Origin of the sequence: Rhodanobacter sp. T12-5 (assembly GCF_008329435.1) — a bacterium.
GTDB lineage: Bacteria > Pseudomonadota > Gammaproteobacteria > Xanthomonadales > Rhodanobacteraceae > Rhodanobacter.
Window position 1 is genome coordinate 55,034 of record NZ_NPKN01000003.1, and the last position, 56,969, is coordinate 112,002.

The 56,969-nt window shown below is 65.2% G+C and carries 52 protein-coding genes and 1 tRNA gene (2 of these 53 running past the window's edge); 32 read left to right on the plus strand and 21 right to left on the minus strand.

The features are described from left to right. The 7 genes from CIW53_RS08310 to rpsB all read right to left on the minus strand — a co-directional run. Window positions 1-669 carry the 5' portion of a 1-deoxy-D-xylulose-5-phosphate reductoisomerase gene (locus CIW53_RS08310; RefSeq protein WP_149364257.1) on the minus strand. 507 nt of this gene lie to the left of the window's left edge, so the window shows 669 of its 1,176 coding nt (coding positions 1-669); the start codon lies at window positions 667-669; the stop codon falls past the left edge of the window. A 2-nt stretch (window positions 670-671) separates the two neighbouring features. Further along, complete coding sequence (locus CIW53_RS08315) at window positions 672-1,490, minus strand: phosphatidate cytidylyltransferase (RefSeq protein WP_149364258.1); 819 nt, start codon at window positions 1,488-1,490, stop codon at window positions 672-674. A gap of 8 nt (window positions 1,491-1,498) precedes the next feature. Next, a complete protein-coding gene (gene uppS / locus CIW53_RS08320) occupies window positions 1,499-2,239 on the minus strand; it encodes a polyprenyl diphosphate synthase (RefSeq protein WP_149364259.1) in 741 nt (246 codons plus the stop codon). A 17-nt stretch (window positions 2,240-2,256) separates the two neighbouring features. After that, a complete protein-coding gene (gene frr, locus CIW53_RS08325) occupies window positions 2,257-2,814 on the minus strand; it encodes a ribosome recycling factor (RefSeq protein ID WP_149364260.1) in 558 nt (185 codons plus the stop codon). A 72-nt stretch (window positions 2,815-2,886) separates the two neighbouring features. Continuing rightward, entirely contained in the window at window positions 2,887-3,609 is a 723-nt protein-coding gene (gene pyrH, locus CIW53_RS08330; RefSeq protein ID WP_149364261.1) for a UMP kinase, read from the minus strand. Between the two features lie 278 nt (window positions 3,610-3,887). Beyond that, window positions 3,888-4,769, minus strand: a complete 882-nt coding sequence (tsf, locus tag CIW53_RS08335; RefSeq protein WP_149364262.1) for a translation elongation factor Ts — start codon at window positions 4,767-4,769, stop codon at window positions 3,888-3,890. Window positions 4,770-4,870: 101 nt separating this feature from the next. Beyond that, window positions 4,871-5,731 carry a 30S ribosomal protein S2 gene (gene rpsB / locus CIW53_RS08340; protein WP_149364263.1) on the minus strand — a complete coding sequence of 287 codons (861 nt, stop codon included), beginning with the start codon at window positions 5,729-5,731 and terminating at the stop codon, window positions 4,871-4,873. Between the two features lie 312 nt (window positions 5,732-6,043). Between rpsB and map the strand changes: the two genes are divergently transcribed. The 3 genes from map (at window position 6,044) to CIW53_RS08355 (ending at window position 10,081) form a co-directional block, all read left to right on the plus strand. Beyond that, window positions 6,044-6,811 carry a type I methionyl aminopeptidase gene (gene map, locus CIW53_RS08345; RefSeq protein WP_149364264.1) on the plus strand — a complete coding sequence of 256 codons (768 nt, stop codon included), beginning with the start codon at window positions 6,044-6,046 and terminating at the stop codon, window positions 6,809-6,811. A 96-nt stretch (window positions 6,812-6,907) separates the two neighbouring features. Continuing rightward, entirely contained in the window at window positions 6,908-9,553 is a 2,646-nt protein-coding gene (gene glnD / locus CIW53_RS08350) for a [protein-PII] uridylyltransferase (RefSeq protein ID WP_242451829.1), read from the plus strand. A 78-nt stretch (window positions 9,554-9,631) separates the two neighbouring features. Continuing rightward, window positions 9,632-10,081 carry a CopD family protein gene (locus CIW53_RS08355; RefSeq protein WP_149364265.1) on the plus strand — a complete coding sequence of 150 codons (450 nt, stop codon included), beginning with the start codon at window positions 9,632-9,634 and terminating at the stop codon, window positions 10,079-10,081. 27 nt (window positions 10,082-10,108) lie between these two features. Here the strand turns inward: CIW53_RS08355 and CIW53_RS08360 are convergent, their stop codons facing one another. Continuing rightward, window positions 10,109-11,113, minus strand: coding sequence for an NAD-dependent epimerase (locus CIW53_RS08360; protein ID WP_149364266.1), 1,005 nt, complete (start codon window positions 11,111-11,113; stop codon window positions 10,109-10,111). Between the two features lie 249 nt (window positions 11,114-11,362). Here CIW53_RS08360 and thrS point away from each other — a divergent pair, with 249 nt between their 5' ends. From thrS to CIW53_RS08405, 9 genes are all read left to right on the plus strand, one after another. Then, entirely contained in the window at window positions 11,363-13,264 is a 1,902-nt protein-coding gene (gene thrS, locus CIW53_RS08365) for a threonine--tRNA ligase (RefSeq protein ID WP_149364267.1), read from the plus strand. 44 nt (window positions 13,265-13,308) lie between these two features. Beyond that, the gene (infC, locus tag CIW53_RS08370) at window positions 13,309-13,833 is read left to right on the plus strand and encodes a translation initiation factor IF-3 (protein WP_343192235.1); all 525 of its coding nucleotides are present in this window, start codon (window positions 13,309-13,311) and stop codon (window positions 13,831-13,833) included. A gap of 314 nt (window positions 13,834-14,147) precedes the next feature. Further along, window positions 14,148-14,342 (plus strand): 50S ribosomal protein L35, encoded by a 195-nt coding sequence (rpmI, locus tag CIW53_RS08375; protein WP_149364269.1) that lies wholly within the window; start codon window positions 14,148-14,150, stop codon window positions 14,340-14,342. Between the two features lie 17 nt (window positions 14,343-14,359). Further along, entirely contained in the window at window positions 14,360-14,719 is a 360-nt protein-coding gene (gene rplT / locus CIW53_RS08380) for a 50S ribosomal protein L20 (RefSeq protein ID WP_056386711.1), read from the plus strand. A 110-nt stretch (window positions 14,720-14,829) separates the two neighbouring features. Beyond that, on the plus strand, window positions 14,830-15,825 hold the full coding sequence (gene pheS / locus CIW53_RS08385) for a phenylalanine--tRNA ligase subunit alpha (RefSeq protein ID WP_149364270.1): 996 nt from the start codon (window positions 14,830-14,832) through the stop codon (window positions 15,823-15,825). 23 nt (window positions 15,826-15,848) lie between these two features. After that, a complete protein-coding gene (pheT, locus tag CIW53_RS08390) occupies window positions 15,849-18,227 on the plus strand; it encodes a phenylalanine--tRNA ligase subunit beta (protein ID WP_149364271.1) in 2,379 nt (792 codons plus the stop codon). A gap of 1 nt (window position 18,228) precedes the next feature. Then, window positions 18,229-18,528: an integration host factor subunit alpha gene (ihfA, locus tag CIW53_RS08395; RefSeq protein WP_149364272.1), complete on the plus strand. Its 300-nt coding sequence runs from the start codon at window positions 18,229-18,231 to the stop codon at window positions 18,526-18,528. Beyond that, window positions 18,509-18,865 (plus strand): MerR family transcriptional regulator, encoded by a 357-nt coding sequence (locus CIW53_RS08400; RefSeq protein ID WP_056386704.1) that lies wholly within the window; start codon window positions 18,509-18,511, stop codon window positions 18,863-18,865. The genes ihfA and CIW53_RS08400 overlap by 20 nt, the downstream gene beginning before the upstream one ends. A 52-nt stretch (window positions 18,866-18,917) precedes the next feature. Continuing rightward, window positions 18,918-18,994 (plus strand) — tRNA-Pro (locus tag CIW53_RS08405). Between the two features lie 152 nt (window positions 18,995-19,146). On the opposite strand, the gene serA is transcribed toward CIW53_RS08405, so the two are convergent. After that, entirely contained in the window at window positions 19,147-20,379 is a 1,233-nt protein-coding gene (gene serA, locus CIW53_RS08410; RefSeq protein ID WP_149364273.1) for a phosphoglycerate dehydrogenase, read from the minus strand. Between the two features lie 122 nt (window positions 20,380-20,501). Between serA and CIW53_RS08415 the strand changes: the two genes are divergently transcribed. Both CIW53_RS08415 and pip read left to right on the plus strand, forming a co-directional pair. Then, window positions 20,502-21,893, plus strand: a complete 1,392-nt coding sequence (locus tag CIW53_RS08415; RefSeq protein ID WP_149364274.1) for an FAD-binding oxidoreductase — start codon at window positions 20,502-20,504, stop codon at window positions 21,891-21,893. Window positions 21,894-21,955: 62 nt separating this feature from the next. After that, window positions 21,956-22,915, plus strand: a complete 960-nt coding sequence (pip, locus tag CIW53_RS08420; RefSeq protein WP_149364275.1) for a prolyl aminopeptidase — start codon at window positions 21,956-21,958, stop codon at window positions 22,913-22,915. A 115-nt stretch (window positions 22,916-23,030) separates the two neighbouring features. Here pip and upp read toward each other — a convergent pair whose 3' ends face one another. From upp to CIW53_RS08435, 3 genes are all read right to left on the minus strand, one after another. Continuing rightward, window positions 23,031-23,675 (minus strand): uracil phosphoribosyltransferase, encoded by a 645-nt coding sequence (upp, locus tag CIW53_RS08425; protein WP_149364276.1) that lies wholly within the window; start codon window positions 23,673-23,675, stop codon window positions 23,031-23,033. 127 nt (window positions 23,676-23,802) lie between these two features. Then, window positions 23,803-24,180, minus strand: coding sequence for a PsiF family protein (locus tag CIW53_RS08430; RefSeq protein WP_149364277.1), 378 nt, complete (start codon window positions 24,178-24,180; stop codon window positions 23,803-23,805). 215 nt (window positions 24,181-24,395) lie between these two features. Further along, window positions 24,396-25,892 (minus strand): aminotransferase class III-fold pyridoxal phosphate-dependent enzyme, encoded by a 1,497-nt coding sequence (locus tag CIW53_RS08435; RefSeq protein ID WP_149364278.1) that lies wholly within the window; start codon window positions 25,890-25,892, stop codon window positions 24,396-24,398. A 282-nt stretch (window positions 25,893-26,174) separates the two neighbouring features. Here CIW53_RS08435 and CIW53_RS08440 point away from each other — a divergent pair, with 282 nt between their 5' ends. The 9 genes from CIW53_RS08440 to secF all read left to right on the plus strand — a co-directional run bounded on the left by CIW53_RS08440 (window position 26,175) and on the right by secF (window position 35,652). Further along, a complete protein-coding gene (locus CIW53_RS08440; RefSeq protein WP_149364279.1) occupies window positions 26,175-27,104 on the plus strand; it encodes an ABC transporter ATP-binding protein in 930 nt (309 codons plus the stop codon). Window position 27,105: 1 nt separating this feature from the next. After that, entirely contained in the window at window positions 27,106-27,885 is a 780-nt protein-coding gene (locus CIW53_RS08445) for an ABC transporter permease (RefSeq protein ID WP_149364280.1), read from the plus strand. Between the two features lie 38 nt (window positions 27,886-27,923). After that, the gene (locus tag CIW53_RS08450) at window positions 27,924-29,147 is read left to right on the plus strand and encodes a sensor histidine kinase (protein WP_149364281.1); all 1,224 of its coding nucleotides are present in this window, start codon (window positions 27,924-27,926) and stop codon (window positions 29,145-29,147) included. Between the two features lie 75 nt (window positions 29,148-29,222). Further along, window positions 29,223-29,825: a response regulator transcription factor gene (locus tag CIW53_RS08455; RefSeq protein WP_149364282.1), complete on the plus strand. Its 603-nt coding sequence runs from the start codon at window positions 29,223-29,225 to the stop codon at window positions 29,823-29,825. A 64-nt stretch (window positions 29,826-29,889) separates the two neighbouring features. After that, window positions 29,890-30,921 (plus strand): tRNA preQ1(34) S-adenosylmethionine ribosyltransferase-isomerase QueA, encoded by a 1,032-nt coding sequence (queA, locus tag CIW53_RS08460; protein WP_149364283.1) that lies wholly within the window; start codon window positions 29,890-29,892, stop codon window positions 30,919-30,921. A 125-nt stretch (window positions 30,922-31,046) separates the two neighbouring features. Next, window positions 31,047-32,225 (plus strand): tRNA guanosine(34) transglycosylase Tgt, encoded by a 1,179-nt coding sequence (gene tgt / locus CIW53_RS08465; RefSeq protein WP_149364284.1) that lies wholly within the window; start codon window positions 31,047-31,049, stop codon window positions 32,223-32,225. Window positions 32,226-32,357: 132 nt separating this feature from the next. Continuing rightward, window positions 32,358-32,687 (plus strand): preprotein translocase subunit YajC, encoded by a 330-nt coding sequence (gene yajC / locus CIW53_RS08470; protein ID WP_149364285.1) that lies wholly within the window; start codon window positions 32,358-32,360, stop codon window positions 32,685-32,687. 109 nt (window positions 32,688-32,796) lie between these two features. Continuing rightward, window positions 32,797-34,680: a protein translocase subunit SecD gene (gene secD, locus CIW53_RS08475; RefSeq protein ID WP_149364286.1), complete on the plus strand. Its 1,884-nt coding sequence runs from the start codon at window positions 32,797-32,799 to the stop codon at window positions 34,678-34,680. A 9-nt stretch (window positions 34,681-34,689) separates the two neighbouring features. Next, window positions 34,690-35,652: a protein translocase subunit SecF gene (gene secF, locus CIW53_RS08480; RefSeq protein WP_149364287.1), complete on the plus strand. Its 963-nt coding sequence runs from the start codon at window positions 34,690-34,692 to the stop codon at window positions 35,650-35,652. Window positions 35,653-35,788: 136 nt separating this feature from the next. Here secF and murU read toward each other — a convergent pair whose 3' ends face one another. From murU to CIW53_RS08500, 4 genes are all read right to left on the minus strand, one after another. Then, complete coding sequence (gene murU, locus CIW53_RS08485) at window positions 35,789-36,493, minus strand: N-acetylmuramate alpha-1-phosphate uridylyltransferase MurU (RefSeq protein ID WP_149364288.1); 705 nt, start codon at window positions 36,491-36,493, stop codon at window positions 35,789-35,791. Continuing rightward, window positions 36,490-37,503, minus strand: a complete 1,014-nt coding sequence (locus CIW53_RS08490) for a phosphotransferase (protein WP_149364289.1) — start codon at window positions 37,501-37,503, stop codon at window positions 36,490-36,492. The genes murU and CIW53_RS08490 overlap by 4 nt, the downstream gene beginning before the upstream one ends. 101 nt (window positions 37,504-37,604) lie before the next feature. Continuing rightward, a complete protein-coding gene (locus tag CIW53_RS08495; protein ID WP_149364290.1) occupies window positions 37,605-38,234 on the minus strand; it encodes a class I SAM-dependent methyltransferase in 630 nt (209 codons plus the stop codon). A 12-nt stretch (window positions 38,235-38,246) separates the two neighbouring features. Then, window positions 38,247-39,314: a DMT family transporter gene (locus CIW53_RS08500; RefSeq protein ID WP_149364291.1), complete on the minus strand. Its 1,068-nt coding sequence runs from the start codon at window positions 39,312-39,314 to the stop codon at window positions 38,247-38,249. A 62-nt stretch (window positions 39,315-39,376) separates the two neighbouring features. On the opposite strand from CIW53_RS08500, the gene CIW53_RS08505 reads away from it, so the two are divergent. The 4 genes from CIW53_RS08505 (at window position 39,377) to CIW53_RS08520 (ending at window position 45,378) form a co-directional block, all read left to right on the plus strand. Then, the gene (locus tag CIW53_RS08505) at window positions 39,377-39,784 is read left to right on the plus strand and encodes a hypothetical protein (protein ID WP_242451830.1); all 408 of its coding nucleotides are present in this window, start codon (window positions 39,377-39,379) and stop codon (window positions 39,782-39,784) included. A 211-nt stretch (window positions 39,785-39,995) separates the two neighbouring features. Next, window positions 39,996-41,159: a TolC family protein gene (locus CIW53_RS08510; RefSeq protein WP_242451844.1), complete on the plus strand. Its 1,164-nt coding sequence runs from the start codon at window positions 39,996-39,998 to the stop codon at window positions 41,157-41,159. Beyond that, the gene (locus tag CIW53_RS08515) at window positions 41,156-42,253 is read left to right on the plus strand and encodes an efflux RND transporter periplasmic adaptor subunit (protein ID WP_149364292.1); all 1,098 of its coding nucleotides are present in this window, start codon (window positions 41,156-41,158) and stop codon (window positions 42,251-42,253) included. The genes CIW53_RS08510 and CIW53_RS08515 overlap by 4 nt, the downstream gene beginning before the upstream one ends. After that, window positions 42,253-45,378 (plus strand): CusA/CzcA family heavy metal efflux RND transporter, encoded by a 3,126-nt coding sequence (locus CIW53_RS08520; RefSeq protein ID WP_149364293.1) that lies wholly within the window; start codon window positions 42,253-42,255, stop codon window positions 45,376-45,378. Before CIW53_RS08515 ends, CIW53_RS08520 begins: the two co-directional genes overlap by 1 nt. Window positions 45,379-45,430: 52 nt before the next feature. Here CIW53_RS08520 and CIW53_RS08525 read toward each other — a convergent pair whose 3' ends face one another. Then, window positions 45,431-46,699 carry an ammonium transporter gene (locus tag CIW53_RS08525; protein WP_242451831.1) on the minus strand — a complete coding sequence of 423 codons (1,269 nt, stop codon included), beginning with the start codon at window positions 46,697-46,699 and terminating at the stop codon, window positions 45,431-45,433. A gap of 118 nt (window positions 46,700-46,817) precedes the next feature. Further along, window positions 46,818-47,156 (minus strand): P-II family nitrogen regulator, encoded by a 339-nt coding sequence (locus CIW53_RS08530; protein ID WP_149364294.1) that lies wholly within the window; start codon window positions 47,154-47,156, stop codon window positions 46,818-46,820. A gap of 241 nt (window positions 47,157-47,397) precedes the next feature. Here CIW53_RS08530 and CIW53_RS08535 point away from each other — a divergent pair, with 241 nt between their 5' ends. The 5 genes from CIW53_RS08535 to CIW53_RS08555 all read left to right on the plus strand — a co-directional run bounded on the left by CIW53_RS08535 (window position 47,398) and on the right by CIW53_RS08555 (window position 52,786). Then, window positions 47,398-47,886 (plus strand): SUF system Fe-S cluster assembly regulator, encoded by a 489-nt coding sequence (locus CIW53_RS08535; RefSeq protein ID WP_149364295.1) that lies wholly within the window; start codon window positions 47,398-47,400, stop codon window positions 47,884-47,886. 8 nt (window positions 47,887-47,894) lie between these two features. Continuing rightward, a complete protein-coding gene (gene sufB, locus CIW53_RS08540; protein ID WP_172969622.1) occupies window positions 47,895-49,361 on the plus strand; it encodes a Fe-S cluster assembly protein SufB in 1,467 nt (488 codons plus the stop codon). 89 nt (window positions 49,362-49,450) lie between these two features. Further along, window positions 49,451-50,215: a Fe-S cluster assembly ATPase SufC gene (gene sufC, locus CIW53_RS08545; RefSeq protein ID WP_149364297.1), complete on the plus strand. Its 765-nt coding sequence runs from the start codon at window positions 49,451-49,453 to the stop codon at window positions 50,213-50,215. Next, window positions 50,212-51,510, plus strand: coding sequence for a Fe-S cluster assembly protein SufD (sufD, locus tag CIW53_RS08550; RefSeq protein WP_149364298.1), 1,299 nt, complete (start codon window positions 50,212-50,214; stop codon window positions 51,508-51,510). Before sufC ends, sufD begins: the two co-directional genes overlap by 4 nt. Before the next feature lie 31 nt (window positions 51,511-51,541). Beyond that, on the plus strand, window positions 51,542-52,786 hold the full coding sequence (locus tag CIW53_RS08555; RefSeq protein WP_149364299.1) for a cysteine desulfurase: 1,245 nt from the start codon (window positions 51,542-51,544) through the stop codon (window positions 52,784-52,786). Between the two features lie 146 nt (window positions 52,787-52,932). Here the strand turns inward: CIW53_RS08555 and CIW53_RS08560 are convergent, their stop codons facing one another. The 3 genes in view from CIW53_RS08560 to CIW53_RS08570 are tightly spaced (at most 23 nt apart) and all read right to left on the minus strand, a layout consistent with a single transcriptional unit that may run on beyond the window. Beyond that, window positions 52,933-53,406, minus strand: coding sequence for a spore coat U domain-containing protein (locus CIW53_RS08560; protein ID WP_149364300.1), 474 nt, complete (start codon window positions 53,404-53,406; stop codon window positions 52,933-52,935). Beyond that, window positions 53,403-56,729: a fimbria/pilus outer membrane usher protein gene (locus CIW53_RS08565; protein ID WP_149364301.1), complete on the minus strand. Its 3,327-nt coding sequence runs from the start codon at window positions 56,727-56,729 to the stop codon at window positions 53,403-53,405. The genes CIW53_RS08560 and CIW53_RS08565 overlap by 4 nt, the downstream gene beginning before the upstream one ends. Before the next feature lie 23 nt (window positions 56,730-56,752). Next, window positions 56,753-56,969: the end of a fimbria/pilus periplasmic chaperone gene (locus CIW53_RS08570; RefSeq protein WP_149364302.1), read on the minus strand. 521 nt of this gene lie beyond the right edge of the window; 217 of the gene's 738 nt are visible here — the last part of the coding sequence; the start codon falls outside the window, past its right edge; its stop codon occupies window positions 56,753-56,755.

Sequence of the window (56,969 nt, forward strand, 5' to 3'; positions counted from 1 at the left end):
GCCCTTGTTCATCAACGTGGCCGAGTCCACCGAGATCTTGCGCCCCATCACCCAGTTCGGATGCTTGCACGCCTGCTCCGGCGTGATGCCGGCCAGTTCGGCGCGCGTGCGGCCGCGAAACGGGCCGCCAGAGGCGGTCAGGATCAGCCGACGCACGCCGCTGCGGTGCAGGTCGGGGCGACCGCCCGGCAAACACTGGAAGATCGCGTTGTGTTCGGAATCGACCGGAATGAGTGCGCCGCCGCCGAGGGCCACCGCTTCGAGCAGCAGCGAGCCCGCCATCACGATGGATTCCTTGTTGGCCAGCAGCAGGCGCTTGCCCGTGCGTGCGGCGGCAAGCGTGGAGTCCAGTCCGGCAGCGCCGACGATAGCGGCGACCACGGTGTCGCACAGGTTGCCCGATGCCGCGGCGGTCAGTGCGGCATGGCCGCTGGCTACCTCGCAACGGACGCCGGCGGCCGCCAGGCGGCGTGCCAGCTCGGCTTCCAGCGACGGGTCGGCGATCACCGCCAGCTCCGGATGGTGCCTGGCACAAAGGTCGACGAGTGCCTCCACTTGCCGATGGGCAGTCAGCACCGTGGCGCGAAAGCGCTGCGGATGGCGCGCGATCACGTCGAGCGTACTGCCACCGATGGAGCCGGTGGCGCCGAGAACGGCAACCTTGTGCATCTTCAGATATCCAGCAACAGCAGGCCGGCGGCGAACACCGGCAGCGCTGCAAACACGCTGTCCAGTCGATCCATCAGGCCGCCATGGCCGGGAAAGATGGTGCCCGAATCCTTCACCTGGGCATGCCGCTTCATCAGGCTTTCGAGCAGGTCGCCGACGATCGAGATCGCCACCGTGACCGCTGCCAGCAACGCCAACGCCAACAGTTGGGCGCCACGCACGCCGAGCAGCCAGCCGCCGAGTTCGGCGATCAGCACGCCGACGAGCATCGCGCCATAGGCGCCGGCCCAGGTCTTGCCGGGGCTGATCTGCGGTGCCAGTTTGCGCTTGCCGAACGCGCGGCCGCTGAAATACGCACCAATGTCGGAGCCCCACACGATCACTACGGCCAGCAGTGTCCACCAGTGGCCGTGGGGTTCCCTGGCGTGGATGCTCGCCAGCGCGACCCAGGCCGGGAAGATCACGAACGCACCGGCAAGCAGCTTCAGCGCCAGATTTTCACGGGTGGGCGCGGCGGCGTAGGCGAAATGGCGCAGCCACAGGCAGGCCAGCGCCCACCACGCAACGCCGGCGGCCAGCAGCCATGGGGTGAACGCGGTGGCGTGGACGGACCACAGCAAGGCGAACACGCCGGCTGCCACGACCAGCAGGCCGGCGCGCCACGCGCGGCTCTTCAAGCCGCTCAATTCGGTCCATTCCCACAGCGCGGCAAGAAAGGCCAGCGCGACGATGGCCGCGAAGATCGCGGTCGGCGGCAGCAGGATGAGCAGGATCGCCAGTGGCGCGAGTACCATGGCGGTGAGAACGCGCTGAAGCAGCATGGGAATCCTCAGGAAAGGGCAGTGACCTGCTCGCCGGTGCGACCGTAACGGCGCTCGCGGCGGGCATAGTCTTCGATGGCCCGGCGCAGGCAAGCCTGGTCGAAATCGGGCCACAAGGTATCGGTAAAGTACAGTTCGGCGTAGGCGACCTGCCACAGCAGGAAGTTGCTGACCCGGCATTCGCCGCCGGTGCGGATGAACAGGTCCAGCGGAGGCAACTCGGCCAGGCTCATCCACTGGCCCAGCCGGGCCTCGTCGATCTCGTCAGCGCGCAGCTCGCCACGCGCCACGGCGGCAGCGGCCTGGCGGCTGGCCTGCACGATGTCCCAGCGGCCGCCGTAGCTCACGGCGATGTTCACCTGCAGCTTGTCGTTGCCCGCGGTACGGGTCATCGCGGCCTGCATGCGTTGGCGCAAGGCGTTGTCGAACGCGCCCAGGTCGCCGATGAAACGCAGGCGCACCCCATGGCCGTGCAATTCGTCCACTTCCTTGTCCAGCGCGCGCACGAACAGGCTCATCAGCGCGCCGACTTCCTCTTGCGGGCGCTGCCAGTTCTCACTGGAAAAAGCGAACAAGGTCAGGGCCTGCACGCCTTCGCGCAGGCATGCCTCGATCACTTCGCGCACTGCCTTGCGGCCGGCGTTGTGACCAAAACTGCGCGGGCGATGACGCGCCTTGGCCCAGCGGCCATTGCCGTCCATGACGATGGCGATGTGGCGCGGAACCCTGGCGGCTTCGGCGCCGGTCATGCGAAAGACGATGGCGCTCAGAGCGCCATCAGCTCCTCTTCCTTCGCCTTGACCACGACGTCGACATCCTTCACCGCACGGTCGGTGAGTTTCTGGATCTCGTCGTCGGTGCGGCGGTCGTCATCCTCGGTGATCAGCTTTTCCTTCAGCAACTCCTTGACCTGCTGAAGGGCATCGCGTCGCACGTTGCGGATAGCGATCTTGGCGTTCTCGCCTTCATGGGCCACGTGCTTGGCCAGCTCGCGGCGACGCTCCTCGGTGAGCGCGGGCATGTTCAGGCGGATCACGGTGCCGGCGGTCGTCGGCGTGATGCCCAGGTCCGACGCCATCAGCGCCTTCTCGATCGGCGCCACCATGGTCTTTTCCCATGGCGTGATGATGATGGTGCGCGCGTCGGACAACGACACCGACGCAACCTGGGTCAGCGGCATGTCCGAGCCGTAGTACGACACCTTGATGCCGTCCACCAGCGCGGTGCTGGCGCGGCCGGTGCGGATGCGGGTGAGGTCGTGCTTGAGCGATTCGATGCTCTTGCCCATGCGGGTCTGGGCATCGTTCTTGATGTCATTGAGCATGTGGCGTTTCCTGGTGAATCCGGCAACATTTGATTATAGCAGTGGTGCGGCAGCAGGCCTGCCGCGAAGCGTTCAGCCGCCGTCGACCAGGGTGCCGATCGATTCACCCTGCATGATCCGCATCAGGTTGCCGGGCACCGTCATGTCGTAGATGCGCAGCGGCATCTGCTGGTCGCGGCACAAGGCGATCGCGGCGGTGTCCATCACGGCCAGCTTGCGCTCGATCACGTCGTCATAGCCGAGCCGGTCGTAGCGGGTGGCGCTGGCATCCTTGGCCGGGTCGGCCGTGTAGACGCCATCGACCTTGGTCGCCTTCAGCAGCAGGTCCGCACCGATCTCGACTGCACGCAAGGCAGCCGCCGAATCGGTGGTGAAGAACGGGTTGCCGGTGCCGGCCGCGAACAGCACGATGCGGCCCTTCTCGATATGCCGTATCGCGCGGCGGCGGATGTAATCCTCGGCCACGTCGTGGATCTGGATCGCGCTGGTGACGCGGGCGAAGCCGCCACGTTTTTCGATCGCATCCTGCATCGCCAGTGCGTTCATTACCGTGGCCAGCATGCCCATGTGGTCGCCGGTGACCCGGTCCATGCCGGCGGCAGCGAGTCCGGCGCCGCGGAAGATGTTGCCGCCGCCGATCACGATGCCGATCTGCACGCCGGTCTTCTGCACCTCGATGATCTCGTCAGCGAGCCGGCCGATCACTTTCGGATCGATGCCGTAATCGGCCTCGCCCATCAGGGCTTCACCGGAGAGCTTGAGCAGGATGCGCTGATACTTGGGCTGGTCGCTCATGGATTCTCCGGATTGTGTGGGGCAAACCGGTGCATTGTAGCGGCAGTGCTCGCTGTTGAGTGCGTTGCCTGCGCGGATGGTGGCGACCCTGTCATGTGCAGGAGCCTGCTGGCGGGCGATGCCCTTCTTCACATATCCGAAAAAAGCTCGCCCGCGAGCGGGCTCCTGCGGGTTTGAGGTAACGAAAAGGGCCGCGGTTTCCCGCGGCCCTTTTCGAAGCGTTGCCCTTTCTGAATAGTCCGGCCACGGATGGCCGGTCTATCCGCCAGGGATGACGGTTACCTCAAGCCAGCCTGCTTCATCACTTCGGCGGCGAAATCCTCTTCCACCTTCTCGATGCCTTCGCCAACTGCCAGGCGCGCCACCGAGATGACGTCGGCACCTTCCTTCTTCAGCGCGTCGGCCACCGTCACGTTGGTGTCCAGCACATAGGGCTGGCCGAGCAGGGTGACTTCGGAAATGATCTTGTTGACCTTGCCGCCGACGATCTTCTCGAGGATATCGGCCGGCTTGGCTTTTTCCTTGTCGGACATCAGGCTCAGCGCGATCTCCTTTTCCTTGGCCAGGAATTCGGCCGGGACATCCTCGGCGCGGATGTGCGCCGGGTTCATCGCCGCCACGTGCATCGCGATGCCCTTGGCCAGCTCCTCGGAGCCGCCCTTGAGGGCCACCAGCACGCCGATGCGACCGCCGTGGATGTAGCTGCCGATCACGCCGTTGCTCTCGACCAGGGCCATGCGGCGCACGTCGATCTTTTCGCCGATGGTGGCGATCAGGGCCTTGGCGGCCTCTTCCACGCTGGCGGCGCCCGGGTAGGCGGCAGCCTTCAGCGCGTCGATGTCGGCGGCGCCGGAATTCAGCGCGACGTCGGCGACGGTGTCGCTGAACTTCAGGAAGCTGGCGTCCTTGGCGACGAAATCGGTCTCGCAGTTGATCTCGACCAGCACGGCCTTGCCGGCGGTCTGGGCGGCCACGATGCGGCCTTCGGCGGCGATGCGGCTGGCCTTCTTGTCAGCCTTGGCCAGGCCGGACTTGCGCAGCCATTCCATCGCGGTGTCGATGTCGCCGTTGTTCTCGACCAGCGCCTTCTTGCATTCCATCATGCCGGCGCCGGACCGCTCGCGCAGCTCCTTGACCAGTTGGGCGGAAATATTGCTCATCGTTAGTCCTCTAATGCTTGGATGGCGGAACGGCGGCAAACGCCATTTCGCATGAATCTTGAGCCGGGCAGACGGCGGCCTGATGACCGCCGTCGCGGCGATTACTTGGCCGGTGCGCCGTCGTTGCGCGAACCACGGCCGCCGTCACGACCGCCGTCACGGCGTGGAGCGGACTTGCGCGGGGCAGCCTCGCGGCGCGGGCGATCGACCTTGGCGACCGGGTTGCCTTCCTCGTCCAGCTCGACGAAGTCGTTGCCGTCGCCCTGGGCTGCAGCCGGCGCAGCGGCCTTGCCTTCCAGGATCGAGTCGGCAGCGGCACGTGCGTACAGCTGGATCGCGCGGATCGCGTCGTCGTTGCCCGGGATGGCGTAGTCGACCAGTTCGGGGTTGTAGTTGGTGTCGACCACGGCGATCACCGGGATGCCGAGCTTCTTGGCTTCCTGCACGGCGATGTCTTCGTGGCCGATGTCGATCACGAACAGCGCGTCGGGCAGACGGTTCATGTCCTTGATGCCGCCCAGCGAGGCCTGCAGCTTGTCGCGCTCGCGGCGACGGGCCAGCACTTCGTGCTTGACCAGCTTCTCGAACGAGCCGTCGGTCTCGGCCGCTTCCAGCTCCTTCAGGCGCGACACGGACTGCTTCACGGTGCGGAAGTTGGTCAGCATGCCGCCGAGCCAGCGCGAGGTGACGAACGGCATGCCGGCGCGTGCGGCCTCTTCGGCCAACGGCTCGCGGGCCGAACGCTTGGTGCCGACGAACAGGATGGTGCCGCGCTTCTGCGCCAGGCCCGACAGGAAATTCATCGCGTCGGTGAACAGCGGCAGGGTCTTTTCGAGATTGATGATGTGGATCTTGCCGCGGGCGCCGAAGATGTACGGGGCCATCTTGGGATTCCAGTAACGGGTCTGGTGACCGAAATGGACGCCGGCTTCCAGCATCTGACGCATGGTGACTTGTGCCATGGGTGTAGCTCCGATTGTCGGTTCCCATGAGGGAACCTGGGGGTTGGGACCTCCACGCATCCCCGGCTTCGACCGCGACTGGCCCGATTTTTTTGTGGGCGAGGCGCGGCACCCCGAAGGCGGTGCCGATGCGTGTGTGGCGTTGGTTTGGGTGTTGTACCGCACAGGGTTACAATTCCCGTTCGCTTTGCGCTGGCCGACCATCGAACCCGATACGTCGGTCCTGCAAAACTCCGAAATTGTAGCCGGTACGCCGGTGGTGCGGCAAGTCGCTGGATTTTATGGGCTTTGTCGCCATATTGAGTGGAACCGATGGCCATTACCCTGAAATCCCCGCAAGACCTCGAAGGCATGCGCGTCGCCGGCAAGCTGGCGGCCGAGGTGCTGGCCATGCTCAAGGAGTACGTCAAGCCCGGGGTCACCACCGAGGAACTGGACCGGCGCGCCTACGAGCACATCGTCAACGTGCAGAAGGCGATTCCCGCCAACGTCGGCTACCACGGCTTCCCCAAGACCCTGTGCACCTCGGTCAACCACGTGATCTGCCACGGCATCCCGAACGAGGGCAAGGTGCTCAAGGACGGCGACATCGTCAACCTCGACGTCACCGTGATCAAGGATGGCTGGCACGGCGACACGAGCCGCATGTACGTCGCCGGCACGCCGTCGGTGCTGGCCAGGCGGCTGGTCGATACCACCTTCGAGGCGATGATGCGCGGCATCCAGGCGGTACGCCCCGGCGCCACCCTGGGCGATATCGGCCATGCGATCCAGCAGCATGCCGAGGCGGCCGGCTTCAGCGTGGTCAAGGAGTATTGCGGCCACGGCATCGGCAAGGTCTACCACGACGAGCCGCAGGTACTGCACTACGGCAAGCCCGGCACCGGAGTCGAGTTGAAGAAGGGCATGACCTTCACCATCGAGCCGATGATCAACGCCGGCAAGCCGCAGACCCGCCAATTGCCGGACGGCTGGACCGTGGTGACCAAGGACCATTCGCTATCGGCGCAATGGGAGCACACGCTGGCGGTGACCGATGACGGCTTCGAGATCCTCACGCCCTGGCCGGATGCGGGGTAAGTCGGTCCTTCGACTTCGGCCTTGCGCTCAGCGGAGTGGCAGGCAGGGATCGTTGGCCGTTTTGTGCAGGCTGCGGCTCCCGCACCAGGACGTATCGTGAACGCCGTGCATGCCATCACTCTCCCGCCATTGCCGCGTCTGCCTGTGGCGGTGCCTCGTTCGGGCGTTTCCGTCGAAGCCCGCCGCGCCTTGCGGCAGTTGCTGGGTGACGTCGACAGGGACCTGGCGGCCGCATTTCGCCAGGGCGCCGATGCCAGTGTGCTGGCGCAACGCCGTGGCAACCTGGTCGGGCAAGTGGTGGCGCATGTATGGACGGCTTGTCTCGGCGAGGCCGCCGAGACGACGCTGTTTGCAGTCGGCGGCTTCGGTCGGGGCCTGCTGTTTCCCTATTCCGACGTGGACCTGCTGGCGCTGGTGAATGCACCCGAACCGGCGCGCCTGCGCGCGCTTGAGCAATTTTTCGCCACGTTGTGGGATGTCGGGTTGAAGGTCGGCCATGCAGTACGCGACCCGGCGCAATGCCGCGCGTTGGCGGCGCGGGATGCCAGCGTATTCACCAGCCTGCTGGATGCGCGCCGGCTCGCTGGCGATCCGGCGTTTGCGCTGCGCTTGCGAAGCATCGTGGACGACCCCGCGTTGTGGCCGCCTGTGGCCTATCTCGCCGCACGGCTGGCCGAGCGCGATGCGCGCCATGCGCGCTATGACGATACCGCCTACAACCTCGAGCCCAACCTCAAGGATGGCCCGGGCGGCCTGCGTACGCTCGATTCGCTGCGCTGGATGGCGCGGCGGCTGGCGCACGCGGACGACCTGTCCGACATGGTGGCGGAGGGGCTGCTCGACCCGGCCGAACAGGCCGCGCTGGAACAGTCCGAAGCGACCTTGCGCCGCTATCGCTACGCGCTGCACCTCGAGGCCGGCCGACCGGAGGAGCGGCTGCTGTTCGATTATCAGCGCGCGCTGGCCACGCGGCTTGGCTTCGAGGACGAGCACGAGAAGAACCTTGGCGTCGAGCAGTTCATGCAGGGCTATTACCGCGCCGCCAGCCAGGTCGAGCGGCTCGGCGTGCAGGTTGCCGAGCGTTTCGAGGAAATGCTGGAGCCGCCCGGCGAGGCAGTGGCCGTGGGGCGTGAATTCGTGCGCTACGGCCAGCGGCTGGCAGCGCGCGACCCCCAGCTTTTCATGCGGCGACCGGCCGCCTTGGTCGAGATTTTCATCGCACGGCTGGATCAGCCGGGTGTACTGGGTTTCAGTGCCGACACCATGCGCCGCATCCATCAGGCGACCGCTGCGCATGCCAGCGTGCTGGCCGACGATGGGGATGTTCTGGCGGCATTCCTGCAACTGCTGCGGCGCGGCGCGGTGGCGGTGGAGGCGTTATGGAGGATGAATCGGCATGGATTGCTGGCGGCGATCCTGCCCGCGTTCGGGAAAGTCTTCGGGCGCATGCAATACGACTTGTTCCACGTCTATACGGTCGACGAACACACCTTGCGCGTACTGCGCAACATGGCGCGCTTTGCCGACCCGGCGGCACAGCGCGAATTTCCGCTCGGCTGCGAAATATGGGCGAGCCTGCCCAAGCCCGAGATACTGCTGCTGGCCGCGCTGTTCCACGACATCGCGAAGGGTCGTGGCGGTGATCATTCGATGCTGGGCGAGCAGGATGCGCGTGCATTCTGCGCCCGACTGCAACTGCCGCCGGGTGATGTCGAGCGGGTCGCCTGGCTGGTGCGGTGGCATTTGCTGATGAGCACCACGGCGCAACGCCAGGACATCACCGACCCCGACGTCGTGCACCGGTTTGCGGACATCGTCGGCGATCGCGAACGACTTGGCCGGCTGTACCTGCTGACCATTGCCGACATCATCGGCACCAGCCCGCGATTGTGGAACGGCTGGAAGGATCGGCTGCTGTCCGATCTGTGTGTGGCGACCCGGTATGCATTGCGCAGCGACGTGGAACTGCCGCGCGATATCGGTGTGCGCGTGCATGAATGTTCCGAATATGCGCTGGCGCTGTTGATGAACGAAGGACATGACGAAGCGGATGTCCTGCGGGTCTGGGCGGATTTTCCGCAGCTCAGTTTCCTGCGTCACCGACCCGAGCAGATCGCCTGGCAGACTGGCGCAATCATGCGCGCGCGGGGCGTGTTGCCGCTGGTTGCCGTGCACCCGCTGTCGGTGCGCGGCAGCACGGAGCTGTTCGTTTATGCACCGGATCGCGACGGGTTGTTCGCCACCGTCACTGCGGTGCTCGACCGGTTGCGTTTCTCGGTGGTCGAGTCACGCATCCTCAGTTCGCCGACCGGAATGGCACTGGACACGTTCCTGCTGCTCGACGCCGACAGCCAGCAGCCGGTCAGCATCGCCCGCGCCGAGGAGTTGCAGCAACGGCTGCAACGCGCGCTGGCTCAGCCCGCCGGCGTGCAGCCGAGCAGGCGCGGGATGTCGCGTCACCAGAAGCACTTCCAGATGACGCCGAAGATCAGCTTCCACGCTGCTGGCGATCGTACCCAACTGGCGCTGATCGGCACCGATCGTCCCGGCCTGCTGGCTGCCGTGGCACAGGTGATGCTGAGTACCGAAGTGCGCGTGCACGATGCGCGCATCGCCACGTTCGGCGAGCGCGTGGAGGATTTCTTCCAGCTGACCGATCGCCACAATGCGCCGCTCGATGCCGGCCTGCAGGAGCGATTGTTGCAGGCATTGCTCCAGCGGATCGGACCGGCGCAGGATTGAGCAACGCTTCGATGCGATCGGGCAATCGCGCGTTATCATCGCAGCCGCTGCGTATTGCAGCGGCCACCCGTATCCGTCATGACCTACCTGCTGATCAAGTCGCTGCATCTGCTGTTCGTCATCGCCTGGATGGCCACCGTGTTCTACCTGCCGCGGATCCTGGTGAACCTTGCCGAGACCGCCGACGAACCGGCCGTGCAGACGCGGCTGCAACTGATGGGGCGGCGGCTGTACAAGTTCGGCCACAACATGTTCGGCATCGCGTTCCTGTTCGGACTGGCACTGTGGCAGGGCTGGCGGGTGTTTCCGCAGAGCTTGCCGAATGTCACGGCCGGGATGCACTGGATCGACGCCAAGCTGACCCTGGTTGCCGTGCTGCTGGTGTATTTCGTGTGGGCCGGACGCATGCTCAAGCGCAGCTCGAAGGGCATTGCGTTGCCGTCGGCACGCACGCTGCGCTGGCTCAACGAGCTGCCGGTGCTGTTGCTGCTGGGCGTGGTCTACCTGGTGATCGCCAAACCGTTTTGAAGCAGCTATAGGGTGCGCTCCTGCACGTCAGTTGTAGTACCCGCGGTACCACTCGACGAAGCGCGCCACCCCATCCTCGATCGAGGTATTCGGCGCATAGCCCACGTCGCGGCGCAGTGCCGATACGTCGGCCCAAGTGTCCGGCACGTCGCCAGGCTGCATCGGCAGAAACCGCTTTTCCACGGTGCGGCCGAGGTTCTGTTCCAGCAGCTCGATGAAGCGCATCAGCTGCACGGGTTGGTCGTTGCCGATGTTGTAGACGCGATATGGCGCGCTCGACGTACCCGGATTCGGCAGTTCGGCGTTGTACGCCGGGTCGGGTGCGGCGGGGTGGTCGAGCGTCCGGATCACGCCCTCGACGATGTCGTCGATATAGGTGAAATCGCGGCTGTGGTTGCCGTGGTTGAACACGTCGATCGGTTCGCCGCGGCTGATACGGTCGGCGAACAGGATCGGCGACATGTCCGGCCGGCCCCATGGCCCGTACACGGTGAAGAAGCGCAGGCCGGTAGTGGGAAGGCCGTATAGATGGCTATACGTATGCGCCATCAGCTCGTTCGCCTTCTTGCTTGCGGCGTAGAGGCTGACGGGGTGGTCGACCGCATCCTCCACCGCGAACGGCAGTTTGCGGTTCGCGCCGTAGACCGAGCTGGACGAGGCATAGACCAGGTGCTCGACCTCGTTCTGCCGGCAACCTTCCAGGATGTTGACGAAGCCGACCAGGTTGCTCTGCACATAGGCGCGCGGATGCTTGATGGAATAACGAACGCCGGCTTGCGCGGCAAGATTCGCCACCCGCTGCGGCTTGAACGAAGCGAAGGCGCGGTCCACCGCTGTCGCGTCGGCAAGGTCGCCACGCTGATGGGTGTAGTTCGGGTGGTCGATGAAGCGCGCCAGGCGCGCTTCCTTCAGCGCCGGGTCGTAATAGTCGTTGTGATTGTCGAAGCCATGAACCACATCGCCGCGTGCCAGCAAGCGTTGCGCCAGGGCGGCGCCGATGAAGCCGGCTGTGCCGGTAACCAGGATGCGCATGGATTGTCCTCGGGATGCGCCGGCATTCTATCGCGGGCTCCCGTGACCGGGCCGTACAGGTGAAGATTGACAGTGGGTTTGAGCTAAACTAGCGTCTTCGCACTATTCACGATACAAGGTGGCCCGCGCCACGCCGGCCGAGTGTGCGACATGGCAACTACCCGCTGCTCCTGCTGATATTCACGACGCCTTGTGCTTTTTTGTTGAAGAAGGGCGGATGCCCTTTTTTGCTTTTCAGAGAATGCTTCCATGATTGAGATCACGCTACCCGACGGCAGCAGGCGCCCGTTCGACCATCCCGTCACGGTGCAGGACGTGGCCGCCTCCATCGGCGCTGGCCTGGCCAAGGCGACCCTGGCCGGCAAGGTCGACGGCACGCTGGTCGACGCCAGTTTCCCGATCGAGCACGACGCCAGCCTGCAGATCGTCACCGAGAAGAGCCCCGAGGCGCTGGAGATCCTGCGCCATTCCACCGCGCACCTGATGGGCCAGGCGGTGCAACGGCTGTTTCCGGGAGCGCAGGTCACCATCGGACCGGTGATCGAGAACGGCTTCTACTACGACTTCGCCTACGAGCGTCCGTTCACCCCGGACGACCTGCCGAAGATCGAGGCGGAGATGCACAAGATCGTCGCCGAGCAGTTGCCGGTGACGCGCAGCGTGAAGTCGCGCGACGAGGCGGTGGCGTTCTTCCGCGGGCTGGGCGAAAGCTACAAGGCCGAGATCATCGAGGGCATTCCGGCCGACCAGGCGCTGTCGCTTTATTCGCAGGGCGAGTTCACCGACCTGTGCCGCGGCCCGCACGTGCCGAACACCGGCAAGCTGCATTCCTTCAAGCTGATGAAGGTGGCCGGCGCGTATTGGCGCGGCGATTCGAACAACGCGATGCTCAGCCGCATCTACGGCACCGCCTGGCTCAACGACAAGGATCTGAAAGCCTATCTGTTCCAGCTGGAAGAGGCCGAGAAGCGCGACCACCGCAAGATCGGCAAGCAGCTCGACCTGTTCCACCAGCAGGAAGAAAGCCCGGGCATGGTGTTCTGGCATCCGAACGGCTGGGCGATCTGGCAGCAGGTCGAGCAGTACATGCGCGGCGTCTACAAGAAGAGCGGCTACCAGGAAGTGCGCTGCCCGATGGTGCTGGACGTGTCATTGTGGAAGCGCTCCGGGCATTGGGACAACTACGCCGAGAACATGTTCTTCACCGAGTCGGAAAAGCATACGTTCGCGCTGAAGCCGATGAACTGCCCGGGCCACGTGCAGGTGTTCAACACCGGCCTGCACAGCTACCGCGAGTTGCCGATCCGCTATGGCGAGTTCGGCGGCTGCCATCGCAACGAGCCGTCCGGCGCGCTGCACGGCATCATGCGCGTGCGTGCGTTCACCCAGGACGACGGCCACATCTTCTGTACGCCCGAGCAGGTCGAGGCGGAAGTCACCGCGTTCCACCTGCAGGCCATGAAGGTGTATGCCGACTTCGGCTTCACCGACCTGGCGATCAAGCTGGCACTGCGGCCGGACAAGCGCATCGGTTCCGACGAATTCTGGGATCGCACCGAGGAAATGCTGCGCCGCGCGCTGCGTGCTGCCGGCGTGGAATGGGAGGAATTGCCCGGCGAAGGGGCGTTCTACGCCCCCAAGATCGAATACCACCTCAAGGACTCGATCGGCCGCGCCTGGCAGGTCGGCACCATGCAGGTCGACTTCATGATGCCGGAGCGTCTCGACGCCGAGTACGTGGACGAGCACTCGCAGAAGCAGCATCCCGTGATGTTGCATCGGGCCATTGTCGGTTCGATGGAGCGCTTCATCGGCATCCTGATCGAGCACCATGCCGGCCTGCTGCCGGCCTGGCTGGCCCCGGTGCAGGCGGTGGCGTTCAATATCACCGACGCTCAGGCCGATTATGTCCGTGAGGTAACGCAAACCCTTGTCGACAAAGGTTTCCGGGTACAATCGGATTTGCGCAACGAGAAAGTCGGCTATAAAATCCGCGAACATACGATGCAGAAAGTGCCTTATCTCCTCGTGGTCGGTGACCGCGAGAAAGAAACAGGGACCGTTTCTGTGCGTACCCGTTCCGGTGAAGATCTGGGCAGCATGCCGCTGGCCGACTTCGTCGAGCGACTGGAGACCGAGACCCGGCGCTGAGCGTCGAGCGGTTTTTTTCATAACTTCTTCTGGAGGATCGTGGTATCGCAACCACCGACAACAAGGGCAATCGTCGTAACCTGGAAATCCGTGTGCCGCGGGTGCGTGTCATTGGTGCCGATGCGGAACAGCTCGGAATCCTGACTCGCGACGAAGCGCTGGCACTGGCACAGGAAGCAGGCATGGATCTGGTCGAGATCCAGCCGAACGGCGACCCTCCGGTCTGCCGCATCATGGATTACGGCAAGTTCAAGTTCGAAGCCCAGAAGAAGGTTCAAGCTGCCAAGAAGAAGCAGAAGCAGGTCGAGATCAAGGAAGTGAAGTTCCGTCCGGTCACCGACGTGGGCGACTACCAGATCAAGCTGCGCAACATGCTTCGCTTCCTGGAAGAGGGCGACAAGGTCAAGGTCACCATCCGCTTCCGCGGCCGCGAGATGTCGCATCAGGATCTGGGCCAGAACCTGGCCAGGAGGATCCAGGAAGACGTCGGCGAGAACGGCCAGGTCGAGTCTTTTCCGCGGCTGGAAGGGCGTCAGATGGTCATGATGATCGGGCCCAAAAAGAAATAAATCGCTGGCGACGTTGTTTTATGCGGCAGGAGCCCGTTCGCGTCGTCTGAAAGCGGCTGTTTCATTGCGCTGCGCGGCAAGCCCGGCACCCTCACCTCAATCCTCTCACCCGCAAGGGGACTCCCAAGGTCGCCGCAGGGAGAGGAGGCGACGGTCAGCACTTCGTGCTGGCATTAGGCTTTATGAACCCGTATGATTACGGGTTCGACCCGCCTGGATGGGTCGTGCACCGATCGTGGCAGGACGGAAAGAGCAACCGGCGGTTGCCGCCAGATCAGTCAGAAACGGGATCATTCCCACTCAAGGAGCATCTCATGCCCAAGATCAAGACCAACCGGGCGGCTGCGAAGCGTTTTCGCAAGACCGCGTCGGGCAAAATCAAGTGCGGTCATGCCTTCCGGTCACACATCCTGACCAAGAAGTCGACCAAGTTGAAGCGCGGCCTGCGTGCCAAGAATCACCTGAAGGCGTGTGACGCCCCGGGTGTAGCGCGCATGTTGCCGTACTGAAGACGAGGAGATAAACCATGGCTCGTGTAAAGCGTGGCGTTACCGCCCGTCGTCGTCACAAGAAAATCATCGGTCGTGCCAAGGGCTACTACAACGCCCGGCGCAAGGTCTTCCGCGTTGCCAACCAGGCCGTCATCAAGGCCGGCCAGTACGCCTATATCGGCCGCAAGCAGCGCAAGCGCCAGTTCCGTGCGCTGTGGATCGTCCGCATCAACGCCGCCGCACGCATGTTCGGGCTGTCCTACAGCCGCCTGATCAATGGCCTGAGCAAGGCCGGCATCACCGTCGACCGCAAGGTCCTCGCTGATATCGCCGTGCACGACATCAAGGCGTTTGAAGTGATCGCCGAGAAAGCGAAGGCCAGTCTGGCCGCTTGATCGTCGGACGCTCCTGCGTCAGCACGATATGATGTAAAGCAAGCGGGGAGGAGGCCAACGCCTCCTCCCCGTTTTCGTTTCTGTGGGGTCCTCAAGTGGGAATCGCATCGATGGACGACCTGGACAGCCGCGCCGCGCAGGCGCTGGCCGATATCGACAAGGCCGACACGCTGGAGGCGCTCGATGCGCTGCGCGTCGGACTGCTGGGCAAGAATGGCATCGTCACCGCCGCACTGAAGACGCTTGGTGCACTGGCGCCGGATGAGCGCAAGGCGCGCGGCGCCGAAGTGAACCGCGTGAAGGATCGACTCGCCGACGCGCTGGCCGCGCGCAAGCAGGTGCTGGAACAGGCCGAGCTCGATCGCCGGCTCGCTTCCGAGAAGCTCGACATCAGCCTGCCCGGGCGCGATGGCGAGCGCGGCGGCATCCACCCGATCACCCGCGCGCTGGAACGCATCGCGTCGATCTTCGCGCGGCTCGGCTACCAGCGTGCCGATGGCCCGGAGATCGAGGATGACTGGCACAACTTCGAGGCGCTGAACTTCCCGCCGCACCATCCGGCACGCGCCATGCACGACACCTTCTACTTCGGTGACGGTCGCCTGCTGCGCACGCATACGTCGCCGGTGCAGATCCGCAGCATGGCCGGGCGCCAGCCGCCGATCCGCATCATCGCGCCGGGCAAGGTGTACCGCAGCGATTCGGACCAGACCCATTCGCCGATGTTCCACCAGATCGAAGGCCTGCTGGTCGACGAGACCTCCAGCTTTGCCGACCTGAAGGGCACCCTGGCCGAGTTCATCCGCGCGTTCTTCGAGCGCGATTTCGAGATGCGCTTCCGCCCCAGCTACTTCCCGTTCACCGAGCCTTCGGCCGAGGTGGACATCCGCTGGGACGCTGAAGACGGCAGCACGCGCTGGCTGGAAGTGCTGGGCTGCGGCATGGTCCATCCGAACGTGCTGAAGAACTGCGGCATCGACCCGGAGCGCTACACCGGCTTCGCCTTCGGCCTCGGCGTGGAACGCTTCGCGATGCTGCGCTACGGCGTTTCCGACCTGCGCGCGTTCTTCGAGAACGACCTGCGCTTCCTCAAGCAGTTCGCCTAACCGCGCCAGCAGGGACACGACACATGAAATTCTCCGAGAACTGGCTGCGCGAGCTGGTCGAGATCAAGGCCGACCGCGCCGCACTGGCCCATGCGCTGACCATGGCCGGGCTGGAAGTGGAAGAACTCACGCCGCTGGGCGACGACCTGGCCGGCGTGGTGGTGGCCGAGATCATCGCCGCCGAAAAGCACCCGGAAGCGGATCGGCTGCAGGTATGCAAGGTGAACGCGGGGCCGGGCGATCCGCTGCAGATCGTCTGCGGCGCACCGAACGCGCGCGTGGGCATCAAGGTGCCGCTGGCGATGGTCGGTGCGAAGCTGCCCGGCGAGATTTCCATCAAGGCGGCGAAATTGCGCGGCGTCGAGTCGTTCGGCATGCTGTGTTCGGCGAAGGAGCTGGGCATCGACGCCGATGCGTCCGGCTTGCTGGAACTGCCGCTGGACGCGCCGGTCGGCCAGTCGCTGGCCGGTTATCTGGGTCTGCCCGACGCCAGCTTCGAGCTGAAGCTCACCCCGAACCGGCCCGATTGCCTCGGCCTGGTCGGCCTGGCGCACGACGTGGCCGCGTTGTTCGGCAGCACGGTGAAGGTGCCCGTACAGGCGGCAGCGCCGGTCACCGGCGCCGCACGTCGTGGCATCCGGCTGGAAGCCGGCAAAGACGCGCCGCGCTATCTCGGCCGCATCGTCGAGGGCATCGATCCGGCCGCGCGCACGCCGCTGTGGCTGGCCGAACGCCTGCGCCGTGCCGGCCTGCGCCCGATCAGCGCGGTGGTCGACGTCACCAACTACGTGATGCTCGAACTGGGCCAGCCGCTGCATGCGTTCGACAACGACACGCTCGAAGGCGACATCGTGGTGCGCCATGCACGTGCCGGCGAGACGCTGAAGCTGCTCGATGGCAACGAGGCGAAACTGGATGACGGTTTCGTGCTGATCGCCGACGAGAGGAAACCGCTCGCGGTTGCCGGCGTGATGGGCGGCTTCGACTCGCGCGTCACCGATGCCACGCACAACATCTTCCTGGAATCCGCGCACTTCGCGCCGGCCGCGATCATGGGCCGCGCACGCAAGCTCGGCCTGCACACCGATGCCTCGCACCGCTTCGAACGAGGCGTCGATCCGGAACTGCCGCGGCGCGCGCTGGAGCGCGCCACCGAACTGCTGCTGGCGATCGCCGGCGGCAAGGCCGGGCCGGTGCTGGTGGCGGAGAACCTGGCCGACCTGCCGGTGCCGGCGGCGGTGATCTTGCGCCGCGCGCGCCTGAAGCGCGTGCTCGGCGTGGACGTGGCGGATGCCGAAGTGGCACGCATCTTCACCGCGCTGGGCATGCAGGTGGCAAGGGCCGCCGATGGCTGGCAGGTCACCGCGCCGAGCAGCCGTTTCGACATCGAGCGCGAGGAGGACCTAATCGAGGAGGTCGCACGCATCTTCGGCTACGACAACATCCCCACCGCGACGCCGGCCGGCGCGCTGACCCTGGCGATCGAGCCGGAGGCACGCATCGGCGAGCTGGCGCTGCGCGAACAGCTGGCTGCGCGCGGCTACTACGAGGCGGTGAATCTGTCCTTCGTGGCGGCCGACCTGCTGGCGGACTGGGGTTTCACCGATCGGCTGGTGCCGCTGGCCAATCCGCTGTCGGCCGATCTGGCGGTGATGCGGCCTTCGCTGCTGCCGGGGCTGATCGAGGCGCTGCGCCACAACCGCGCGCGCCAGCAGGAGCGGGTGCGGCTGTTCGAGGTCGCCCGGGTATTTGGTGAAGGCGATCCCCCGCTGGAAACGCCGAGCCTGGCCATCGTGGCCTGCGGCAATGCCCGTGCCGAGCAATGGGGCGAGCCGGCAAGGACGCTGGATTTCCACGACCTCAAGGGCGACCTGGACGCCTTGATCGCCTGGGGTGGCGAGCCGCAGCGCTGGTCGGTGCATGCCGATGGCCTGCCGGGCTGGCTGCACCCGGGGCGGGGGGCGCGGGTGATGCGCGATGGTGCGACCGTGGGCTATCTCGGTGCGCTGCATCCGCAGCTGGCCAAGACGCTGGATCTGACCGCCGACGTGCATGTGCTGGAGCTGGCCCTGGAGCCGCTGCTGGCGCGTCGCCTGCCGCTGGCACAAGCGGTGCCGCGGTTCCCCGCAGTGCGTCGCGATATCGCGGTGGATCTGCCGGAATCAGTCAGCTGGTCACAGATCGAGCAGACGGTTCGCCACACGCTGGGCGAACGGCTGAAGGAATTGCGCCTGTTCGACCGTTACAGCGGCAAAGGGGTTGAAGCGGGCCGAAAAAGTCTCGCTATGGGCTTGATTTTACAGGACGCTTCACGCACGCTTACCGACGACGACGCGGACCGTTGCGTACGAGAAGCGCTAGCTGCGTTGGAGCAATCATGCAAGGCAAAGCTGCGAGGATGAGATGGCGCTGACCAAGGCGGAAATGGCCGAGCGGCTTTTCCTCGACGTGGGCCTCAACAAGCGTGAGGCGAAGGAATTCGTGGACGCCTACTTCGAGGTGGTCCGCGGAGCACTGGAAAGCGGCGAACAAGTGAAGTTGTCCGGTTTCGGCAATTTCGATTTGCGGTTGAAGAACCAGCGGCCTGGACGCAACCCGAAAACCGGCGAGGAGATTCCGATCTCCGCCCGGCGCGTGGTGACGTTCCGACCGGGACAGAAACTCAAGGTAAGAGTCGAGGGCTATGCTGGATCAAGGGAATAACACCGAGCTGCCTGCCATCCCGGCCAAGCGCTACTTCACCATCGGTGAGGTCGGCGAGTTGTGCGGTGTGAAGCCCCACGTGCTGCGCTACTGGGAGCAGGAGTTTCCTGCGCTCAATCCGGTCAAGCGCCGCGGCAACCGCCGTTACTACCAGCGCCACGACGTGCTGATGATCCGCCAGATCCGCTCGCTGCTGTACGACGAGGGCTTCACCATCACCGGCGCCCGCGCCCGGCTGGAAGGCCCGCAGGCGCGAATGGAGGCGAGCATCTCGCACCAGATCGTGCGCCAGGTGCGGATGGAGCTGGAGGAAGTGCTGACCCTGCTGCGCCGCTGAAGGCTTCCGGACGCGCCGTACAAGCTGCTAGACTTGCCAGCTTGCCGTATGTCGGGGCGTAGCGCAGCCTGGTAGCGCATCTGCCTGGGGGGCAGAGGGTCGTCGGTTCGAATCCGGCCGCCCCGACCAATCCGGTGAAACACCATGACGGCGCCCTTGGGCGCCGTTGTCGTTTCCGCGCCGCGCGTTTGTGTAGGAGCCCGCTGGCGGGCGATGCTTTCCTGGGAGATCGGAGCAGAAGCATCGCCCGCGAGCGGGCTCCTACCGATGGCATTGCCGCCTCAATACAGCACGCGACTGCGCAAGGTCCCGGGAATCGCCGCCAGTTTCGTCTTCAGCTCGTTCGCCTGGGCCTCGTCGGCGCTGACGTCGATCACCACGTAGCCCACTTCGCCGTCGGTCTGCAGGAACTGCGCGTCGATGTTGATGTTGCCGGCTGAGAACAGCTCGTTGATGCGCGACAGCGTGCCCGGCACGTTGCGGTGGATGTGCAGCAGGCGGCGGCTGTGCGGGTGTTCGGGCAGCGCGACTTCGGGGAAATTCACCGCCGACAGGGTGGAGCCGTTGTCGCTGTAGCGGACCAGCTTGCTGGCGACCTCGATGCCGATGTTGTCCTGCGCCTCCAGCGTGCTGCCGCCGATGTGCGGGGTCAGGATCACGTTGTCCAGGCCGATCAGCGGCGAGACGAAGGGATCGTCGTTGCCTTTCGGTTCGAGCGGGAATACGTCGACCGCGGCGCCGGCCAGGTGGCCAGCGTGCAGCACCGCGGCCAGCGCGTCGATGTCCACCACGCTGCCGCGCGAGGCGTTGATCAGCATCGCGCCGGCGCGCATCTTCGCCAGCTGCTCGCGGCGGATCATCAACTGCGTGGCGGGGGTTTCCGGCACGTGCAGGGTGACCACGTCGGCACGTTCCAGCAATTCGTCCAGGCTGGATACGGCGCGCGCATTGCCCAGCGCCAGCTTGGTCTCGATGTCGTGGAAGATCACCCGCATGCCCAGGCTCTCGGCCAGCACGCCGACCTGGGTCCCGATGTGGCCGTAGCCGACGATGCCGAGCACCTTGTCGCGCGTCTCGTAGCTGCCGCTGGCCGACTTGGTCCAGCCGCCGCGATGGCACAACGCGTTCTTCTGCGGGATGCCGCGCAGCAGCATGATCGCCTCGGCGATCACCAGCTCGGCCACGCTGCGGGTATTGGAATAGGGCGCGTTGAACACCGGCACGCCGAGCTTGCGCGCGGCGCCCAGGTCCACCTGGTTGGTGCCGATGCAGAAGCAGCCCACCGCGATCAGCCGCTTGGCCTGTGCCAGCACCTCGGCGGTGAGCTGGGTGCGCGAGCGGATGCCGACGATGTGCGCATCGCCGATGCGTCGCTTGAGCTCATCCTCCGGCAACGATTTCGCGTGCAGCTCGACCTGGCTGTAGCCGGCGCGGCGGAAGTTCTCGACCGCACTGGCACTGACGCCCTCCAGCAGCAATACCTTGATGTCCTGGCGGGGGTAGGAGGTCTGCATGCGTCGGTCCTGGCTAGGGTGGAGCGGCTACTATGCCAGAGCCGGAGGCGGATTGCGGCACTGCAACACTGGACGCGGCACGATGCGGCTGGCAGGCTGTGAAGATGATCCCGGAGCCCAGCATGTCCGATCCCCGCCTCGCCGATTTGTCCCGCCGGTTGTCCGGGCTGCGCCTGCTCACCGCACCTGCGGACCTGGAGCACTATGGTCGCGACTGGACCCGGCGCTGGATTCCCGCGCCGCTGGCGATCGCGCTGCCGGCCAGCGCGGAAGAGGTGCAGGCCATCGTGCGCTGGGCGAACGAACATCGCGTGGCTATCGTGCCTTCCGGCGGCCGCACCGGCCTGTCCGGCGGCGCCGTGGCGGCCAACGGCGAGTTGGTGCTGAGCCTGGAGCGGATGAACCGGGTGCTGGATTTCAACGCGGTCGACCGCACGCTCACCGTGCAGTCCGGGACGATCCTGCAGCACGTGCATGAAGCCGCCCGCCAGCATGGCCTGATCTATCCGGTCGACTTCGCTGCGCGCGGCTCCTGCTCGATCGGCGGCAACATCGCCACCAATGCCGGCGGCATCCGGGTGATTCGCTACGGCAACACGCGCGAATGGATCGCCGGGTTGAAGGTGATCGCCGGCAACGGCGAGTTGCTCGAACTCAACCGCGGCCTGATCAAGAACTCCAGCGGCTATGACTTCCGCCAGTTGCTGATCGGTTCGGAGGGGACGCTGGGCATCGTGGTCGAAGCCACGCTGAAGCTGACCGATCCGCCGCCGCCGTCGCAAATGATGCTGCTGGCGCTGCCGGACATGGATGCGCTGATGCAGGTGTTCGAGCTGTTCCGCGCGCGACTGGCGTTGCAGGCGTTCGAGTTCTTCACCGACCACGCGTTGCGTCACGTGCTGGCGCATGGCGCGCAGCGCGCCATCGACGGCGACTACCCGTACTACGTGGTGACCGAGTTCGATGCCGCCGACGAACGGCAGCAGGAAGCCGCGCTGGCCGCGTTCGAGCACGTGTTGGAACAGGGCTGGGTCAGCGACGGCGTGATCGCGCAGAGCGAGGCACAGGCCGCCGCGCTGTGGCGGCTGCGCGAAGGCATCACCGAGAGCCTGGCGCCGCGACGGCCGTACAAGAACGACGTGTCGGTGCGGGTCAGTGCAGTGCCGACGTTCCTGCACGAGATGCAGGCGCTGCTGGCGCGCGAGTACCCGCAGGCCGAGGTGGTCTGGTTCGGGCATATCGGCGACGGCAACCTGCACATCAACGTGCTGCGCCCGGATGGCCTGGCGGAGGACGCGTTCATCGCCCAGTGCGAACACGTCACAAAGCTGCTGGCCGCGACGCTGCAGCGTCACGGCGGCAGCATTTCGGCCGAGCACGGCATCGGCCTGGTCAAGCGGGCCTACCTGGAAAGCACCCACAGCGCGGCGGAAATCGCGCTGATGCGCGGAGTGCGCAAGGTCTTCGATCCGCACGGCATCCTCAATCCCGGCAAGCTGTTCGTAGCCGATTGAAGGCCCGGAAGCCGCGCCCGTGCTAGGCTTGTCGGCTTGTCTGCTGGTTCGAAGGAGCCGTCATGCCATCGTCGCCGCTGCGTTCGCTGTATCCCGAAATCGAGCCGTTCGACAGCGGCTTCCTGCCGGTTTCCTCCCTGCACACGCTGTACTACGAGCAGAGCGGCAACCCGAACGGCAAGCCGGTGGTGTTCCTGCATGGCGGTCCGGGCGGCGGTACCAATGCGAAGTGCCGGCGCTTCTTCGACCCGGCGGTCTACCGCATCGTGCTGTTCGACCAGCGCGGCTGCGGCAAGTCCACACCGCATGCGGAATTGACCGACAACACCACCTGGGACCTGGTCGCCGACATAGAGCGCGTGCGCGAGCACCTGGGTATCGGCCGTTGGCAGGTGTTCGGCGGTTCGTGGGGCTCCACGCTGGCGCTGGCGTATGCGCAGACGCACCCGGACAAGGTCAGCGAGCTGGTGCTGCGCGGCATCTTCATGCTGCGCCGCTGGGAACTGGAGTGGTTCTACCAGAAGGGCTGCGACGCGCTGTATCCGGATGCGTGGGAAACCTATCTCGACGCGATTCCCGAGGTCGAGCGCGGTGACCTGATGAGCGCCTACCACCGTCGCCTGACCAGCCCCGACGCGAAGACGCGTACCGACGCGGCGCGTGCCTGGTCGGTGTGGGAGGGTGCCACCAGCTTCCTGTGGCAGGACAAGTCGCACATCGAATCCAGCGCCGAGGACGAGTTCGCGCTGGCGTTCGCGCGCATCGAGTGCCACTACTTCGTCAACGGCGGCTTCTTCGAGCACGACGACCAGCTGCTGCGCAATGTCGAGCGCATCCGCAACATCCCGGCAGTGATCGTGCAGGGCCGCTACGACGTGGTTTGCCCGCTGCGCAGCGCGTGGGATCTGCATCGCGCCTGGCCCGAGGCCGACCTGCACGTCGTGCAGGACGCCGGCCACTCCGCGTTCGAGCCGGGCATCCTGCACGAATTGGTGGAGGCGACCGACCGCTACGGCCGCTGAGGCCAGCCATGGCGGGTAGGAGCCCGCTTGCGGGCGATGCTTTTGCCCGATCCCAAATGGCGATCAAACAAAGGACCATCGCCCGCGAGCGGGCTCCTACGCCGTCGGTGTCGGGTCAGTCGCTCGCCGGTAGCTGCTTGGTACCGAAGATCTTGTCGCCGGCGTCGCCGAGACCGGGCAGGATATAGCCGTTCTCGTTGAGTCGCTGATCGATCGCGGCAGTGTAGATCTCGATGTCGGGATGGGCGGCGGCGATGCGCTCCAGTCCTTCCGGTGCGGCGACCAGGAACAGTCCCTTGATGCGCTTGCAGCCGGCTGCTTTCAACATGTCGACGGTGGCGACCAGGGTGCCGGCGGTGGCCAGCATCGGGTCGACGATCAGCGCGATGCGTTCGTCCATGCGGCCGCTGAGCTTCTCATAATAGGTTGTCGGCTTCAGCGTCTGTTCGTCGCGCTGCAGGCCGACCACGCTGACCTTGGCGGCGGGAATCAGGTCGAGCACCCCGGGCAACATGCCCAGGCCGGCACGCAGGATCGGCACGATGGTGATTTTCTTGCCCTTGATCCGGTGCACCCGCAGCGGTCCTGCCCAGCCTTCGATCTCTTCCTCGACGGTTTCCAGGTCCTTGGTGGCCTCGTAGGTGAGCAGGGCGGCGACCTCGGAGGCCAGCTCGCGGAACTCCTTGGTGCTGATGCCGGCGCGGCGCATCAGCCCGAGCTTGTGCTGGATCAGCGGATGGCGGACTTCGACGATCTTCATGGGTGACTGTCTTTCGCAAGCGCGCCAGACGCGCGCGACAGTCGGGGAGCTTAGCGAAGCGACCCTGCCTGCGCACGCATGGTCATGCGTACGCAGGCAGTGGTCGAGTCGGCTGGTGGTCCGAGTGTTACGGGGTGGGCGTGGCATTGCCCTTCAGGCAAGTGCTCATGAACGCCTTGCGCTCGGCGCCCTTGAGGGCCTTGGCCTTGGCGTCGGCATTGCAGGTTTTCATCCGGTCCTGCTGCGCCTGTTTGGCCGAAGGTGCGGCAGCGGCCGGAGCAGTGGCCGTGCTGCCACCCTTGAGGCAGGTGCTCATGAAGGCCCTGCGCTCGGCGCCTTTCTTGCCGGTCGCCTGCTTGTTGCAGTTGACCATGCGCTGCTGCTGGGCGGTATGAGGCTTGGTAGCCGGTGCGGTGGCGGGGGCGGCGGCCGGGCTGGCCGCGAAGGCTGCGCCGGCGAAGGCGAAGGCTGCGCTGACGGCGAGCAGACGTAATGACAGTGACATCGTGAGTCCTCCCTGGGTGACCGGCAGCTGCCGGCCGGATCAGTCTATGCAGGGGGCAGCTCTCACGGCAGTCGGCAAGATCTTACGTGCATGAAGTATTCAGCTGCGGCGACGTGTCGTGCGTCGCCGCAGCTGGTGTGGGCCAGGAGCGTGGGCGGTAGAAACGTTCGTGGCTTTGCAGCCCGAACGGCTTCTACCGCCCACGCTCCTGCCGGTCAGGCGGCCTCGGCCTTGGCCTTGCGCGGGCCTTCGAGCAGCGCCTTGCGCACGTGGGCGACGATCAGGTCGACCTCGGCGCTGGTGACCTTGAAGTGCGGGGTGAAGCGCAGCGAATTGGTGCCGCCATGGATCACGCCGACGCCGTGCTCGCGCATGTATTCCTCGGTCGAGTCGGCGCCGTAGCACTTGTACTCGGACGCCAGTTCGCAGGAAAACAGCAGGCCGGTGCCTTGTACCTTGGTGATCAGGCCGCCCAGCTCGTGCTTCAGCGCGTTGAGCTTGTCGACGAATTCCTTGCCGCGCTCGCGGATGTTGTTGCGCACCTCGTCGGTGAGCTCGCCCAGCGTGGCCAGGGCCACGTCCAGCGCGCGCGGGTTGGCGGTCATGGTGTTGCCGTAGATGCCCTTGCGGTACAGCCCGGCGGCGCGTTCGCTGACGGCCAGCACCGACAACGGATACTGGCCGGCGTTCAGCGCCTTCGAGAAGGTTTCCATGTCCGGCGGCGGCAGGCCCTCGAAGCCGGGGTAGTCGACGAACGACAGCACGCCGTGTGCGCGCAGGCCGGCCTGGATCGAGTCGACCAGCAGCAGGGTGCCGTGCGATTCGGTGAGCGCGCGCGCGGCCTTGTAGAACTCCGGCGTCACCGCGCGGCCCGGGTCGCCTTCGCCCATCACCGGCTCCAGGAACATCGCCTCGATGAACCAGCCGTGCTTGTCGGCATCGGCGAACGCTGCTTCCAGCTGCGCCACGTCGTAAGGCGCCACGGTGATCAGGGTGCTCTCGTGACGATAGCTGGCCAGGTTCTGCTGATAGGTCTTGCGGCTGGAATCGGAGTACAGCGCCGGCGCCTCGGTGCGGCCGTGGAACGCGCCTTTCACCGCCAGGCGCTTGATCGTGCGACCGGCGTAGCGGGCACCGGTATCGGTCATCGCCTTGGCATTGACGTCGGCGATGCGGCAGGCCAGCGAGACCGACTCGGAGCCGGAATTGAGGCACATGTAGCGCGTGTACGGGTTGCCGCCGCGGCTGCGGCCGAGCTCCTGGTCCAGCGCCTTGCTGAAGCGCAGTTGCGCCACGCTGGGTGCCATCACGTTGGCCATCACCTGCGGGCGGGCCAATGCTTCGAGGATCGCCGGATCGTTGTGGCCGAAACCGAGCATGCCGTAGCCGCCGTTGTCGTGTACCACGGCCCCTTTCAGGGTGACGATCCACGGCCCGCGCGCAGCGGCTGCCACGTAGGGGTTGATCGCATCATCGGGATAGAAATTGACGAAGCCTGCCTGCGCCTGGGCGAGCTGTTCGGCTTCGTCCAGCTTCAGGAAATCGCCCAGGTCGGCGCGTAATTCGTGGTGACGTGCCACGGCTTCGGCAATCGCCTGGACCAGCAGGGGATCGTTCGCCGCCATGCGCTCGATGCTGGCGTCGTCCAGACCGGTGGTGCGCGGCTTGCCGCCGAATTCGCGCAGTTCGCGCAGCTGGTCGATCACACCCATGATGAATCCTCCGTAGCTCCGCCGGACGGCATGCATGCCTGCTGGGCGGACATTAGTGATTGCGTGGCGGGAAACGCGATGAACCAGGCGCTTCCTCAATGTTTTCAGACGTTTCGCGCCGTCATCGAGCGGTCATCGGGGCGCTTTTATCCCCCACAGGATACCTTGCGCGGCCCGCGGCCGGTACCCCCGGGGTGACGGCTGTCACTCGCGATGACTGACGCCGGCGACTGCCGACCACGGCCCACGCCGAGCAGGATGTGCGTCAAAGGAGGAATTCCCATGCCGCATTCGATCGACCCGGTCGCCCGCCTCGGCGGTGCTGTCAAACGCTATGGCCAGCTTGTCGCGCTGGATGGTGCCCAGTTGCAGTTGCAACGCGGCGAGCTGCTTGCGCTGCTCGGCCCCAACGGGGCCGGCAAGAGCACCGCGATCGGTCTGCTGCTGGGGCTGATCCGGGCCGACGCCGGCTCGGTCGAACTGTTCGGGCAGGATCCGCAGCGGATCGAGGCACGCCGCCGCATCGGCGTGATGCTGCAGAACGCCGAGCTGCCGCCGACCCTGCGCGTGGGAGAGCTGCTGCGGCTGACCGCCAGTTACTACCCGGCGCCGCGAGCCTTGGCCGAAAGCGCCGAGCTGGCTGGCGTCACCGATCTGCTCGGCCGGCCCTACGCGAAACTCTCCGGTGGCCAGCAGCGGCGCGTCCAGTTCGCGCTGGCGCTGTGCGGCCGGCCCGAACTGTTGTTCCTGGACGAGCCCACCGTGGGCATGGACATCGAGGCGCGGCAGAAGCTGTGGGCGACGATCCGCCAGTTGATTGCCGAAGGTTGCTCGGTGCTGCTGACCACGCATTACCTGGAAGAGGCCGAGGCGCTGGCCGATCGCGTCTGCGTGATGTCGCGCGGGCGGATGATCCACGAAGGCACGGTCGATCAATTGCGTGCGCGGGTGGCGCTGAAACGCATCCGTTGCCTCAGCGCCTTGCCACTCGATACGGTCTGCGGCTGGCCCGAAGTCAATGAGGTGCGACGGGAAAACGAACGTCTGCACATCACGGCCACCGAGGCCGAAGCCGTGGTGCGCCGACTGCTCGCTGCCGACCCGCACCTGCGCGAACTGGAAGTGCAACGCGCCGGCCTGGCCGAAGCCTTCACCGAACTCACCCGCGATGCCGACGAAGCCGCGGACACCCACCAGCGCGAGGCTGCCTGACATGAACACCGCCATGCTTTCCGCAGCACCCGCGATGCCACGCGGCCGCATCATCGGCGCGTACCTGCAAGAGGCGCGCAGCGAATGCCTGCGTTACATGCGCGCGCCCGGCTTCATGCTGCCGATCATGCTGTTCCCGGGCATCTTCTACCTGCTGTTCGGCGTGCTGATGGCGAAATCCAACGGCGCCGACGCGACACGCTACCTGCTGGCCAGCTACGGCGTGTTCGGGGTGATGAGTCCGGGCCTGTTCGGCTTCGGCGTGTCGCTGGCGCTGGAGCGCGACGGCGGTCTGCTGACCTTCAAGCGTGCGCTGCCGATGCCGCCGGGTGCCTACCTGCTGGGCAAGATGCTGATGGCGATGGCCGCCGCGGGAGTGGTGATCCTGTTGTTGCTGACGATGGCGCTGACCCTGGGCCACGTGAGCTTGAGCCTGACCCAGGCCGGCGCCTTGCTGCTCACCGGCGTGTTCGGCGTGCTGCCGTTCTGCGCGCTGGGCATGTACGTCGGCACCCTGATCAAGGGGCAGGGCGCGCCTGGCATGCTGCAGCTGGTCTACCTGCCGATGTCGTTCATGTCCGGCCTCTGGTTCCCGCTGCCGATGCTGCCGAAAGTCCTGCAGCAGATCGCGCCGGTGTGGCCGAGCTACCACCTGGACATGCTGGCGCTGGCGGCGGTGGGCATGAACAAGGGCTCGCTGCTGGGCCATGCGCTGGTGCTGGTCGGTCTTGCCGCGGCGTTTCTGCTGATGGCGGCGCGGCGCCTGCGCCGGCACGGTTGAAGTGGCATGCTGTGCAGACCGCAACGGCACATCACGCCATGATTCCCGACTTCATCGCCCGGTGGTTTGCACCGGCCCCCGACTCCGCGGTGGCCGATGACCTGCGCCGCGGCAGATCGCCCTGGCTCGACAGCATTCATCTGCTGTGGTCGTTCTGGGTCTTCATCGTTCCGCTGTTCAGCGGCGGGTTCAAGGGCTACACCTTGCAGTGGCTGCTTATCACGCTGGGTTCGTACCCGGTGTTCCTGCTGCTGTTCGCCAAGGCGCAGCTGGCATCGCGGCGCACGGCGCACTTCTACGCGCTGGGCATGGCCGCGTTGAGCCTGCTGTTGTTGCGCTGGTATCCGAGCGGGATCAGCTACTTCATCTACGGCTGCATCATGCTGCGCCACTGTCACATGCGCTTCCGTTCCTATGTGACGCGGCTGGTGCTGCTCAATGCCGTGTTCGTCGCGCTGGCCTGGTGGATCGGTTATCCGCGCTCGCTGCTGGTGATCATTCCGGTCACGGTCCTTGCCGTCAGCATCATCACGGCGGTCGAGCACATGAGCAAGGAGAAGGATGCCGCTCTGCGCCTGTCGCATGACGAGGTGCGCCGGCTTGCCGCCACTGCCGAGCGCGAGCGTATCGGCCGTGATCTGCATGACCTGCTCGGCCATACGCTGTCGCTGATCACGCTCAAGCTCGAACTCTCGCGCAAGCTGTTCGACCGCGATACCGACGCGGCCCGACGTGAGATCGAGGAAGCCGAAAAGGTGGCGCGCCACGCATTGGCGGAAGTGCGCAGCGCCGTCACCGGTATCCGCGCCACCGACATCGCCGCCGAACTGGCTTCGGCGCGATTGCTGCTGGAGTCGTCGCAGATCCGCTTCGACTACGATCGCCCGTCCGCCGACCTGCCGGGCGACATCGAGCGCGGCCTCTCGTTGATCCTGCGCGAAGCGGTCACCAATATTGCGCGTCACGCCGGTGCCAGTTCCGCCAGGATCGAGATGGTGCGCGAGCGTGGCAGCATGTGCATGCTGATCAGCGACAATGGCCGCGGCGGCATCGACCAGGACGGCAACGGTTTGTGCGGCATGCGCGAGCGCATACGCGTGCTCGGCGGCACGCTGACGATCGAGTCGTCGCGTGGGCAGGGAACCCGCCTGCGGGTGGTGGTTCCGGTGCCGATCCTGCGTCTGGTCGATGCGTCACGACCTGTGCCGGACATGTCGGTTGCCGAACCGTTGACGATCGCTCCCAATCAGCCTGTCGCGTGAGTCAGTCGGTATTTTTTCATGCCATCCAGCTCATGACGCCCCCATTCGAACCCATCGACGCAAGGAAAACATCGCATGATTCGTGTCCTGCTGGCCGAGGACCAGGCGATGGTGCGTGGTGCGCTGTCGGCCCTGCTGAACCTGGAATCCGACATCGAGGTGCTCGGCTCCGCCGCGGATGGCGAGGCGGCGTGGCGCGAAGTGCAGCGGCTGAAGCCCGACGTGCTGGTCACCGACATCGAGATGCCCGGCCTGACCGGGCTGGAACTGGCGCAACGTGTGCAGCGCCAGGAACTGCCGATCAAGGTGGTCATCGTCACCACCTTTGCGCGGCCCGGTTTCCTGCGCCGCGCGCTGGATGCCGGCGTGTCCGGCTACCTGCTGAAGGATGCGCCGGCGGAAAACCTTGCCGAGGCCTTGCGCACGGTGCATCGCGGCGGTCGCGCGATCGATCCGCAGCTGGCGCTGGAAGCCTGGTCCGAGGCCGATCCGTTGAACGATCGCGAGCGCCAGGTATTGCGGCTGGCCGGTGAAGGGCAGTCGGCAGGCGATATCGCTGCGCAGTTGAACCTGTCGCACGGCACCGTGCGCAATTATCTTTCCGAGGCGATCGGCAAACTCGGCGTCGCCAATCGCATCGAAGCGTATCGGCTGGCGCGGCAGAAGGGTTGGCTGTAATTCGCGCGCACTGGCGACCGGGCTGCGGGATAATGCTCCGTTTCCGCATGCCAGCCGAAGTCCCTTGAAGAAATCCGATTTCGATTTTGAACTGCCGCCCGAGCTGATCGCGCAGGCCCCGCTGTCCGAGCGTTCGGCCAGCCGCATGCTGCTGCTCGACGTGGCGGCGCAGTCGCGCGAGGACCGCATGTTCCGCGAGCTGCCCGACTTCCTTCGCCCCGGCGACCTGCTGGTGTTCAACGACACCCGCGTGCTGCCGGCGCGTCTGTACGGGCGCAAGGACACCGGCGGCGCGGTGGAGATCCTGATCGAGCGGGTCACCGGCGCGCACGAGGCCGTCGTGCAGCTCGGCGTCAGCAAGAAGCCGAAGGAGGGCGGGCGCATCGAGCTGGCCGACGGCAGCCATGCGGTGGTGCTGGGTCGCGACGAGAGTTTTTTCCGGCTGCGCTTCGAGGCGCCGGAGCCGCTGGAGAAACTGCTGCTGAAGCTGGGCGAGATGCCGTTGCCGCCGTACATCGAGCGCCACGCCGATGCCAGCGACATGGAGCGCTACCAGACTGTCTTTGCGCGCGAGCCCGGCGCGGTGGCCGCGCCGACCGCCGGACTGCATTTCGATGAGGAGACCCTGGCCCGGTTGCGCGAGCGCGGCGTCGAGTTCGGCTATGTCACCTTGCATGTGGGTGCCGGCACGTTCCAGCCGGTGCGTGTGGACAATCTCGAAGACCATCACATGCACCGCGAGTGGCTCAACGTCGGCGCCCACCTGATCGGGCAGATCCGGCGCACCCGCGCGAACGGCGGCCGGGTGGTCGCAGTGGGAACCACCGTGGTACGTGCGCTGGAAAGCGCCAGCAAGGATGGCGAACTGCATCCGTTCGCCGGCGAAACGCAGATCTTCATCTTCCCCGGCTACCGCTTCACCAGCATCGACGGCCTGCTCACCAACTTCCACCTGCCGCAGTCGACCCTGCTGATGCTGGTGTCGGCGCTGGCCGGGCGCGAGTTCATGCTCGACAGCTACCGACATGCGGTCGAACAGCGCTATCGCTTCTTCTCGTATGGCGATGCGATGCTGATACTGCCGCACGGCCTTTAGATAGATCGATTGTCGCGTAGGAGCCCGCTGGCGGGCGATGCTCCTGCTCAAACAAGAGCATCGCCCGCCAGCGGGCTCCTACGCGGCGCAGTGCGGGGCTTGGCCAAACCCGCGATAATGCCCGGATGACTTCCCTACAGTTCGATCTCCACGCCACCGACGGCGCAGCCCGCCGCGGTCGCCTCACGTTTGCCCGCGGCACGGTGGAGACGCCGGCGTTCATGCCGGTGGGTACCTATGGCTCGGTCAAGGCGATGACGCCGCGCGACGTTACCGAGACCGGCGCGGAGATCATCCTGGGCAACACTTTCCACCTGTTCCTGCGGCCGGGGCTAGAGATCGTCGAGAAGTTCGGCGGGTTGCACAAGTTCATCGGTTGGGACAAGCCGATCCTCACCGATTCGGGCGGTTTCCAGGTGTTCTCGCTGGCACACAAACGCAAGATCACCGAGGAGGGCGTGACGTTCGCCTCGCCGGTCGACGGCTCGAAGGTGTTCCTGTCGCCGGAGGTGTCGATGCGGATCCAGACCACGCTGGATTCGGACATCGCGATGATCTTCGACGAGTGCACGCCGTATCCGGCCACGGTGCAGGTGGCGTCCGACTCGATGGAACTGTCGCTGCGCTGGGCCACGCGCTCGCGCCGCGCCTTCGATGACCTGCAACGCGTCGCTTCAAAGCCGCCGAACGCGCTATTCGGCATCGTGCAGGGCAGCGTGTACGAGAACCTGCGCCGGCGTTCGGCGGCAGGTCTGGTGGACATCGGTTTCGACGGCTATGCGGTGGGTGGCCTGGCGGTGGGCGAGCCGGAGGCCGAGCGCAACCATGCGCTGGACTTCACCGTGCCGCTGCTGCCGGCCGACAAGCCGCGCTACCTGATGGGCGTGGGACGGCCGGAGGACATCGTCGAGGCGGTGCGCCGCGGCATCGACATGTTCGACTGCGTGATGCCCACCCGCAACGCGCGCAACGGCTTCCTGTTCACCGCCGAAGGCACGCTGCGCATCCGCAACGCGAAGTACGCCGCCGACACCGGGGTGATCGAGGAGGGCTGCGACTGCTACGCCTGCAGCCAAGGTTTCAGCCGGGCCTACCTGCGCCACCTCGATCGTTGCAACGAGATTCTCGGCAGCCAGCTCGCCACCATGCACAACCTGCGCTACTACCAGCGCCTGATGGCCGGGCTGCGGGGGGCGATCGCCAGCCGTACGCTGGAATCGTTCACGGCCGAGTTCTACGCCCGTCGCCAGTGCGCGGCCACGTCGCAGGGTCGCCTTGCAACCGCCGGTGCCTGCCCTCAGTAAGGGTCGGGTGCCGCGCTGCAACGCGGCAGACGCTGCCGTGCATGGTTCGGGGGTGCATGGCATAATCGAGAATCTTTTATCAGGCGTTCAGCTGAAATCGCCGGCTGCGCCATAACTTGCGAGACAAAAACGATGAGTCTTCCGATCTCTCCCGTGATCGCCCAGGCGGCCGCCCAGCCTGCCGGCGGCGGCATGTCCATGATCATCATGATGGCGGTGCTGTTCGGCCTGATGTATTTCATGATGATCCGCCCGCAGATGAAGCGGCAGAAGGAGCATCGCGCGCTCATCGCCGGCTTGTCCAAGGGCGATGAGGTCGTCACCAACGGCGGCATCGCCGGACGCGTGGAGGAAGTGGGCGAGACATTCATCACGGTCGAGATCGCGGCCGGCGTGAAGGTCAAGGTGCAGAAGGGATCGGTCCAGCAGGTGTTGCCCAAGGGCTCGCTGAAGTCCGCTTGAGGACGGGTTCGAGGCAGCGGGCCGGTCGCGGCGGCTGTCTTCAACACGGCTATTTCTTGATTGTTGCTATCGCCACGGCGTCTTGCCGTGGCTTTGACGGGTGCAAGGCATGAGTGATTTTCCCCGCTGGAAGTACGCGCTGGTCGCGTTGGTGATGCTGTTCGGCATCATCTACGCCTTGCCGAACGCATTCCCGCCGTTGCTGGCGGTGCAGGTCACGGCCAATCGCGACGCTCCGCCGATCGATCAGTCCGTGCAGCAGAAAGTCACTGCGGCGTTGGCCAGCAAGCACATCGCCGTCACCGACGTGGTGGTGGATGGCGATCATCTGCTGGCGACATTCCCCAACTCCGACGTGCAGAAAAGCGGCTCCGACGTGATCAAGGCGGCGCTCGGCGACGGCTACACCGTGGCGTTCAAGCTGCAGTCCAATGTGCCCGGCTGGCTGCAGGCGATCGGCGCACGCTCGATGCCGCTGGGCCTGGATCTGCAGGGTGGCGTGCACTTCCTCATGCAGGTCGATCAGGGCGACGCGATCGACAAGCAGGAAAACAGCTATGCGGACGATATCCGCACGCTGCTGCGGCAGCACAACATTCACTACGAGTCGGTTGTGCGCAATACCGTGCGCGGCCAGGGCATCACGGTGATCCTGCGCTCGGAAGACGACCGATCGAAATCGGCCGACGCGATCGCCAACGAATACACCGATCTCAACGTGGCGACCGGCCCCAGCACGGGCGACCGGTTTACCCTGAACGTCACGATCAAGCCGGAGAAGTTGCGCGAACTGGCGCGCAGCGCGATCACCCAGAACCTCGGCACGCTGCGCAACCGCATCAACGCGCTGGGCGTGTCCGAGCCGTTGATCCAGCAGCAGGGCGAGAGCCGCATCGTGGTCGAACTGGCCGGCGTGCAGGATCCGACCGAGGCGAAGAAACTGATCGGCGCCGTTGCCACGCTGCAATACCGTCCCGGCATCGGCCAGGCCGGCGATGCACAGGCACAGGAAGCGGCGCGCACCGGCAACATCCCGCCCGACGCCAACCTCTACTACATGCGTGGCAGCCATCTGCCGGTGCTGGTGAGCAAGCGCATCATCGTGACCGGCAACCAGCTGGTGGACGCCTCGTCCGGCATCGACCAGCAGAGCGGCACGCCGAAGGTCGACGTTACCCTGAATGCCGCCGGCGCCAAGAAGATGGGCGACTTCACCAACGCCAACGTCGGCAAGCCGATGGCGGTGGTGTATGTCGAGCAGGTCTACGAGACCAAGATCGTCGACGGCAAGGAAGTGCGCGTCCCGAAAGTCACCGAGACGGTGATCAACGACGCCTCGATCGCCAGTCCCTTCAGCAAGCAGTTCCAGACCACCGGCCTGGGGAGCCCGAAGGAAGCTTCCGACCTGGCCCTGCTGCTCAAGGGCGGCGCACTGGCGGCGCCGATGGACGTCGTCGAGGAAAGCGTGATCGGCGCGAGCCTCGGTCAGGACAATATCGACAAAGGCTTCAAGGCGGTGCTGCTGGGCCTGGCCCTGGTGCTGCTGGCAGCGGCGATCTACTACAAGCTGTTCGGCCTGGTCGCCGATATCGCGTTGTTCTTCAACCTGGTGATCCTGGTGGCGGTGATGTCGCTGATCGGGGTCACCCTGACCATGCCGGGCGTGGCCGGCATCGTGCTGACGCTGGGCATGGCGATCGACGCCAACGTGCTGATCTGCGAGCGCGTGCGTGAGGAACTGCGCAACGGTTCAAGCCCGCATGCATCGATCCGCGCCGGTTACGAGAAGGCCTGGTCGACCATCCTGGACGCCAACGTCACCCATCTGATCGCCGCCCTGGCGCTGACCACGATGGGTACCGGCGCGATCAAGGGCTTCGGCGTGACGCTGATGATCGGCATCCTGACCTCGCTGTTCACCTCGGTGACGCTGACCCACGCGTTCACCGCGCTGATCCACGGCCACCGCAAGCTCAAGACGCTGTCGGTCTAAGGAACCACCATGGAAATCTTCAATCACGACAGCAACATCAACTTCCTTGGCATGCGCAAGTTCAGCATTGCCATCGCCATCTTCCTGATGGTCGCCTCGATCGGATTGATCGTGACCAGGGGGCTGAACTACGCGCTCGATTTCACCGGCGGCGTTTCGATGGTGATCGACTACGACCAGTCGGTGGAAATCTCCGACGTGCGTACCGCGCTGGAGAAGGGTGGTTTCGACCATGCGATGGTGCAAAGCCTTGGCGGCACCCGCGAGGTGTCGATCCGCATGCAGCCGAAGGACGACAAGAAAGCGGTCGACGCCAGCGGCAAGGTCAATCTCGACCTCATTTCCGCCGACGTGCTGAAGACGCTGCATGTGGCGCGTAAAGACGCCAAGCTGAAGAGTCGCGAACTGGTCACCGCGGAAGTCGGTGCGGAACTGAAGAGCGACGGCACCGTCGCTGCCGTGTTCGTGATCCTGGGCATCATGGCTTACCTGTGGATACGCTTCGAGCGCCGCTTCGCGATCGCCGCCGTGGCCACCGAAATCCATGACGTACTGGTGACCCTGGGCATCCTGGCGCTGGCGCAGCGCGAGTTCGACATGACCGTGCTGGCCTCGGTGCTGGCGGTGATCGGTTACTCCATCAACGACAAGGTGGTGGTGTTCGACCGCATCCGCGAGTTGTTCCGTCTCGCGCGCAAGGCCGAGCCGGAAGAGATCCTCAACCGCTCGATCAACAACACGCTGTCGCGAACCATCATCACCTCGCTGTTCACGGCGATCACCATGGGCGCGTTGTATTTCTTCGGTGGCCCTGCCGTGCACGGCTTCGCCGTGACCATGCTGATCGGCATCGTGGTCGGCACGCTGTCCTCCATCTTCGTCGCCAGTCCGATCCTGCTGTGGCTGGGCGTATCGAAGAAGGACCTGATGCCGGTCACCAAGGAAAACCCGGAGCTGGCGCGCCGTCCGTAAGCCTGCCTTGTCGAAAACGGCCCGGCTTGTACCGGGCCGTTTTTTTGTGGGAGCGGCTTCAGCCGCGATGCCTTTTCAAGCTGCCAGCAAAGCATCGCGGCTGAAGCCACTCCCACAGGATCTGCGGCGCGCGATGCTATGTGCCCAGTGCGGATTCCAGCTGCGCCAATCGCGCCGGCGTACCGACGTCGGTCCATGCGCCGCGATGATGCGAGCCACCGACCCTTCCGTACGCCATCGCCGTCTCCAGCAACGGCCGCAACTTGAATCGCGGCGGTTTCGCGTCGGCGCCCGGTGCGTCGCCGACTACCTCGAACCAGCCGTCCAGCAGCTCGCGGCGAAACACGCCGATACCGCTGTAGGTGAGCCGTGGGCCGCCGTCATCGTGCAGTCGACCCTGCTCGTCCAGCCGGAAATCGCCGTTCGGGTGATGCGCCGGGTTGTCGACCATCAGCAGGTGCGCGACAGCTTCGGGCGCGGCGGGCAGGGTGGCGAAATCCGCGTCGCACCATACGTCGCCGCTCACCACGAGGAACGGCTCGTGCCCGAGCAGCGGCAGCGCGTTCAGCATGCCGCCGCCGGTCTCCAGCGGCGTGCTGCCTTCATAGGCATAGCGAATGCGCAAACCCCAGCGCGAACCGTCGCCCAGCATGTCGGGAAACTGTTCGGCCAGGTGCGAGGTATTGATCACCACGTAATGCACTCCGGCCGCCGCCAGTTTTTCGAGATGCCAGACGATCAACGGTTTGCCGCCGACCGGCAGCAGCGGTTTGGGGGTGTGGTCGGTCAGCGGACGCATGCGTTCGCCAAGGCCGGCAGCGAAGATCAGTGCGTGCTTCATGCGGCCATCGGCAAGCGCAGGTCGCGGCCGCCGACGCAGCGTCGCAACAGTGCCACGAAATCGGCCAGTTCGGGATAGCGGCCGGCCACCTCGATCACGTAGTCGTAGACACGTGGCAGATCGTCGAGATACCCCTGCTTGCCATCGCGATAGCACAACCGGCAGAAGATCCCGAGCACCTTGATGTGGCGCTGCAGGCCGATCAGGTCGAACCAGCGCAGGAAGCGTTGGCGGTCGACGTCCGCGACTATCAGTCCGGCAGCCTGCAGGCGCAGTCGGTAGGTTTCGACCCAGGCCTCGACGCGTGCGCGATCCCACGCGATATAACAGTCGCGCAGCAGGGAGGCGAGGTCATAGGCGATCGGACCATGCAGTGCACCCTGGAAGTCGATGATGCCAGGGTTGTTGTCTGCCGTGATCAGCAGGTTGCGGCTGTGGTAATCGCGATGCACGAAGCAGCGTGGTTGCGCCAGGGCGTTGCGCAACAGCGTGGTGAACGCCACCTCCAGCACGTCCCACTCTTCGCATTCAGGCGTGTAGTTGATGTGCCGGCGCAGGAACCACTCCGGCATGATCTCCAGTTCGCGCTGCAGGAAGGCGTGGTCGTAGGGCTGCATGCCGGCCGCATCCACGTCGCGCTGCATGCGCAGCAGCGCGTCCATCGCATCGCCGTACAAGGCATCGACCGTGTCGTCGTTCAATGCCGGCAGATACAACTGCGAACCGAGGTCCTCGATCAGCAGGAAGCCCTGTTCCACATCGTGTGCGCGCACCGCTGGCACGTGCAGGCCGGCAGCGGACAGGCGCGCGCCGATCTCCAGCCACGGCTGCGGATCTTCCAGCGCTGGCGGCGAATCCATCACGATCCAGCTGTGGCCGTCGTGTTGCGTGCGCCAGTAGCTGCGGAAGCTGGCATCGGTCGAGGCGGGCGTGAGCATGAGGGTGGAGTCGGCGAGCACCTGGCGGGTCCAGGCGAGACGGGCAGTGCAGCGTTCGGAGGTGTGAGTCATGCCGCCAGCTTAGCGAGGCGCACGGGCGGTAGAAAGGGAACCGGCGCGGTACGTGGCCGCGGCTCCGCAGCATTCGTCGCAGTTCGCCATCAGCTTGTCGCTCAGGTGGTATGGGCAGACACCCGCTGGAACAGGGCATAAAGAAATTGCTGCGTGTTGCCGAACGGTGTCGCATGAAGTTCCAACGTGCTGTCGATCAGCGCGAAACCATCGCCGAGCGCACGCATCAACCCCTCGATGTCGTAGCGCACCGTATCCAGTCCGCTGCACTTCATCGGGCCGTCCGGACCGAACGTGGCGAGCACGGCATGGCCGCCCGGCTTCAGCGCGTGGGTCAGCTGCCGCACGTAGTTCACGCGCTGATCGACTTCGGTCATAAAGTGGAAGACAGCGCGGTCGTGCCACAGGTCGTAGCGCGCTTTTTGCAGCGGTGCATCGATAAGATCGACCGAGAGCCAAGTCACTGCATTCGCCGACTCGCCGAGGCGATTTCGGGCAATGCTCAAAGCTTCCGCCGAAATATCGAGGACACTGAGATCGCGATAGCCGCGCGCGAGCAGATCGTCGACCAGGGTCGACGCACCGCCACCGACATCGAGCACGGCGGCATGGCGATCTGATGCGACCTGTTCGATCAGGGCGAGCGACCTATCCAGGTGCGGCCGGTACCAGCTGACCGCATCGGTGGCCTTGGTCGTGTAGACGCTTTCCCAGTGCGGCTGCCGATTCATGTCGTGTCGTCCTCAGTGCCCGTGGCGGTGATGCAGATCCGGGTAATGCGGGTGGCTGTGGATCATGGGTTCGTGTACATGCGGATGGGTGTGCGGCTCCTCGCCGTCCCACGGGAAATCGTGCGTATGCTGGTGATGGGTATCGTGGCGATGGCGATGATTGTGTGCCAGGGCCTGGTGCGCATGTTCATGCTCGTGGCTCTCGCTTACGTGCAGCCAGACACCGATGGCCATCAGGGCGCCAGCCAGCCAGAACGTGAGGTCGGCGTGTTCGGCAAACAATGCCAGAGAGAGTGCGGCGCCCAGAAAAGGTGCCGTGGAAAAATAGGCGCCGGTTCGCGCGGTGCCCAGACTCCGCAAGGCGAGCACGAAAAGCAGCAGGCTCAAACCGTAGCCGACAAAGCCGAGCACGCCCGTGGCCAGCAAGGGGAGCGCGGCGGGAAAGCGGTAACCCATGACAAGTGCAAGGATCACATTGATCGCGCCGGCCACACCTCCCTTGATTGCGGCGATTTGCATGGGGTCGCCTCCGGCCACCTGCCGGGTCAGGTTGTTGTCGATCGCCCAGCACAGGCAGGCACCGGCGATCGCCAAGGCACTCCATGGAATTTCGGTACTCAGCTGACGCTGCCAGGAAAGCAGCGTGCTACCGGCAACGATCGCCAGCATGCCGAGCAAAACTCGGCGATCCACATTCTCGCGAAACACGACCCACGCGATCACAGCGGTTAGAACCCCTTCCAAATTCAGCAGCAGCGAAGCGGTCGAGGCCGGCGTGCGTGTCAGTCCCACCATGAGAAGGATCGGCCCGAGCACACCACCCGACAGGACCGCACCGGCAAGCCATGGCATGTCGCGACGAACCAAAGGCGCTTCGATGGTTACTTGGTGGCGTGCTTTGCGCAGCAGCATCCACAACGACAGTCCGATGCCCGAGCCGACATACAACAAGCCTGCCAACAAGAGTGGCGGCATGCTGCCGAGCAATATCTTGGCGAGCGGTGTGCTGATGCCAAACAGCGCAGCGGCAGCCAGTGCCTGGAGGATGCCGTGAGTGTGGTCAGGATTCGCAAGTTTCATGAGCGCATATTACGCGACTGATGGGATAGCCCCGGTCGGCAACGCAATTGTCTAACACGTCGATGATTGCTTACGATAATCAAGTGATTCATGCCAAACCGCCACTGCTGACCCATCTGCGCCGCCACCGCGGCCTGTGGGTGCTGGCTGTCGCGGTACTGCTGATCAAGCTGGTCATGGGTTCGATCTGCCTGGGTGACGATCCCGCCGCAGCCCGGCTGGCCGATACGCAAACGGCTACCAGCGCACTCGCAACCATGGACTCGGCAACCACAGCTGCGCCTGACGACAACGCATGCCTGCTGGGTGAAGCGGGTGGCTGTCATTGCACCTGTGCACATGCACTGACCTTGACGACCAGCATCACGCTCTCCGTCGCGCTCCTCGACGTGACGAGGGAGTCTTCCCGTCTCTCTCTGGGCCTTGTACCGGTAAAGACCGGCTCGTTGCTGCGCCCCCCCATCGCCTGAAACCACACCGTTCCGCGACGAAGCCGCCTTGCGGTCCGTCACCTCGTGGTCGTTTTCAGGAGATCGCTTCATGTCTGTTCTACGTTCGGTGCCCATCGGCGCCGTGTGTCTGCTGTGCGCGGCGATGCTCGGTGCCGCACCCGTATCCCATCCGTCCCTACCGGTCGTTGCTCTACCGGCATCGCTGGCATCGTCCCCGTTGCAAGAGGCGGTGCGTCGCATCTGGCAAGCCAGCCCCGAGGTGCAAGCCGGGCGGGCGGATCTTGACGCCGCCCGTGCTCGTGCGCGTGCTGCCGCACAGCCGCTGTACAACCCGTCGCTTTCGCTCGATGCGGAGAACGCCGACGTCAATCGACGCACGGCCGGCATCAGTCTGCCGCTGGATCTGTCCGGCAAGCGCCGCGCCCGGGCCAGTCAAGGTGAGGCCGAGTTGCTTGCTGCCGAGGCGGGCTACAACCTGTTGCGTCGTGACGTCGCTGCACGCTGGTTGAAAGCCTGGTCGACGGCCGCACTCGCCGCCCGACAGAGCGAACTGGGCCAGCGCCGTCTTGTCCTGATGCAACGCTTCGATGATTTGGCCGCACAGCGGCTGAAGGTGGGCGACATCAGTAGTCCGGAACGTGATCTGGCCGGTCTGGCGCTCGGTGAGGCGCAGGTGCAACAAGCCACACTCGCGGGCAATGAAGCGGCGGCCCGCGCGGCATTGCTGGCCATCAGCGGCGATCAACTCGCCGCGTTGCCAGTGTTGCCCCGCGGCCTGTCACCGGCGGCGGGCAGTGTCACGCCGTTGCCCGTCGATGAGCTGCCCGAACTGCGGCAATCCCGTGCTCAGCAAACGGGCGCCGAGGCCGGTGTACAGGTCGCCCGTCGGGCACGTATCCCCGATCCTACGCTGAGTTTGACCGGCGGACAGGTGCGCAGCGGGCCGCATACCGATCAGGTGATCGGTCTGAGCGTGTCCATTCCGTTGCCGGTGCTCAACACCGGTCGTGCCGAAGTGGCTGCCGCCCGGGCGGAGGCCGATGCGGCAGCCGCCCGCGTGCGTTCGCGCCAGTTTGTGTTGCGCGCCGGGCTGCAGGAAGCGCAAGCCCGCTATGCCGCCTTGCGGCATGCCACCGAGGCGTTCCGCAGCGGTCGCGCTGCCGCCTTCGAGGACCGCACCGCACTGCTGGAGAAGCTCTGGCGCGCCGGCGAAATCAGCACGTCCGATTACCTCGTGCAACTCAAACAGAGCCTGGACACCGCGTTGTCCGGCCAGGCACTGGAAAGCCAGACCTGGCAGACCTGGTTCGACTACCTCGCCGCCGCGGACCGTCTGACCGACTGGCTCGATGGCCGCACTCCGGTCGGCCTCAATCAGGAAATCTCCCGATGAATCTCTCTCTTTTTAAGCGCAGTCTGTTGGGCATGGCGTTGTTGGCGGCGCTGGCCGGCTCCGTCATGGCGCAAGAGCCGGTAGCTGCCAATCCACTTGCGTTGGATGCCAAGGCGATCAAGGACGCCGGCATCGTGCTCGACAAGGTCGCCCCTCGCGCCTTGACCGACGAACTGAAAGCCCCCGGCGAAGTGAAAGCCGATGCCTATTCCACCGTGCTGGTGTCGCCGCGCGTGGAATCCCAGGTGCTCGCCCGCAAGGCCAAACTCGGTGACGTGGTGAAGGCCGGCCAGCCGTTGGTCGTGCTCTCCGGCGTGCAAGTAGCCGAAACTCAGGGTGCGCTGATCGTGGCCGAACAGGATTGGCAACGGATCGCGTCGCTGGGACCGCAGGCGGTATCGGCACGGCGCTACAACGAAGCGAAGGTGCAGCGCGACCAGGCCCGTGCCAAGTTGCGCGCCTATGGCCTGTCCGACGGCCAGATCAGCGGTCTACTGCGCAAGGGATCGGCCGGTGCCGACGGCAGCTTCGAGTTGCTCGCGCCGGCCGGTGGCCGCGTCACCACCGACGAGTTCTTGGTGGGTGAACGGGTGGAACCCGGCCGGACCCTGTTCACCCTGGTCAAGGAAGATTCGGTGTGGGTTGTCGCCCAGATGTCGCCGGACGACGCCGAGCGGGTCAAGCCGGACGCCGACGCTCGCATCCTTGTGCATGACACGGTGACTCCCGGCAAGGTCGTCCAGCGCTCGCATCAGACCGACGAGCGCACGCGCACGGTACCGGTGCGCATCGAAGTCGACAATCGAAAGGATCTGTTGCACCCGGGTGAGTTTGTCGAGGCACGCATCGCCGTCGGCGCTGGCGCACGGAAATTGGCCGTGCCCGCCGAAGCGATCGTGCTGCTGCAGAACCAGCCGACCGTGTTCCTCGCCAGAGGCAACGGCCAGTTCGAGCCGGCGTTCGTCATGGTCGCTGACACGCGAGATGGTTGGACGGTGGTCACCCGGGGCCTCAAAGCCGGCGACAGCTACGTGCGCAAGGGTGCGTTCGCGCTCAAGGCGCGTCTACTCCGCTCGCAGCTGGGAGAAGAATGATGTTGGAACGTCTGGTTGAATTCTCTCTGCGGTACAAGGTGCTGGTGCTGATCATTTTCGTGGTGATCGGGTTCCTTGGTTTCCAGGCCGTGCGTCAGCTGCCCATTGATGCCTTCCCGGACGTGACGCCGGTGCAGGTCAATGTCTACACCGAAGCCTCGGGGCTGGCGGCGGAAGATGTGGAGCAACTCCTCACCACGCCGGTGGAGTCGGCGCTCGCCGGTTTGCCCAAAGTGGAGCAGATCCGCTCGGTGAGCCTGTTCGGCTTGTCGTATGTGTCGGTGTATTTCGACGACAGCATGGACACCTACTTCGCCCGCCAGCTGGTCAACGAGCGCCTGCAGCAAGTGGGTGATCGCTTGCCGGCAGGTTATGGCAAACCGGAGATGGGGCCGAACACCTCCGGTCTCGGTCAGGTGTTCTGGTACACCGTCGAGCCCGCCGACAACACCTTGAAAGGTGCAACAGCGGGCGCGGCACCGAACGACATGGACCTGCGCACGCTGCAGGACTGGACCATCCGCCTGATCCTGCGCACCGCCCCCGGTGTCGATGACGTCACCTCGTGGGGCGGCCAGGAAAAGCAGTTCCAGGTACGCATCGACCCGATGAAACTGATCGCGCACAAGCTTGGCTTCAAGGAGGTGATCGAGGCGCTGCAGGCGAACAACGCGCAGGTCGGCGGCAACTTCGTCGACGTGGGGCGTGAGCAGTATCTGGTGCGCGGACTGGGGCTTATCCAGAACGCCACGGATCTGGGCAACATCGTCCTCAAAACGGAGGATGGCACGCCGGTCTACGTGCGTGACGTTGCCACGATCACCGAAGCGGGCGCACCACGTACCGGTGCGGTGACGCGCGACGGCAAGGAAGTGGTATTGGGCATGGCGTTGGCACGCATCGGCGAGAACGCCAAGAGTGTGGTCGATGCAGTCAAGGCCAAGCTCGACACGGTAAAGCAATCCTTGCCGCCGGGCGTGGTCGTGAAGCCGGTGTACGAGCGCACCGAACTGGTCAACGCGACGGTGAGCACCGCGGTGCGTGCGCTGGTGGAAGGTTCGATCCTGGTGGCGCTCGTGCTGTTCCTGTTCCTGGGCGAGTTCCGCAGTGCGCTGGTGGTCGTGGTGGCGTTGCCATTGGCGATGCTGATCGCCTTCATCTGCATGAATCAGGCGGGCCTTTCCGCCAACTTGATGTCGCTGGCGGGCCTGGCGATAGGTATCGGCATGATGGTGGATGGGGCCGTGGTGATGGTCGAAAACGCCTACCGCATCATGGCCGAGCGCAAGGCACATGGTGGCCCGGTGGATCGCACCTCGGCGGTGCTGGCCGCGGCGCGCGAGGTGGCCAACCCGATGGCGTTCGCCATCCTGATCATCATCGTGGTGTTCCTGCCTCTGTTCAGTCTGCAGGGGCTGGAAGGCAAGATGTTCAAGCCGATGGCGTTCAACATCAGCTTCGCGATGGCTGGCTCGCTGATCCTCGCGCTGACCTTGATACCGGTGCTCGCCGCGCTGGTGTTGAAGCCGAAGGAAGAGAAGGACACCTGGCTGGTCGCGTTCCTGAAGCGCCATTACGCCACGGTGCTCGCCTGGGCGCTTGCCCGCCGCAAGCTCGTCCTTGGCATCGCCGGCGGAGCCTTGATCGGCAGCCTGGCGCTGTTCCCGTTCCTCGGCAAGGAGTTCATGCCCAATCTGAAGGAAGGCGCCATCATGTGGCGCATCACCTCGATTCCATCGACCTCGCTGGATGAGTCGATCAACATCTCCAAACAGGTGTCGGCGCTGATCAAGCAGAAGTTTCCGGAGGTGGACACCACGCTGGCGATGATCGGCCGTGCCGAGAAGGGTGAGACCGCGGACGTGAACTACATGGAGGTCTACACGCCGCTGAAACCGAAGGATCAATGGCGCAAGGGCGAGACGCTGGAAAGCATCGAGGAAGCGATGCAGAAGGCATTGTCGGCGGCATTGCCCACCGCAGTAGTGAGCTATACCCAACCGATCCAGATGCGCATCGAGGAGTTGATCTCCGGCGTACGGGCCACCTTGGCGCTGAAGATCTACGGCGATGACCTGGGCGAGCTCGATCGTCTCAGTGGCCGCATCAAGAACGTGCTGGCCGGCGTGCCCGGTGTGGCGGATCTCGCGCTGGAGGCAAACATCGGCAAGCCGCAGATCCGCATCAAGGTGGATCGCGATGCGCTGGCCCGTTACGGCCTGAACGCCGACGACGTGCTGACGGTGGTGAAGAACGGCATCGGCGGCGAGCCGGTGACCACGCTGCTCGATGGCGTGAAGCGCTTCGATATCGCAGTGCGGCTGGACGATGCTGACAAGGCATCCTTGCCGGCGATCCAACGCATTCCGATCCGAACGGGCAGTGGTGCTTTGGTGCAGCTGTCGCAAGTGGCTGAGGTCAGCGATGCGGAAGGTTATTCGTTCATCCGCCGCGAGCAGTTGCAGCGCTATGCAGTGATCCAGATGGACGTGCGCGGGCGCGATATCGACGGTTTCGTCAAGGACGCCAACGCCGCCATCGCCCAGCAGGTGAAGTTGCCGACCAGCTATTACAGCGAATGGGGCGGCGCGTTCGAGAACCAGCAGCGGGCGTTGAAGCGGTTGTCATTGATCGTGCCGGCGACGATCTTCTTCATCTTCGTGCTGCTTTACACCGCGTTCAATTCGGTGAAGTACGCCGCGCTGATCCTGGCCAACGTGCCGTTTGCCACCATCGGCGGCATCGTGGGCTTGGCGATTACCGGGCAATACTTGTCAGTACCTTCGGCGATCGGCTTTATCGCGGTGTTCGGCGTGGCGATGTTGAACGGCATCGTGCTGGTGAGCTTCTTGAACGAGCAGCGTGAGAAAGGGCTGCCCGTCCGGGAGGCAGTGATCCGCGGCACGGCACTACGCATGCGACCCGTGATGATGACCGCGAGCGTGGCGATCCTGGGCCTGGTGCCGATGCTGCTCTCCAGCGGCGTCGGTGCGGAAACCCAGCGTCCGCTTGCCACCGTGGTGGTGGGCGGGCTGATTACCTCGACCCTGCTGACGCTGGTGCTGCTGCCGGTGCTGTACGACTGGATCGAGGAACGCGTGGCACGGCGACGCGGCGAAGCGTGACGATGAAGTGGATGGCGATATGGCCGCTGCCGTGTCGCCATCCACTGCCCGCTCAGGACAGGTTGTAGGCGCGCTCCTCGTGAAGGGCCAGATCCAGCCCGACCTGTTCCTGTTCTTCATCCACGCGCAGGCCGATGGTCCAGTCGATCGCCTTCAGGATCAGCAGGCTGAGCAGCCCGCTCCACAGCACGGTAAAGCCAACGCCCTTGCACTGGATCCACAGTTGCAACAGGGGATGTTCGATGTTGCCGAAGCCGCCCAGCGCGGCGGATGCGAACGGTCCGGTCAGCAGGGCGCCGATGATGCCGGCGATGGCGTGCACGCCAAACACGTCGAGGCTGTCGTCGTAGCCGAAACGATGCTTGAGCCGGGTCGCGGCGAGGAAGCAGATCACGCCCGCGATCACGCCGAGGATCAGCGCGCCACCCGGCCCGATGGTGCCGGCGGCAGGGGTGATCGCGACCAGGCCGGCGACCGCGCCGGAGGCGATGCCGAGCACGCTGGCGCGGCGGTGGATGATCCATTCGATCGCCATCCAGCTCAATGCGGCGGCGGCCGTGGCGATCTGGGTCACCAGCATCGCCATGCCGGCACTGCCGTTCGCGGCCACCGCCGAGCCGGCGTTGAAACCGAACCAGCCCAGCCACAGCATGCTGGCCCCGATCAGGGTGTAGCCGAGGTTGTGCGGCGGCATCGGTACATGCGGGTAACCGCGTCGCCGGCCCAGCACCAGGCAGGCGACCAGCCCGGCGATGCCGGCGTTGATGTGCACCACGGTGCCGCCGGCAAAGTCGAGCACGCCCAGATCGCCGAGGAACGAACCGGGGCCGCCCCACACCATGTGCGCCATCGGCAGGTAGACCACGGTGAACCAGGCGGCGGTGAACACCAGCAATGCGGAGAACTTCATGCGCTCGGCCACCGCGCCCACGATCAAGGCCGGCGTGATGATGGCGAAGGTCAGCTGGAACATCGCGAACACGCTTTCCGGCACGCGCTGGTAGAGGCTATGCGGCGTCATGCCCGCGAACAGCGCGCGATCCAGCCCGCCCACGAACGAGTGCAGGTTGGTCGTGCCGGCCTGCATCCCGGCCGTGCTGAACGCCGCGCTGTAGCCGTACAGCATCCACAACACGCTGATCAGCGCGGTGATCGCGAAGCACTGCATCAGCACCGACAACAGGTTCTTGGCACGCACCATGCCGCCGTAGAACAGCGCCAGCCCCGGTATCGTCATCAGCAACACCAGCATGGTCGCCGTGAGCATCCAGGCGGTGTCGCCGCTGTCGAGTGTTGCCGGCGCAGCAGCGAGCGCACTCAACGGCGCGCCACCAACAATCAGCGCAATCCACCGCGTCGCCTGGGGCAGCCCACCCGTTCCCCGTTCCCTGCGACCGTCAGGAAGTCCCCTTGCGGGATTCCCCGATCCCCGCCTCATCTCAAAGCGCATCGCCATCGACCTCCTGCGTGCGGATACGGATGACTTGTTCGAGCTCGCTGACGAAGATCTTGCCGTCGCCGATCTTGCCGGTGCGCGCTGCGCTGCCGATCGCCTCGACCGCGTGGTCGAGGCGATCGTCGTCCACGGCTATCTCGATCTTCAGCTTGGGCAGGAAGTCCACCACGTACTCGGCACCGCGATACAGCTCGGTATGTCCGTGCTGACGGCCGAAGCCCTTCACCTCGGTCACGGTCATGCCCTGTACACCGGCCTCGGCCAGCGCCTCGCGCACATCGTCCAGCGTGAACGGCTTGATGACGGCCGTGATCCACTTCATGGCGTGCTCCCGCGTCGGTGAGTTCTATTGCATCGCAGCACGATGCGTGCCAGCACTTCAGGACAAGGCTTGGCGCAGTGCGTGGGGGGCCTGAATCGCGTGGTGGAGCAGCACATGCACGACTTGCGGGCAATCGGCGGGAGGCATTGCACGATGCTGGTGCGTGGCATGGATTGACCGCACCGCATCAAATCAGTACCATTTTAGTCCCGATTCGATGGCCCAGCCAGAGCGTCCCCCCATGCTCCGCGTCAGCCGACTGACCGATTACGCGACCGTGGTGATGACCTGCATCGCCGCGCACCCGACCGACGTGCTCAGCACGGTGCAGATCGCCGACGAGACGCGGCTGGAGCTGCCCACGGTAAGCAAGCTGCTCAAAGCGCTCGGCCATGCCGCGCTGGTCGAGTCGTTTCGCGGCGTCAACGGCGGCTACCGGCTGGCCCGCCCGGCCGGCGAGATCTCGCTGGCCGAGATCGTCGAGGCGCTGGAAGGCCCGATCGGCATGACCGAATGCAGCGCTGGCGAAGGCCACTGCGATCGCGAGTCGCAATGCGGCGTGCGCGGCAGCTGGCAACGGATCAACAACGTGCTGGACAACGCGCTGCGCGCGGTCAGCCTGGCCGACATGCTCAAGCCGCAGCCGCCACGGGCGTCGCGCAGGATCGCCCTTGTGGCGGTCAGTGACATCGCGATGCCGGCGAAAGCCCGCCGGGTCACCACCGAATGAACGAGATCATGAACAAGCAGAGCAGCAGCGCCGCCACGCTTCGCGACAACGCCGACGTGGCCGAGGCTCTCGGCCGCACTTATTCGGCCGGCTTCATCACCAAGATCGAGATGACCGGCTTGCCGCCGGGTCTGGACGAGAGCACCGTCCGTGCGATCTCGGCGATCAAGCACGAACCGGAGTGGATGACCGAGTGGCGGCTCGATGCCTATCGCCACTGGCTGACCATGCCGAAGCCGGACTGGGCCAAGCTCAATATCGATCCGATCGACTACCAGGCGATCAGCTACTACGCCGCACCCAAGGTTGCGCCGAAATCGCTGGACGAAGTCGACCCGGCGCTGCTGGAAACCTACGAGAAACTGGGCATTCCGCTGCACGAGCGCGCGGCGCTGGCTGGCGTGGCGGTGGATGCGGTATTCGACTCGGTCTCGGTCGGCACCACCTTCCGCAAGCAGCTGGCCGAGGCCGGCGTGCTGTTCTGCTCGATGAGCGAGGCGATCCGCGAATACCCGGACATCGTGCGCAAATACCTGGGCAGTGTGGTGCCCACCGGCGACAACTTCTTCGCCGCGCTGAACTCGGCGGTGTTCTCCGACGGCAGCTTCGTGTTCATCCCGAAGGGCGTGCGCTGCCCGATGGAGCTGTCCACCTACTTCCGCATCAACGCGCAGAACACCGGCCAGTTCGAACGCACCCTGATCGTGGCCGAGGAAGGCGCCCACGTCTCCTACCTCGAAGGCTGCACCGCACCGAAGCGCGACGAGAACCAGCTGCATGCGGCGGTGGTCGAGCTGGTCGCGCTGGAAAAGGCGCAGATCAAGTACTCCACCGTGCAGAACTGGTACCCCGGCGACGAGAACGGTGTGGGCGGCATCTACAACTTCGTCACCAAGCGCGGCGACTGCCGCGGCGACGATTCCAAGATCAGCTGGACCCAGGTGGAAACCGGCTCGGCGATCACCTGGAAATACCCTTCCGTGGTGCTGCGCGGCGACCGCTCGGTGGGCGAGTTCTACTCGGTGGCGCTGACCCATCACTTCCAGCAGGCCGACACCGGCACCAAGATGATCCACCTCGGCAAATACACCAAGTCGAAGATCGTCTCCAAGGGCATCAGCGCCGGGCGCAGCTCCAACAGCTACCGCGGCCTGGTGAAGATGGAGAAGGGCGCCGAGGGCGCGCGCAACTACACCCAGTGCGACAGCCTGCTGATCGGCAAGAAGTGCGGCGCGCACACCTTCCCGTACATGGAAGTGAAGAATCCCACCGCGATCGTCGAGCACGAGGCCACCACCTCGAAGATCTCCGACGACCAGATGTTCTACTGCCGTGCGCGCGGCATCCCCGAGGAAGACGCCGTGTCGATGATCGTCGACGGTTTCTGCAAGCAGGTCTTCCGCGAACTGCCGATGGAGTTCGCGGTGGAGGCGAAGAAGTTGCTTGAGGTCAGCCTCGAAGGTGCCGTTGGTTGATGCAGGAGCGCACTCTGTGCGCGATGCATTTCCCGGCGAACCCCATCGCGCACGAGGTGCGCTCCTACAGATCGTGTCGAGTTGAAACCATGCTGAAAATCGAAAACCTCCACGCCCGCGTCGAGGGCAAGGAAATCCTCAAGGGGCTCAGCCTCGAAGTGAACGCGGGTGAGGTACACGCGATCATGGGGCCCAACGGCGCGGGCAAGTCCACGTTGGGCAATGTGCTGTCAGGCCGCGAAGGCTATGAAGTGACAGCCGGCACGGTGACCTACAACGGCATCGACCTGCTGACGTTGGCACCCGAGGCGCGCGCGGCCGCCGGCGTGTTCCTGGCGTTCCAGTACCCGGTGGAGATTCCCGGCGTCAACAACACCTATTTCCTGCGCGCGGCCTTGAACGCGCAGCGCAAGGTGCGTGGCGAGAAGGAACTCGATTCCATGCAGTTCCTCAAACTGGTACGCGAGAAGCTGAAGGTGATGCAGATCTCCGATGAGCTGCTGCATCGTGCCGTCAACGAGGGTTTTTCCGGCGGCGAGAAGAAGCGCAACGAGATCTTCCAGATGGCCGTGCTGGAGCCGCAACTGGCGATCCTCGACGAGACCGATTCGGGCCTGGACATCGATGCGCTGAAGCAGGTGGCGCAGGGCGTCAACACGCTGCGCTCGCCGCAGCGCGCGTTCCTGATGATCACCCACTACCAGCGCCTGCTCGATTACGTGGTGCCGGATTTCGTGCACGTGCTGGCCGACGGCCGCATCGTCGAGAGCGGCGACAAGTCGCTGGCGCTGAAGCTGGAGGAACACGGTTACGCAGGCATCGGTGCAAGTCATCCCGCCGGAGCCGTGGCATGAACCAGCCGGCATCCTTGCCGTTGGTCGCCTCGCTGCTGGACGCCCCGCTGCCGGCCAGCGGCCTTGGCTGGCTGGATGCGGCGCGGCGGGAAAACCGCGCGGCGTTTGCCGCCGGCGGTCTGCCCGACACGCGGGTGGAAGCGTGGAAGTACACGGCGCTGCGCGGGCTGGCCCAGCGCAGCTTTGGCAGTGGCGATGCTGCGGCGCAGACGCGTGCGGTGGATGCATCGACGCTGGCACTGCCCGGCGTGGCCGGCGTGCGGCTGGTTTTCGTCAATGGCGCATTCCGAGCCGACCTGTCCAGCCTGGACGAGCTGCCTGCGGGGCTTTCGTTGCAGCCGCTTTCGCAGGCCCTGCTTGGCGATGCCGAACCGCTGCGTTTCGCATTGTCGCGGCATTACCGCGATGTCGGCGATGCCTTCGCGCAGATCAATGCCGCCAGCGCCAGCGATGGCGTGGTATTGCGGGTCGCCGCCCACACGAAAATCGAGCTGCCGGTGCAACTTGTTTTTGTCGGTGCCGAAGCCGAGCTGGCCTGGCATGCGCGCAACGTGATCGAGCTTGGCGCGGGCGCCGAGCTCTGCCTGGTGGAGCAGCACGCCAGTAGTGGCCAACCGACGCAACTGGCCACCCTGGTCAGCGACATCGACGTGCGCGAGGGCGCGCAACTGCATCACGTCGTGCTGCAGGACGCGGGCATCGGCGCCAACCTGTTCCGCCGCAACAGCCTGCGGCTGCATGCGCGTGCACAAGCCACGCTGCATGTGCTGGAACTCGGTGGCGCACTGGTGCGGCACGACCTGCGCGCCGAACTGATCGGCGATGACGCGCAACTGCATACCCGCGGCGTGTTCATGCCGCACGGTCGCCAGCACATCGATACCCAGCTGGCGATCCGCCACCAGGCGCTGAACACGACCTCCACCTCGCACTGGCGTGGCGTCGCCAACGACCGCGCGCGCGGCGTATTCCGCGGTGCGATCGTGGTGGCTCCGGGTGCCGACGGCAGCGACGCCAACCTCAGCAACAAGAACCTGCTGTTGTCGCCGAGTGCCGAGATCGACACCAAGCCCGAGCTGGAGATCTACGCCGACGAGGTGCAGGCTGCGCACGGTGCCACCGTCGGCCAGCTCGACGAACGTTCGCTGTTCTACCTGCGCTCGCGCGGCATCCCGCTGGCCGAGGCGCGAGCCTTGCTGACCGCCGCGTTCTGCCGCGCGGTGCTGGACGATCTGCCGAACAAGGCGTTGCGTGAACACCTGTCGGGCTTGCTGATCGCGCAATTGCCCGCCTGATCTGTGCGGCACTGAACCGGAAACGTCGAAGATGAACGCACAAACCAGCACCCCCACCGTCTTCGATGTGCAGCGCATCCGCGCGGATTTCCCGCTGCTGGCGCGCACCGTGCACGACAAGCCGCTGGTGTATTTCGACAATGCCAACACCAGCCAGAAGCCGGAGTCGGTGATCGATGCGGTGAACGCGCATTACCGTCGGCACAACGCGAACGTGGCTCGTGCGGTGCATCAGCTCGGCGAAGAGGCCACGGCCGCCTACGAGGGGGCGCGCGACAAGCTGGCGCGCTTCATCAATGCGCCGTCGCGCAACGAGGTGATCCTCACTTCCGGCACCACCCAGGCGATCAACCTGGTCGCCTACAGCTACGCGCTGCCGCAATTGAAGCCCGGCGACAGCATCCTCACCACGGTGATGGAGCACCACGCCAACATCGTGCCGTGGCAGCTGGTTGCCGCGCGCAGCGGTGCGACGGTCAAGGCCGCGCCTATCGACGAGCGCGGCGAGTTGATCGTCGAGAAGTACATCGAGTTGCTGACGCCCGAGGTGAAACTGGCCTGCGTCACCCACGTTTCCAACGTGCTGGGCACGGTCAACCCGGTGCGCGAGATCGCGAAGGAATGCAGAAAGCGCGGTATCCCGTTGCTGGTCGACGGCTCGCAGGCGGTGCCGCACCGGCCAGTCGACGTGCAGGCGCTGGGTTGCGATTTCTACGCGATCACCGGCCACAAGATGCTCGGCCCCACCGGCACCGGCGCGCTGTGGGCGAAGCGCGAACATCTGGAGGCGATGCCGCCGTTCTTCGGTGGCGGCGAGATGATCCGCGAAGTGCGCTTCAGCGGCACCACCTTCGCCGCGCCGCCGCACAAGTTCGAGGCCGGCACGCCGAACATCGCCGGCTTCGTCGGCCTGGCGGCGGCGATCGACTACTACGAGTCGGTCGGTTTTGCCGCGATCCATGCATGGGAGCAGCAACTGCTGCGCTACGCCACCGAACGGTTGCACGAGATCCCTGGTCTTCGGATCTTCGGTGAGGCGGCGCAGAAGGAGCCAGTGATCTCGTTCCTTCTGGAAGGCGCCCAGGCCACCGACATGGCGACCCTGCTCGATCTGCAGGGCGTGGCCGTACGCTCAGGCCATCACTGCGCGCATCCGCTGATGCAATTCTACGGCGTGCCGGCCACGCTGCGCGTCTCGCTGGCGTTCTACAACACGCGCGAGGAAGTCGACGAGTTCATCGTCGCGTTGTTGAAGGTGCGCAAGCTGTTGATGTGACGGACGACCTCTCGCCATGGAGGATCTCCCGGCGTGACGCTTCGCGCAAAAATGCTCAAGGCATGCTGTTCTTGCGTGCGCCGAGGAAAGATGAGCGGCCGCGCCGCCGCATCACCCCGAACGTATCGCATCATCGTGGACATCGATCAGAACGTCAGCGTCACCGTGATCGCGTCGCTGTAGATGCCGATGTGCGGATTCTGCCCGGCGGGTGCCTTCCCGTATACGGTCTGGTCCACCTGCGTGCCACTGCCGCCCACCACCGTGCTTCCGCCGCTGCCATCGCCCCAGACCATGGTTTGCGTGGCGTCGGTATAGAGGTTGTAGTTCAGCCGGTAGGCGCCGTTCTGCATGGTACGTGCGGCGAAGGTTCCACCCCCGGGGCTCAGCGCGATCGTGAAGCTGCTGCTCACATCGCAAGTCACGATGACATGGCCGACGCTGTCTAGATCAATGCTGCTTTGAAAATCGTAGTTGCCGAAATCCAGCGCCTGGACGCTGAGGGTGCAGGTTGCTGCCTGAAGCGGTGCCATGGCCAGCATCCCCATCGCGACCAGCAGACATGCCAGCTTCTGACGCGCAGGGTGGCCTGCAATCGGTCTGCGCGGTGGGCGGTTCATGGAGCAATGCCATGGCAGGTGACCGGCCCCAGGCGAGGCAGCGGGTCGGTAGTTGTGGGGAAGCCTATCGTCATGTCGCAGCTCTTTCCGTTCCAGGTGGCGTGCAGTCGGCTGGTTTCGCCCAGCCCAGTCAGGTAGACCTCGCCGCGCAGGCCAACCGGGAAAGCCTCCGCATGAGTGTCGACGGTCACTTCGGCGCCGGCCGGCAGATAACTGCCGCCATCGAGCTTGATGACCACGATCGCGCCGCGCGAACGCGTGACGGGGAAGGTCAGCGCCAGCGCACTGTGATAGTACGGTACCGCATCGAGTTGCAGCCCTTCGATTTGCGCGTCCATCGGCAGGTCGGCCTGTTCGATGCGGATCGGGTTCTTCTGGTAGGGGCGCAGCCGCGGCACCAGCGCATAACCGTCGCTGTCGGTCATGCCGATCTGCTGGTTGTCGGCATAGACGCGCACCTTGGCAAAACCCGGCACCTGGACGACCGCAAAGCTGCCGTCGATGTGGCGGCTGGGGAATACCTTGCCGCTCAGCAGCGCAACCCCGCCGCGGACGGAGGCTTGATATGCCTGTCCATCCGGGCCCGACGCCACGCCCAAGGTATAGGTGCCCACATCGTTCTGCAGGCTGAGATCGGCCTGGCGGGGATCGTTCGCGGCAAGTCCTGTTTGCAGGCGATAGCCCACGCCGGTACCCACCGGCAGGCCATGCTGATACTGCACGGTGCCGTGCATGTCACCGGCGCGGGCTTGACCGCTGAAGCTGGCGCTGTCGACCGTGCCGAGCGGCACGGTGAGGTTCATGGAGAACAGCGGCGCCGCGGCGTCACCGAGAAACTGCAGTGCGGAAAGCGAGACGTATCCCAGCCAGCCGATCGAACGGCTGTAGTTGACGCCCACCAGTTCGACGTCTTCCTGGCCGCGAAAATCCTGATGCGTGTAATTCAGGCCCAGCGACCCGAAGCGACCGACATTCAAGCTCATGAATGCGCTGGAGGTTTGTCGCGGTGGGCGTGTCGATGGCGAGTAGCCCAGTTGGACGAAGCCGTCGGTGGTCAGCTGTGTGCGGGCGCCGTAGCTGAAGTAGCGCGATTGATGCTGGATGCCGAGTTCCGCCAGCGCTCCCGTGCCGGTGGCATCGTGGCTGCCGGCAAATGAAGCTGTCAGCACGCCCGCATTGCCCAGCAGTACGGTGCTCCCGATGCCAAGGGTCTGCTGCCGGCGCGTGCCCTCCACGTGCAGTTCGCCGGTAAAGTTGTCGGAAAAGCCGTGCCGCTCGGTCACGGCGGCGACCAGCCGTCCATAGTCGTTGCTGGCCAGGCCATAATTTTCGCGTGCTAAACCCAGTTCGTAGGAATAGTCGCGCAGCCCCGGCGCCAGCAGGCCGCCGCTGGCGTAGAACGGCTGCGTCACCACTTGTTCGCGGCCAAGCAGATCGCGCACCACCATGCGGATGTCGCCCTGGCCGGTGACGATGGGCAGATCCTGCACGGCAAAGGGCCCGCTCGGAACCTCGCGCCGCAGTCGCAAGACGTTGTTCACGTAGAAGTCCACGGTCGACGGTTCCGCTGCGACGCCGCCCAGCGTGGGCAGGGGAAAGCTGATGAAACCCGGCTGGGTCGCGAAGTTGGTGCCCCACTGCACGCCGCCGAAACGCACACCGCGGCCCCAACTGCTGGGCGCGCTGATCACGTCGCCAAACCGCAGGCTGGCCATGTCCGCCGGGCGGTCGTGGGTCCACGTGGTGTCCAGCCGCAACGCCCGATTGCTGCCATCCTGATGGCGCGCCAGGAACGTGCTCGAGCCGGTACCCCAACCGCCGAACACGCCCGCCTCCACGAGAGCGCTGGCGTGCGACGATCCGTGCGTGCCGCGTACGCCGAAGATGTCGTAATTGACGAAGGCGCCCGGCGGCGAAGGCGTCGGTTGGTCTCCGGCGCGCGAAACGCCGCTGAATCGGGTCGCCGTGAACTCGTTTGCCGGTACGTCCAGCAGCAGCGTGCCGTGTGACGGGTCGATGCGATAGGTCAGTCCTGCGATCGCCGACAGCGGAAGGTAATCGTCCGTACCATGGGGCACTCCGGCGACGCCGGTGGCATGGATGCGCCAGCGTTCGAGATCGGCGGCACGGACCAGCACCTTGCCGGTGGCATCCTGCAGCACCAGTACGGTGTCCTCGGGCGTGCCATTCACATGCACCTCGAACCAGGCTTCGATCAGCGCATCGCTCGTATCCCGCGATGCTGGCGCGACCGGTGCGGGCGGGACCGGCGCTGGCGTCGCCACCGCCGTATTTGAGGTCGTATCCGCTGGGGCGGACGGCGTATCCAGTGGCTGCTTCGGCAAGGACACGGTCGGAACGATGTCCACGACCAACCGATCGGCGTGACCCGCGACCGGCGCAAGATGGAAAATCTGCAGTGCGATGGCGGCCGGTGCTGTCAGATCCATTTGCGTGACGGCAGCATCACGACGGAAGCGGATGGATGTCAGAAACGGATTGCGCTTGATTTTGTCCGACAGGCCCAGCAGCACTGCATCCAGGGCTACGTCCCCCAGATCGAGGGCGAGTACTCCATCAGGCTCGGTCGGGTGGATGACGCGGGCCTGGATGGGGCGGTCCGACTCCAGCACCAGCCGGACGCGGTCCGGTACCAAGGCAGCCTGGACTGCGATCACGTGCACGGCATCCGGTACCGGCAGCACCGCCGCCGCTTCGGACGGATCCGGTCCCATGGCAGGTGCGAGGGCTGTTTGGTGCGCGGGGGTATTCCCCTTCGCTGGTTCCAGCGGGGCTCGGTAGAAATCCATGACCAGGCGATCGGCATGGCCATCGCCGGAGCGCAGGTTGAAGATCCGCGGCATGATGCTCGCCGGCGACGTCAACTCCATCCGAGTGCCACTGCTTGTTGGGGACATCCTGACGCCCGTGATGAAGGGATTGTTCGCGCCGACCGCCCGGCCCAGCCCGGCGAGGGTCGGGTCCATGGCGACATCATCGAGATCGACGACCAGCGTGCCGGTACGTGCGTCATGCCCCATCCGGGCGTGGATCGGCTTGTCCGATTCCAGCACCAGCCGGGTGTGTTCCGCATCCAGGCCCACACGCACGGCCCGTACCTCGACCGCCGCTTTCGACGTGTCGGGCATGATCGCCAGCAGCACGGCAAGGCAGGCGATGGTGGAGCCGGTCTTGTGCGCGGGTTTGAACGGACGACGGAGGTCGGCACGCGGGCCGGCACGCCGGGAGACTGGTGTGGCGGCGGTGGACCCCGAACGCGTCATCTTCCGCCGGGCGCGGATCGCACCCGTTCGGAGTGCCATGGCGGCATCTGGATCACCTCCAGCTACCGTCCGGCCACAACCAGATCGGTCTGGATTACGCCTGTTTCAGCTTCGGCGGTGAGGCGCAGATGCGTTCCGCTGGCGACATTCGTATCCACGACCCAATCATGCGAGGCCCCAGGCAGCACGTACACGGTTCCGCCGGACATATGCAACGGCTCGGCATTTATTCCGGTGGTTAGTTTGAATGCGCTCAGGCGTGCATGGGCCAGGCCCCGA

Coding starts and splice junctions, on each gene's coding strand:
- CIW53_RS08315 (WP_149364258.1), bottom strand. CDS start 1,490: ATGCTGCTTCAGCGCGTTCTCACCGCCATGGTACTCGCGCCACTGGCG.
- uppS (WP_149364259.1), bottom strand. CDS start 2,239: ATGACCGGCGCCGAAGCCGCCAGGGTTCCGCGCCACATCGCCATCGTC.
- frr (WP_149364260.1), bottom strand. CDS start 2,814: ATGCTCAATGACATCAAGAACGATGCCCAGACCCGCATGGGCAAGAGC.
- pyrH (WP_149364261.1), bottom strand. CDS start 3,609: ATGAGCGACCAGCCCAAGTATCAGCGCATCCTGCTCAAGCTCTCCGGT.
- tsf (WP_149364262.1), bottom strand. CDS start 4,769: ATGAGCAATATTTCCGCCCAACTGGTCAAGGAGCTGCGCGAGCGGTCC.
- rpsB (WP_149364263.1), bottom strand. CDS start 5,731: ATGGCACAAGTCACCATGCGTCAGATGCTGGAAGCCGGCGTCCATTTC.
- map (WP_149364264.1), top strand. CDS start 6,044: ATGGCCATTACCCTGAAATCCCCGCAAGACCTCGAAGGCATGCGCGTC.
- CIW53_RS08355 (WP_149364265.1), top strand. CDS start 9,632: ATGACCTACCTGCTGATCAAGTCGCTGCATCTGCTGTTCGTCATCGCC.
- CIW53_RS08360 (WP_149364266.1), bottom strand. CDS start 11,113: ATGCGCATCCTGGTTACCGGCACAGCCGGCTTCATCGGCGCCGCCCTG.
- thrS (WP_149364267.1), top strand. CDS start 11,363: ATGATTGAGATCACGCTACCCGACGGCAGCAGGCGCCCGTTCGACCAT.
- rpmI (WP_149364269.1), top strand. CDS start 14,148: ATGCCCAAGATCAAGACCAACCGGGCGGCTGCGAAGCGTTTTCGCAAG.
- rplT (WP_056386711.1), top strand. CDS start 14,360: ATGGCTCGTGTAAAGCGTGGCGTTACCGCCCGTCGTCGTCACAAGAAA.
- pheS (WP_149364270.1), top strand. CDS start 14,830: ATGGACGACCTGGACAGCCGCGCCGCGCAGGCGCTGGCCGATATCGAC.
- pheT (WP_149364271.1), top strand. CDS start 15,849: ATGAAATTCTCCGAGAACTGGCTGCGCGAGCTGGTCGAGATCAAGGCC.
- ihfA (WP_149364272.1), top strand. CDS start 18,229: ATGGCGCTGACCAAGGCGGAAATGGCCGAGCGGCTTTTCCTCGACGTG.
- CIW53_RS08400 (WP_056386704.1), top strand. CDS start 18,509: ATGCTGGATCAAGGGAATAACACCGAGCTGCCTGCCATCCCGGCCAAG.
- serA (WP_149364273.1), bottom strand. CDS start 20,379: ATGCAGACCTCCTACCCCCGCCAGGACATCAAGGTATTGCTGCTGGAG.
- CIW53_RS08415 (WP_149364274.1), top strand. CDS start 20,502: ATGTCCGATCCCCGCCTCGCCGATTTGTCCCGCCGGTTGTCCGGGCTG.
- pip (WP_149364275.1), top strand. CDS start 21,956: ATGCCATCGTCGCCGCTGCGTTCGCTGTATCCCGAAATCGAGCCGTTC.
- upp (WP_149364276.1), bottom strand. CDS start 23,675: ATGAAGATCGTCGAAGTCCGCCATCCGCTGATCCAGCACAAGCTCGGG.
- CIW53_RS08430 (WP_149364277.1), bottom strand. CDS start 24,180: ATGTCACTGTCATTACGTCTGCTCGCCGTCAGCGCAGCCTTCGCCTTC.
- CIW53_RS08435 (WP_149364278.1), bottom strand. CDS start 25,892: ATGGGTGTGATCGACCAGCTGCGCGAACTGCGCGAATTCGGCGGCAAG.
- CIW53_RS08440 (WP_149364279.1), top strand. CDS start 26,175: ATGCCGCATTCGATCGACCCGGTCGCCCGCCTCGGCGGTGCTGTCAAA.
- CIW53_RS08445 (WP_149364280.1), top strand. CDS start 27,106: ATGAACACCGCCATGCTTTCCGCAGCACCCGCGATGCCACGCGGCCGC.
- CIW53_RS08450 (WP_149364281.1), top strand. CDS start 27,924: ATGATTCCCGACTTCATCGCCCGGTGGTTTGCACCGGCCCCCGACTCC.
- CIW53_RS08455 (WP_149364282.1), top strand. CDS start 29,223: ATGATTCGTGTCCTGCTGGCCGAGGACCAGGCGATGGTGCGTGGTGCG.
- tgt (WP_149364284.1), top strand. CDS start 31,047: ATGACTTCCCTACAGTTCGATCTCCACGCCACCGACGGCGCAGCCCGC.
- yajC (WP_149364285.1), top strand. CDS start 32,358: ATGAGTCTTCCGATCTCTCCCGTGATCGCCCAGGCGGCCGCCCAGCCT.
- secD (WP_149364286.1), top strand. CDS start 32,797: ATGAGTGATTTTCCCCGCTGGAAGTACGCGCTGGTCGCGTTGGTGATG.
- secF (WP_149364287.1), top strand. CDS start 34,690: ATGGAAATCTTCAATCACGACAGCAACATCAACTTCCTTGGCATGCGC.
- murU (WP_149364288.1), bottom strand. CDS start 36,493: ATGAAGCACGCACTGATCTTCGCTGCCGGCCTTGGCGAACGCATGCGT.
- CIW53_RS08490 (WP_149364289.1), bottom strand. CDS start 37,503: ATGACTCACACCTCCGAACGCTGCACTGCCCGTCTCGCCTGGACCCGC.
- CIW53_RS08495 (WP_149364290.1), bottom strand. CDS start 38,234: ATGAATCGGCAGCCGCACTGGGAAAGCGTCTACACGACCAAGGCCACC.
- CIW53_RS08500 (WP_149364291.1), bottom strand. CDS start 39,314: ATGAAACTTGCGAATCCTGACCACACTCACGGCATCCTCCAGGCACTG.
- CIW53_RS08505 (WP_242451830.1), top strand. CDS start 39,377: ATGATTGCTTACGATAATCAAGTGATTCATGCCAAACCGCCACTGCTG.
- CIW53_RS08515 (WP_149364292.1), top strand. CDS start 41,156: ATGAATCTCTCTCTTTTTAAGCGCAGTCTGTTGGGCATGGCGTTGTTG.
- CIW53_RS08520 (WP_149364293.1), top strand. CDS start 42,253: ATGTTGGAACGTCTGGTTGAATTCTCTCTGCGGTACAAGGTGCTGGTG.
- CIW53_RS08530 (WP_149364294.1), bottom strand. CDS start 47,156: ATGAAGTGGATCACGGCCGTCATCAAGCCGTTCACGCTGGACGATGTG.
- CIW53_RS08535 (WP_149364295.1), top strand. CDS start 47,398: ATGCTCCGCGTCAGCCGACTGACCGATTACGCGACCGTGGTGATGACC.
- sufB (WP_172969622.1), top strand. CDS start 47,895: ATGAACAAGCAGAGCAGCAGCGCCGCCACGCTTCGCGACAACGCCGAC.
- sufC (WP_149364297.1), top strand. CDS start 49,451: ATGCTGAAAATCGAAAACCTCCACGCCCGCGTCGAGGGCAAGGAAATC.
- sufD (WP_149364298.1), top strand. CDS start 50,212: ATGAACCAGCCGGCATCCTTGCCGTTGGTCGCCTCGCTGCTGGACGCC.
- CIW53_RS08555 (WP_149364299.1), top strand. CDS start 51,542: ATGAACGCACAAACCAGCACCCCCACCGTCTTCGATGTGCAGCGCATC.
- CIW53_RS08560 (WP_149364300.1), bottom strand. CDS start 53,406: ATGAACCGCCCACCGCGCAGACCGATTGCAGGCCACCCTGCGCGTCAG.
- CIW53_RS08565 (WP_149364301.1), bottom strand. CDS start 56,729: ATGGCACTCCGAACGGGTGCGATCCGCGCCCGGCGGAAGATGACGCGT.